Below are 57,671 nucleotides of genomic sequence, written 5' to 3' on the forward strand. Positions count from 1 at the left end.
AAATCAGGCAACGGTAACCGAGTCGGTAGTCGTACAGCATTTCAAGTATTTTGCCTCTTGGGATAAAACTTAAAAACGATAGAGATATGAAGTGGTTTAACAAGCATTTTATTACAATCTTATCTATTTGGTGGATCTTACAAGGTCTCACACTGTTGGGGTCGGGAATAAGTTTTTCTCTTGATCTTGAAGATCTCTCCTATACACTTTTAGGTATAGGTTGTTCTCTGATAATTATAGCATTCCTGTTGCTTATTAAACATCGGGTATTGAGGTCAGTTTTAAGCATATTGTTGTTTTTGTATTCTATTTATACCATATTCTTTATGGGGTTGTTATTCTTGTTTGAGCAGGTAAACAATATGTTTGGGTGTATTATGATATGTTTTGTTATTCCCGATTTGAATTTCTTACTTTCCCTTAAACTTCTGATGAGCACTCAAAAGAAAACGTAATACAATATATCACCATGAAGCATATCCATGTTTCTGAATGTATGAGAACGATTATCAGTATCATATTCAATAAAAGAACATACCCTATAAAGAGCATTCGTTTTTATTTAGTTGTTTTGCCTTTAGTACTCACATGCTGTAACACCCCGGGAGCTAAAAAGGGGGATAATGGAGAGAGCCAAGGGCTGGTGGATACGGTCGATATTGTGCGGGGTGACGGGGAGAGTCATTCCGCACCGTGATGCGGAATCCAGAAATACTCGGGCAGTGATTTCACATCTGGGCTGTTTTCTTGCTCGTACCTCTTTTTAGAACGCACGGGTCGTACGTTTCTATGTTTCCCACAAGCGGCTCACAACTGGGCCCCGCATCGTTGTGCGGGGTGACGGGGAGAGTCATTCCGCACCGTGATGCGGAATCCAGAAATACTCGGGCAGAGATTTCACATCTGGGTCGTTTCCTTGCTCGTACCTCTTTTTAGAACGCACGGGTCGTACGTTTCTATGTTTCCCACAAGCGGCTCACAACTGGGCCCCGCATCGTTGTGCGGGGTGACTTTAATTCACGCGGTGCACTATTTTTGAAAAAACTTTCGCCGAACCCGAAATTTATATTATATTTGCACCGCTTTTAAGGGAACAACCTCATGGAGTGATGCTCGAGTGGTTGAAGAGGCACGCCTGGAAAGCGTGTATACGTCAAAAGCGTATCGGGGGTTCGAATCCCCCTTACTCCGCCGAAGCCGTTGCGACATTGTCGCAGCGGCTTTTTTGTTGGGCCAATTTGCTGTAAAGTCCGGAAATTCGGGGTCGGAAGGCCGGAATAAAGCCTTAAATATTGTTGAAATATAAAAAAATGACTATCTTGGCGAACCTTAAGCCGGAATTATGAAACGATTGAGAATCTATGAAACCAACCCCAGCGAGAGCGAGATAGCCAAGGCGGTGGCGGTGCTGCGCGACGGCGGCATCGTAATCTATCCCACCGACACGATTTATGCCCTGGGTTGCGATGCCCTCAACGTGAGGGCCGTGGAGCGGATTTGCCAGATAAAGGGTATCAACCCGCAGAAGGTGAACCTGTCGATTATCTGCCGCGATTTGAGTTGGGTGAGCGAGTATGCCAAGATGAGCAACTCGTATTTCAAACTGCTGAAGCGGAACCTGCCCGGCCCCTTTACCTTTATTCTGCCCACGAGTGCCTCGTTGCCCAAGATTTACAAAAATCGCAAGACGGTGGGAATTCGTATCCCCGACAATGCCATTACGCTGGCCCTGGCCGAGGCGCTGGGCAACCCGCTGCTCACCACCTCGGTGGCCATCGACGAGGAGGAGCCCGAATATGGCACCGATCCCGAGCTGATTGCCGAGCGGTATGAGTCGGTGGCCGACCTCATGATCGACGGCGGCGAAGGGGGCACGATACCCTCGACCACGGTCGATTGCACGGGCGACGAGCCGGTGGTGCTGCGCGAAGGGAAGGGCGAGCTGGAGGAATAGAACCGGATTGTAGCTGTAAAATATTGGTATGTAGATTGTTATATTGTTTTTACAGACGGTTAAAAGATTATGCAAAGTTTATAAAAATTTAATTGTGGAAATTTTTCCATAATGTCGAAATAGTTGTAAATTTGCCAAACAGAGAGAACGAAAAAATATTATTGTATAATTCACTTTATAAACCTAACAATTATGTCTAAAGTATCGGTTATCGGAGCTGGAAACGTGGGCGCCACTTGCGCAAACGTATTAGCATTCAGAGAAATTGCAGATGAGATTGTTCTGCTTGATATTAAAGAAGGCGTGTCGGAAGGCAAAGCCATGGATATGATGCAGGCTGCTGTTACGGCAGGATTCTCTTCGCGTATCAAAGGTGTAACCAACAACTACGAGGCTACGGCCAATTCGGATATGGTAGTAATCACCTCGGGTATTCCTCGTAAACCGGGTATGACTCGTGAGGAGTTGATCGGTGTAAACGCCGGTATCGTGAAAATGGTTGTTGAGAATGTATTGAAATACTCTCCCAATGCCGTTATCCTGTGTGTAAGTAACCCGATGGATACGATGACTTATTTGATTCACAAAGTATCGGGTCTCCCCAAAAACCGCATCATCGGTATGGGTGGCGCCTTGGACAGCTCGCGTTTCAGATATTATCTGAGCCAGGCTTTGAACGCCAACCTGTCGGAAGTTGAAGGTTTCGTAATCGGTGGCCACGGCGACACGACGATGATTCCTGTTACCCGTTACGCTACCTACAAAGGTATGCCGGTATCGGAGTTCCTGAGTGAAGAGGCTCTGCAAAAAGTAGCTGCCGACACGATGGTAGGTGGTGCTACGCTCACCGGTCTGCTGGGTACTTCGGCCTGGTATGCTCCGGGTGCTGCTTCGGCTTCGGTAGTTGAGGCTGTATTGGGCGACCAGAAACGTCTGGTTCCTTGCAGCGCTTTGCTGGAAGGCGAATATGGCGAAAGCGACCTCTGCATCGGTGTTCCCTGTGTATTGGGCCGCAACGGCATCGAGAAAGTGGTTGAACTGAAACTCAACGACGCCGAGAAAGAGGCATTTGCCAAGAGCGCCGCTGCCGTTCACAAGACCAACGCTGCTCTTGCCGACGCTCTGAAATAAGGTATAACCCCGTTATATTTCGTTAGGCTGCCGCCCGGTTGTACACCGGGCGGCAGTTTTTTTGTAGCGGGAGTGGAGGGGGAAGATAACAAAACACCTCCCCGGTGGTCGGAGAGGTGTCGGTATGGTTGAGTAGATGGCATTTACTACAACCCTACTTTCTGCACCGTGCGCTTGCCGCGGTTGTCGGTGAGGGCTACCACATAGACGCCCGGGGCGAGGGCGGTAGTGGGGACAGAGACCTCGCCCGGTTCACCGTCGAGGTATTCGCACCACACCAGTCGGCCGGTGGTGTCGATGAGTTCGGCCAGGCGGTAGCCGTTGCCCGGCAGGGTTACGACCAGAGCATCGGGTGTGCGGGCGATGCGCAGGGCATAGGCCTTGTTATCGTCAATACCGCTCAGGCAGGGGTCGGGTGTGTATTGATGAAGATCCAGCACCTCATAGTCATACTCGCCATTGCTCTTTTGATACAGCAAATAGAACGGCGGTATGATACATGGGGAGTAATCCATATAAAATTGAGCCAAAGGATATTCGCTGATTTCGCCCAGACCAACCACCCAGGTATTGCCATTGTTCCAATGAATGGCTTTCCGCGGTTTACCCGCCACGACTATCGGCTCTATGCTGGTCACCTCAAAGCCCGAATAGGGGTCAAGTTCATCGGACTCATCGGGCTGGTAACGGTCGTTGCACCGTTTTCGGCCCGCTATGTCGTTCCAGTCGTCGCCCGCTTCGGGACGATGGAAATACGACCCCTCGTCCATACGCAGGGTATCGCCTACGTTCAGGGTAAAGTCGTAGAGTAACTTATCGACATAGGTGTCCTCGATGCTATCGAGCACATAGACTTTTTGCTCCTCTTCCCGCACCAACACCAGTTCCCGACGGGTATCGGCCGTGTTGAAGTCGCAACCCGTATAGCTGTACAGTCTGTAATAGTCACGACCGTTTACCGTCACGCAATCCGATTCATCGCCCGACAAATGGTACCGGGGGAATGTCGTCACACCGTCGCCCGGTCCGGCGTCGTAGTAGGTCCAATCGGCCGTTTTGACGAAGGGGATATACTCCATCTCGCAAGGATCTTTCCGGCCGTTGACATACTCATACTCGCCGGTCTCTATATTTTTGACATAATCGAGGGTCTTATAGGTATAACCTATTTCTGTGGGAATAGTAAACAGCAGATGGAATAGACCCTGTCTGGGTCCGATGCTGCCTATACCTTCGATATATATCCCTTGATATGAATTCTGTAGTTCTATCCGGCGGCGTTTCCCGTCATTGACCGGAATGGTATCTATTTGAGCTATGATACATTCATTCTCATCGTACGTGTTTTCCCACGACAGATAAACCCGATCGCCCGCCTTCTCGGCCCGGAAATCGTAGATTATCTCTTCCACCATCTCCTCCTTTTCGTCGCTGGGGCGCAGACAATAGACCACCCGGTCTTCTTCGCGAGCCAGTCCATAGAGCCGCATATTGTCTTCGAACGGGCAAGAGTTGCTTTGGTAACACTTCTTATAGGTTTTTCCTTCGACAATCGTGTCGCCTATAAACCGATATTTGTCGCCATCGAACCACTCTACATTTTCCCGTACGAAGGGGACGTATTCATACTCCTGCGCCTGACTGGCGATGCAGCCGAGACAAATTGCCGTGAACGTACATAGTAGTAAATGTGTTTTCATATTCGATACTGTTTTAGGTTATTCTCTGGCTTGGTTTTATGCGTATTGTTTTGCTACAACCCTACTTTCTGCACCGTGCGCTTGCCGCGGTTGTCGGTGAGGGCTACCACATAGACGCCCGGGGCGAGGGCGGTAGTGGGGACAGAGACCTCGCCCGGTTCACCGTCGAGGTATTCGCACCATACCAGTCGGCCGGTGGTGTCGATGAGTTCGGCCAGACGGTAGCCGTCGCCCGGCAGGGTCACTACCAGGGCATCGGGCGTGCGGGCGATGCGCAGGGTAGCTGTGCGAGTTTCGCCCACGGCCAGTATACAGTTGCCGTCGTCCAAGGGGGTTCCGTTGTGGTTATCCTGTAAATAGATATATTCTCCGTTTTCCCGCAAGTAATAGAGGTGTTGGGTATCGTTATAACACGGCGTATATGGATACATACAGCTATGTGTGCCATCGAAAGTCCATAGAGTCCCTTGATTCATGTCGCCGATGCCCTCCATCCAATAGCCGAAATAATAGCCAGAACTATCTTTGAAGTAGATACACTTGCGCTCTTTTCCGGCAAACTCGACGGTTTTTACATCGAATACGGTTATATCTGTATCTAAGGGGTCGTGCATGCCGCTCAGGATAATACCGTCTCCTTTGGTCAGGTTGAAGTCGTAGCCTATCTCATCTTCCTTATCCCGGAAATATACTTTTCGATTCTCTTCCCTGATTTGTCCGACCGGAGGAATTCTATCCCAGTCAGGACAATCAACCGTGAGAGAAATGTTCTTGTATGCCTTGCCGTTGATGATTGTATCGCCTGTTATGCAATAGTGGATATAATCACCACTTAATTCACCGGATTCATAAACTTCATAATATCCATATTGCGCTTCTCGGACAAACGGCTCGTACGACCGGCCGAACTCGCACTCGTCACGCAACGTATTGACTATCCCTTTGTATTCATAGTCGCCTGTCTCCATATTCTTTATATATCCGAGCCGGTTATGCGGGTCGTCGATTTCTTCCGCCGTGGCTTCGAAGGGGAAGAAGAAACCCCGGCAGGGTTCGAGGCTTCCGAATCCTTCGATATAACTGCCTGACGGCAGTTTGATGCGTCGCCGCAACTGGTCGTTATTCACGGCTATGGTGTCGATGTGCATCACCGGTTCGCCATCGGGATGGAGCCGGGTAGGTACCCGCTCGCCGGTCTTCTTGACGCTGAAATCGTAGAGCACCGTCTCCTGCTCGTCGCCGGGACGCAGGCAATAGACCACCCGGTCTTCTTCGCGAGCCAGACCATAGAGTGTCTGCCTCTCTTCAAAAGGACAACTCTCGCTGACATAGCATTTCTTGTACGACACCCCGCCGACGACCGTATCACCCTCGAAACGATAGCATTCGTCATATCCCCACTTCACCCCTTCGCGCACGAAAGGCACATACTCATAGGAGCCCAATCTGGACCACTCGGGTTGGTAGATAAGCCGATCCTCTATATTTTCGACAGTTTCTACCCAATCGAGATATTTTGTTTTCGTTTCGGTGTCGGAATTGCAGAAAGGGTAGTAGAGATTATTCCGTTTGCCGGTATAGCCTATCCCCTCGATACAGACACCGTCGACATCTTTCAGTTTGATTCGCCTCCTGTATGTGTCATCGATGAGTATCGTGTCGATCCACTCGACCACCATGCCGAAATAGGGCGGGTCGTTGTGCCAGGCCCACATGGTATCGCCGGCCTGCTCTACATTGAAATCATAGATGGGAATCTCGGATTTCAAGGGGACCGAATCTAATACATTTTTCTCTATTCGATAGACGACTTTATTCTCTTCGCGCAGGAATATCATGATATCTGTCCTGAACGAAAAGTCTGGCATATAGGCATAGGCATACAGTTTTCCATCAAAATATCGGTAATCCGGTAAAAGGGTCATTTTCTGCTCATCATTAAATGTCCATCGGACATTCTCCCGCACGAAGGGCACATACTCATACTCCTGCGCCTGACTGGCGATGCAGCCGAGACATATCAGCGCGAAACTCCAAAGTAGTGATTGTGTTTTCATATTCGATACTGTTTTAGGTTATTCTCTGGCTTGGTTTTATGCGTATTGTTTTGCTACAACCCTACTTTCTGCACCGTGCGCTTGCCGCGATTGTCGGTGAGGGCCACCACATAGACTCCCGGGGCGAGGGCGGTAGTGGGGACAGAGACCTCGCCCGGTTCACCGTCGAGGTATTCGCACCACACCAGTCGGCCGGTGGTGTCGATGAGTTCGGCCAGGCGGTAGCCGTCGCCCGGCAAGGTTACGACCAGAGCATCGGGTGTGCGGGCGATGCGTAAGGCATAGGCTTTGTTATCAGAAATACTACCCATTCTACATTCCTCGTCTGTGCCATATACTTCCTCTCCATTCTCTATTACAAAGGTTAGATTCCTGCGGTCACAGTCGAGGCAACTTGATATCAGGCAAAACGGACAGAATAAGAAATTATTTTCCAGTACACCCAGCCCTTCTGTCCAAAGCGGATAAGTCGGATTCCCTATATAAAATTGTTTTCGATAAGTATTTCCTACTTTCACGGTATCGATGCGAGTCACTTTTTGATACTCATAGTAAGACGGGACCCAAAGAGAATCTCCTACATCGAGGGAAAAATCATAGAGTACAACCTCTGTTTCAGCATCTTCCACATATATTTCATCGCTGTGTTTGCGCTCTTTTTTAGAATAGACAATCTTATTTTCCTCCCGCATAAAATCTATCAATGTACCTTTGTCGGGAGTAAGGTCACACCCTTTGTACATATATAGCTTTTTATACGTTTTTCCATCGAGCAACGTATCTCCTTCGAATTGCAGGCGAATAATCCCATTGTCTTCGGGGTGAACGGGATTATATTGGTAATATCCCCATTCCACACCTTCCCGCACGAAGGGGACGTATTCATATTCTCCTTCCCGACAGGGATCTTTGAAATCGGAATGGTCTCTAAAATCCTTATCCTTATACTCATAAACGCCGTCGTCTCGTCTCACGCTATTCAAGAAGGAGCGAAAACAATCGCTGCAAGTCGATACATCGGTATAGGGGGCCAGTAAATCGCCATATCCCAAGCAGCCCAACCCCTCTATGACAATGAACCATTCGTCATATTTGATACGTTTCCTCTTTTTCCCATCGATAACCACCGAGTCGACTTTTGTTACCGTTACAGTTTGGTCGAACCATTGCATTTCATCTCCGGCTTTCTCCGGTGTAAAATCATATACCACTTTCTCTCCGTCAAGCTCTATTCCCCATGTGTCCGGATTGAGCAACAGATAGACCTTTTTGTCTTGTTCCCTTAACCAACCGGATAACACCGCTGTTTCGTCGAACTGGCATATGTCGTATCGATAACACTTTTGATAGGCTTTGTTGTCGATGATGGTGTCTCCCTCCAAGCGATACCGATAAAACGAATATTCGAGCTTCAGTCCATTCTCATCGAGATAAGTCCATTCCACACCTTCCCGTACCAAAGGCACATATTCATACTCCTGCGCCTGACTGGCGATGCTGCCGAGACATATCAGCGCGAAACTCCAAAGTAGTGATTGTGTTTTCATATTCGGTGCTATTTAGGTTTTATCCTCCTTGATGAGGAATTTTTATATTTTCATTCTTGTACAGCAGTATTCCGTCGCGGCTGTATGATACTAAATCGGTTCGATAGAGTGAATCGAACGGAGGGTCGAACAAACCAAATACGCCCGATGTCGAGGTCAACCCATATAACAGCTTATTGTATTTTTGGCAGGAACTTCCATTCTTTAATGTAATAGTCTCCAGAAGTTCCGGTTTAATCTCTTCGGTTACCGGACCCCACCACGAGGCATATTGAATGGTTTCACCCGGTTTCCACCCATCAGGGGGAAAGGTATATAACAGGATTTCCTGCTCGCCTCGTCTTAGGTAGATGCTGCCTTGGCTGTCTTCCCGCAGATAACCGCAGATTTCTCTCTCCGATTCATCAGAGAAGGAGTTCCATCGATAAATATGTTTTACGGTGTACTCGATGGGCCAATATAGCTCCCCGTCAATTGTCTCGGAGGGTAATAATGTGTATCGGCTGGCTGTGTATTTTACATATATTTGATTTTCCAGGGCTTCGATACTGTCGGGTGAGAGTACAGGCCGTAAGACCTCCAATACACTATCGAGGTTTATATCGGTGTTTTGTTGGCGTACTTCTTCCCACACGATTCCTGCCGATAAAAAACGGTTTTTAGTACTTGTATCTGTATTGTCACAGGCTACACATAGCAATAGCAGTACGATTGCTCCTGTGATTTTGTTGATTAAAAGACGGAGTTTCGTTTTCATAATAATAGAATTTAGATTTAATGTGTTTCAAATATACGTATAATTATTGGGAGTAACAAGGGAAAACACAGGCTATTTGCCGTTTGATTTTGCGGGGGCTGGTTGCTTGCTTGATGCCTGAGAGCAGGGCATTTATCCCAAGGGCGAGAATGGGGCTGGCAGCGGGGAATGATACGAACAAGGGGCAGCTTGGAGGGCCGCCCCTTGTGTTGATGGAATATCGTGTGTTTTTTAGATTTCGTGTTTCTTCCCGAAAGTGATGTTGAAGCCGAAGCTGAGGTTGGCCCGGGCGTGATTGATGGGGATGAACTGCTTGGAGTACTTCGTGGCAAAGTAGTCGGTACCGACGAAGAAGTTGAAGCCCGGAGCGCAGAGGTTGAGGATGGCGCCTACCGAACTGCCCATGTTGGATACCGACCCGTTGACGGTGAGGTGCAGGGCCGAGAGGGGACGGAAGTTGATGGCTGCCATGCCTTCGGCATAGGTGCGGTAACCGACGAATCGGGTGGTGGAGAGGAGACCGAACGAGATGGCGTTGTCGAGTACGGCATACTCGGCACCCACGCGCAGGGTGGTGCGCAGTGAGTTGCTCACCGACTGGGTGTCCGATTGGTAGAATTTGGTTAAAGCTTTGAGGTCTTCGCCCAGTTGGTCGGCTTTTTGTTCAAAGGGGTTGTCGCCATTCTCGTCGTCTTCGGCTCCGATATTGTCGAAGCCGGTGTATATGAACCCTTTATCGGGGTCGGTCTCGGCGCGGGTGAGGTTGTTCCAGCGCATGAAGCCTATGTCGGTGAGGGCTGCCGAAAGGGTGAGGTTGTCGATGAGTTTGTAGGTGGCACCCAGGTCGAAACCCAGGCCAAAGCCAGCCAGACCGAAGTTGTTGCCCACTTTATAGTCGGTTACTTCGCCGGTTTCGGGGTCGGTGGTGAGCTCGAGCAGCGAGGTGGCTTGCAGGTGTCCGGCTTGTTTGATGGTCCATTCGTTTTGCGACATGGAGATGTCCATACGGTCGATGCGGGCCTCGGCGTGTGCGGCACCGAGCAGCACTTTCACTTTGGCACCCACGCCCAGCTTGTCGGTGATGTCGCGGGCATGACCGAAGGCCAGTTCGAGGTAGTTGCTGGTGGTAGCTGTTACGTTGCTCATGTCGTAGCGGGTTACGCCGGTAGCCTCTTGTCCGGTTTTGAGGAATTGAAAAATCTCTTTGGGCAGGTAGGCTCCGGTATTGCTTTTGAGCGCCAGGTTGAAGGTGTTCTGTCCGCCCCAGGCCCAGAAGCCGAACGAGATGAGGTCGAGGCCCAGGTCGAGCTCGATGGTGTTGTTGGGGGTGAGTTTGTTCAGAAACTCATCGGCCGGAACACTCTCGTGCAGGAAGGTGACCAGCTTGTTGTCGCGCGGATAGAGGAAGGTGCCCAACCCCAGATTGGAGTTGATACCCAGGTAGAAGTTGCCGAGGCTCGGCATGCTTACGTAGTTGTTGGGTGTCTTGAGGGCCGGGTTCAGTTGGTTGCGCTTGGTCATCTTCTCCATGAAGTAAGAGGAGTTGAGCGTGGTTTGGGCCGATAGCCCGGCCGAAAGCGTCAGGGCGAGGGCAATGCTCGCAATATGTTTTATAGCGTGTTTCATTGTTTGTTAGCTTTAAATCCGTTACAAATCTTCTAAGTCCATTTGTGCTCCTTCGGGGAGTCGAGCCGAGAGGTGTACGACGATAAACTGGTCGGGACGCAGGGTGACGTCGTGGTTGTCCTGGTTGCTGCCTTCGACCTTGAATTCCAGCTTGTCGAGTTCCTGAAGTGCATTCTCGCGAACCTCCTCGATATTGAGGGTGACGTGAGTCGATTGTATGGCATTGTCGCTGTTGGGCGCGGCATTGATCTCTACGCCTTCGGGCAGAGTGAGGCCGGTAATGGGGGCGCCATTCTGGTCGAGCGGTTTGACCGAGAGAACGAGACCCAGCGGGATGGCGTTGTCGACAACGACGTCGAGCTCGAGGTGCTTGATTTTGTCGGAGACGTCGGCGAGATCGCTGCGGAGGTTGTCGATGGAGTCGGTGTAGAAGATGCGGAGGTTGTCGAACTCGAGCGGTACGTTTATGTCGTAGTCGATGTTGAGGTTGTAATCACCTTTACCCAATTCGATGGTTTGGTCGTTGGTTTCGCTCTCGATTTTCACTTCGGTCACTTTGATGTCGAGCTGGTCGGGGATGGTGCTGAGCAGCGAGGTGAGCGAGCCCGAGGTGATGAGGGGCGAGTTGCGGTCGATCTGGAAGGTGGTTCTTTCGCCGCCAGCGACCTTGAGGGCAAGTGAAACTACATTGCCGTTGACTACCTGGCCGTTCTCGTCGAGCGGCGATATTTCGAAGCTGGCCGAGATGGGGGCATCGATGGGGTTTTGTACCGACAGGTTGAGAGCGAGGTCTTTTATTTCGAGTGAGGTCCCCTCTTCCTTGAGGAAGTCGGGCAAATCGGAGAGCGAGACCGAGGTATTGATGTCGACGTTGGGAACGACGGTACCCGATACGCCTTTGATACGAATCTGGGGGGTAGAGAGATTGAGGTTGGGTTGAACCGATACGGTTGTATTGGTGAGGTCTTCGAGACCGATCGATTGTTTGTCGGCATAGACGAGGCCCTTCAAGGCAATTTCGTCGGTGATGAGCAGGTGTCCGTTCTCGACTGTGGGGTTGGAGAATCCGTAGATGGTCAAGGGAACGGATATGTGGCCTGTGCCATTGGTCAGTTCGATGGTTTTCGATATGAATATCGACGAGCCTTCGCGTACGAGTTCGCCGTTCGGTTCGATGTCGAAGTCAATCAATTCGGGGAGAGCCAGCTCGGCACCCGACAGGTAGATGCGGGGCAGAAAATCGGGCATGCCCGAGATGTCGATAGAGAGCTCGACGTGCAGGTCGTCGCCGTTGTTATCGGTAATCCGTACGCTTCGTACGTGTTTGACTTCGGTTGGCAGTTCGGTATCGACGTTGAAGTTCTCGGCCGTGTTGATGTTGGCTTCGAAGGCGATTTCGATGTCGGGCATCTCCAGACCGGGAATCTGTGGCAGCTCGGTTGTGGCAGCCTGGAAATCACGCGTATAAAGCTCGAATTTGGGCGAAAAGTCGTCGATAATTACCGGGTCGATGGCGTCGATGTCTTCTGTGATATTGTCGGATTTGCTGATTACGTACCGTCCGTCGATTACATGGAGCACATCGCCCTCTTCAATCATTCGGCTGAGTCGGATGGTATCGGTCTGTCCGATGGGTAAACTTAGATTTCCTCCTACGGTTACTTCCAAATCGATGTCTTTTTTGAAATCATAATCGGCATCAATACACGAAGCAAAAGAGGAAAGTAGCCCTAAGAATAAGCTACTTGTGATAAATTTTGTAATTTTCATAAAAAAGTATTGAATCGATAAGTTCGTATAAAACAGCGGTAGATCCCTCTTTCGATGGCAAAGTTATTTATTTATTTTTATACTATCGGCATCTTTTTTATAGAAAATAACCCTTTTATGAATTTTTATAAAATTTATTAAACTTGTAGGGATGGGGCAATAAAAACTCCCCCTCCGAGCCGTTGGCGGTCGGTCGGAGGGGGAGTATGACGAGTGTCGGTCGGAAGCCGGCGTTACTTGACAACGATGGTTTGTGCCGGTGTGCGGGCGATAATCTGCGGGGCATAGAGGCACTGTATGGACGAGAGTCCCTGGGTGTAGTCGCCGGGACGGTCGATGTCGAGTTCGTAGGCGATGACGTAGGTGCCTTTGGGCAGGTAGTCGAAGTAGAAGCGGGTCTCGGCATTTTTCACCTCCTGGTAGTAGCAGATGCTCTCGCGGCAGCGGTAGCCCGAGAGTTGGTCTACCGGCTCGAAGCAGGCGGCCCGGGCGTCGGTGAGGCAGACAAACTGCATGTCTTGCCCCACGGTGAGGGTGAGCCGTATGGCTACACGGTCGCCGGTCTTGGGGGCTACCTGGCTGATGGGACGGTAGGTACCCGAGGGTTGTCGCACGAGTATCTGGCGGTCGATGGCCAGCTCGTTGACCGAGGCGGCCGATACGTTCTTGACATCGTCGAAGTATTGCCAGTAGAGGGCTCCCCACGAGGGTTGCTGCTGGTCGGTCGAGACGACGGCCTCGGCCTCGGCTGCCGTTATCTGGTTGCCCGACAGGGTAAGTTCGGTCAGTCCCAGGAAGGGGTCTTCGGGCTCGTATTTCATGACCTTTCCTCCCCATACGATGACGGGTCGGGTCGAGCTGGAGGCCAGCCAGTCGGAGCCGCCGTAGAGCAGGGCGTAGATGGCCTCGAGGGTCGAGGGTACCGACTCCCACTCGTTGGTCTGTTTCTGGGCGAGGAGCCAGCGACGCATCTCGTCGAGTTCGGTGGCGACGGGGTCGACCGTCGTGAAGGCGGCGATGAGTGCGCACTGTTCCTGCACGGCGCTGTTGCTATAGCCGTAGCTCGAGCGGTTGTTGGGCCAGAACATCCCCTTGTCGGGGGTAGTCACGGCGTACTGGCGCAGCGAGGCTACAATGTCGCGGGCCACGTCGGTGAATCCGTAGCGGTGCAGGGCTACGGCGGCGTAAGCCTTCTCGATGGTCGAGAAGTTGATCCACTGCTTGAGTTGCTCGACCATAGCCTTGTGCAGCCCGAGCATGTCGCCGGCCAGCGGGATGTCGAGGTACGAGGAGCGTACGTGCAGGTAGCAGATGTCGTTGTAGGTGAGTGGAGCGTTGGGCTCGCGCTTGCGTTGCCGCTCGATGGTCTGGTCGAGGTAGCCGATGCCCTTGACCTGCATCTCGTGTATCGTGCTGTCGTCGAGGGGTACACCCAGGGCGCGCAATCGGGCGAAGCTCTCGAGAATGTTCATCGTCACCCAGGGACTGGCCGACATGCCCTGGAACCAGCTCCAGCCGCCGTCGCTGCCCTGGAGGTTCTGCAGTTTGAGGATGGCCTCGCGTGAGAGGCGATCGGCCCGGTTGGTGTCGAAGAGAGTGGCCAGCTGCTGCATGCGCTCGGTCTGGTTATCGGCCTCGAGCACCCAGGGGGTAGCCGAGAGGAGTACCTGCTTCAGCTCTTCGTTCTGAGCCAGCAGCGAGGTGAGGTCCCGGTTGCCGGAGGCCTTCCACAGCTCGATAGCACGGGCGATGAGCGGGTTGCTGCGGGCCATCGATGCGGCCAGGCTGTTGGCATAGAGCGTGGCCGAGATGGAGATGGCGTCGCTGCCGTCGATCTCGGTCAGGGCGGGCATCGCCTGTACGGCATACCAGGCGGGGTTGTTGCAGTATTGCAGCGTCATGCGCAGGCTCTCGACGGTGGGCGATTTCAGTTTCTCTTCCATGCCGGGCATGACAACCGGGACGGTCTGCTCGCTGCCGGGTATGTAGAAGGGTTTGCTGTCGGTCACCAGTACGCGGGTGGGGAGCACGGGCAGAATCTGCTGTTCGCCGTCGCTGTATTGCAGGGTCGATGCCTTGACGCGGAATCCCAGCAGTTCGGCCCCTTCGGGTGCGGTGAAGGAGTAGTCGACCGTACGGTTTTCGCCGGGCTCAAGGATGAAGGCTGACTGGCTGGAGTGGAGCACCTTGTCGGTATAGGGGTCGAAGAGTTCGAAGCGTACGGTCCCCTCCTGGTGGCTGTTGCTCTGGTTTTGCACGGCCGTGGCGATGGTCACGTGATCGCCCTGCCGGACAAAGCGAGGCAGGTTGGGCGACACCATGAGCGGTTTGCTGGCCACGGTCTGTGCCTCGTATTGGCCGGAGAGGAGCTCTTGCGTGTAGGCCAGGGCGAGGAATTGCCAGGTGGTGTTCTCGTTGGGTACGGTAAACGAGACAGATACCTGTCCCAGCGAGTCGGTGGTGAGCGAGGGGTAGAAGAAGGCGGTGCTTACCTCGCCGGTGCGCAGGGGCTCGTCGGGTTGGGAACCGCCGGTCTCTTCGCTGGTTTCGAGCGAAGTCGAGGCCGAGCCCTTGGCCATAGCGGTGTTGGCACTCTTGGTCACCACTACCTCGTCGAGTGCAGTTTCGGCCTCATTGATCTGTATGCCCGATGCTACCGCATTAGAGACGAAGATGGGGAAACGTCTGTTACTACCGTTCAACAGATTGAGGTAGAGGAACTGCGTGGCGGTCTCGCCGGGTACGGCGAGCCGGGCCGGAATCTCTTCGGCTTCGATGGAGCGTCCATAAGAGTAGGAGGTCGATGGTCGAGTCGAGATGCAGGTACAGGGTGCCGGAGCCGGTGCGCTGAAGTGCCAGCTGTGGGTGCTGATGGCCTGCATCGAGGCATCGAACATCTCGGCCATGAAGCGGGCCTCGACGGGATTGCCCTGGGCGTCGGTCACCGAGAAGGTCCAGTTCTCGGCATTCCCCGGCAGCAGTTTGTCGCGGAACGACTCGGTCTTGATATTCAGTTTGCGGTCGGGCAGAGCCTGTCGTATGGTTACCTGGGCGGTTTTTATTTCGCCGTCGCGCACGGTGAGCAGGCTGATGGTGGCGATGCCGCCGAACGACTTGTCGAACTTGACCGACAGCGTCTTGCAGCTGTTGCTGAGCTTGAGCATGCGGGTCTCGACCAGATGGTCGGCCGTATAGATGGAGTAGAAGATGTACCCTTCGCGCAGCGAGGTGCCTACGGGAATCTTCACCGTTTCGCCCACTTCGGCCGTGATTTGGGTACGGGGAAGCCATATTTCGGCAAAGCGGGGCGGTTTTTTGTCTTTCTCGCTGTACAATACAAAGTTACACTCCGACCGGATAATCCGTTTCGATTCGTCGTTGCTGAATGCCACGATGCGATAGGGGCCCGAAGCCCATTTCGAGAAGTCGGGGTAGAGGGCGTGGCCGTCGGCACCGATGGTCACCTCGCCCACCTGCATCTTGATTTTGAGGCTGTCGAGCGGTTCCCCTTCGACGTCGTAGAGCGAGTAGAATACGAGCCGGCAGGCCCGGTCGACGGTTTGTCCGTTGAGGGTACGCACCTGTGCCTTGATTTGCCCGGCCGACTTGAACTTGTCGAGGTATCGGGGGGCGGTGACGGTGATGAAGTAGGGCGAGTCGCCTACCTGTACGGTAGTCGATTGTTCTACCGTTTCGCCGGTGGGGGCGGTGACGGACGCTTCGATGCTGTATATATAGGCTTGCTCCTGGTTGATGAACGATTGGGAGCTGATGCGTTGCGGCGTGAAAGTGATGGAAAAATTGCCCGAGGCGTTGACCGTGGTGGTGCGGCTTTCAATCTCTTTGCGGCCGGAGGGAAGGAAGTATCGGAAGAAGGGGTTGGCCTGGCGGTAGATGGTGTATCGCACCGAAGCTCCGGCCTGGGGTACGCCGCTGTAACTGCGGGCCGAGCCTTGCAGGGTGACGGGTTGGCCGAAACTGGTGCCCTCGGTCACCGGCTTGAACTCGACGCGGAACATGGGCAGCTTGTATTCGGCTACCGATACCGAGAGCCGGTCGCCCCACGACTGGTTCACCCGCAGGGTATAGTTGCCCAGCAGATTACCGCGGGGAATGACAAACGAGCCGGTGAACTGGCCGTAGGCATCGGTGACAACCTGGGTCGAGGCTACCTCGCGCGACGAGGGGTCGAGTAGCGATACGGTGCAGTGCTCGCCGCCTACGGTGCGGTGTTCGTCGGTCGAGTTGATGTAGCGGATGCCCGAGAAGTAGAGCGTCTGTCCCGGCCGGTAGAGCGAGCGGTCGGTGAAGAGTGCGGTGCGGGTATCGCTGTCGTCGCTGTCGTCGTAGCAGCCTGGTAATGAGAGACGGTCGGCCGGAGCAAAGCGGTCGAGCGGGGTGGAAACCTGGGTAAAGAGGAATCCCTCGTCGCCGGTTTCGATGCGGCAGAGGCCGTTCTTGTCGGTGCGGAGTCGGGCCTTTTCGACACTCTCTTGACCTAAGAAATAGGGCGAAGCGTAGAGGGTAACCTCGGCCTTGGGCAGAGGCTTGCCTGTGCGGGCATCGACGGCGAGCAACTCGATGTGCTTGTCGGAGGCTGCTCGTGTGATGGTTTTCACTCCCGATACGGTGAAGTGGGTGGTCGATGGGTTGGGTTTGCCGTCGATGAGGATTTTGGCTACATAGAGGCCGGGACCCAGTTGGGGGAAGGCGAGGGTGCGTTGGCGGGTCACGAGCGAGAGCGGTTCGCCTATGGCGTAGTCGTGGTCATAAATGCAGTCGCCGAAGTCCCATTCCGGTTGCTTCAGGTCGTTGTCCTGCATGTCGATGGGCAGGGGTTCGGGTTGGCGGTAGATGCGCAGGGTGAGGCTGTCGACGTTGCGGTATGAAAGTCTCACACTGTCGATTTCGCCCGGGTAGAGGAGGGTAGAGACTTTAACAGAAGCCTCTTTGGCGGTGATGGTGTTGCGCAGATTTACCAGCCGGTTGATGTTGCGGTATTTCGGGAAAGCGGCCGTCCATTGTTCGCAAAGGTCGAGAGCCCGGCGGGCATTGTCGTAGCGGTCGGTATTCCACAGGATGGAGGCGAGGGTCGAGGCCACCTCGACCGAATAGGGCTTGTCGCGGTAGCTCTCGAGCAGACTGCCCAGCAGGTCGATATAGTTGCCGAAGAGCTCCTCTTCGTCGTTATAGTAGAGGCTTTCGCCCAGGTATTCGAGGCGTTGCAGGTCCCACATCATGAGCGGGGCCGAGCCGGTCTCGGCGGCGTGGGCCTTGAGGGCGTCGGCATAGAGTTGGAGTATGCGGCCGTCGGGCTGCTTCTTATTGTCCAGTACGATGGTCGTAAACTTCTGTGCAGGAACCAGCAGCTCCTTGCGGGCTACCGGCTGGAGGGGTGAGTAGCCGCTCTCCTGTTTGTAGAGGTCGATGGCTTCGCCCACCACGAAGTCGTAGAGGGTGGGGCGGAAAATCGAATCGCTGCCGATGGTGAGGGCCTGGCGATAGGCGCTTACCGGCGTAGCCAGCAGTTCCTGTACGGGAGCTGTAGCCCGGGTGAGCAGGGTGTCGATTTTGGCCAGGAACATGTTGGCGCTCCAGGTCTCGAGCGGCTGAGAGAAGTCGTCGACCTCGTCGCGCAGGCGTATCCGGTAGTTATCCTCTAGGTAGAGGTGGTACAGCCGGGCCGAGATGAGGCGCAGCAGACTCTGCTCGACGGGGTTTTTCGAACGGTCGGCCAGCGATTCGGTCTGTCCGATGATGGCGGGGAGAGTGTCGCGGTCGATGAGCAGCCGGGCCGCCGACTGTTTCATGAGCGAGGCGATGACGGCCGGTGCGTCGTGCCGGGCCAGGGCCTGCTTCAGGTCGATGGTGGCCGAGTCGAGGGCCTCTTTGGGAGCGGCCTTTATCTGCTCTTCGGCCGATAGTTCCTGTTTCATAGAATCCGAGGTGTGGGTCAGAGCGCTGGCTCCGACGATAGCTCCTATTGAAAAGAGAGTAGCCACGATAATCCATGTGCCTTTTTTCATACGCGGAATGTTAATATGTTGGACTACTATAAATAAAATTTACTTAACAGTCTATATCTATACAGATGCTTTGTCTGCTACGAACGCTGCACGAGGTTTCCGCTTTTTCCGTTTATGCGGTCCACGACTACGGCGATGGCTCCGTCGCCCGTCACGTTGCAGGCGGTGCCGAAGCTGTCCATGGCGATGTAGAGGGCAATCATCAGGGCTTGGGCCGTCTCGTCGAAGCCGAGCATTCCCTCGAGCACACCCAGTGCAGCCATGATGGCACCGCCGGGAACCCCGGGTGCGGCGACCATGGTGATGCCGAGCATGAAGATGAAGCCGCTAAAATCGAGCGTGTGTATGGGTATGCCGGCCATCATCATGATGGCCATGGCGCAGGCGGTGATTTTCATCGTGCTGCCCGACAGGTGTATGGTGGCGCACAGGGGAATAACAAAGGTGGCGATGTTTTTGCTCACCCCGTTTTTAAGGGTCTGGGCCAGCGTGACAGGTATGGTGGCTGCCGACGACTGGGTGCCCAGCGCCGTGGCGTAGGCGGGCAGCATGTTCTTGAGCAGGCGCAGGGGATTCTTGCGGGCTACGAGTCCGGCCAGCGAGAACTGGATAAGTAGCAGCAGGATGTGCAGCACGAAGATGACGATGATGATTTTGACAAACACCGAGATGATGGAGGCTACCTGTCCCGAGATGGTCATGTTGAGGAAGATGCCGAAGATGTGCAGCGGCAGCAGCGGTATGATGACCTTCTCGATGAGCAGGGTGACGATGTCGCGCAGGTCGGCGGCCGCCATGCGCAGCGTGTTGCCCGGTATGGCCGAGAGCCCCAGGCCGATACAGAAGGAGAGGAGCAGGGCGGTCATGATGTCGAAGGGGGCGGGCATCTCGACGGTGAAGAAGGGTTTCAGGGCCATCTCGCCGGGGTTGTCGACCGTTGCGGTTTGGGCCGACTGGGCAATGAGCCGGGGGAAGATGGCTTCGCCGGTAAAGTAGGTGAAGAATCCCGAGAATACGGTAGAGCCGTAGGCAATGAGCGCCGTGATGAGCAGCAGTCGGCCGGCCCCTTTGCCCAGATCGGCGATGGCGGGGATGATGAGGCCGATGATGATGAGCGGGATGATGAAGTTGAGGAAGTTGCCGAAGAGCCCGTTGAAGGTGACAAACAGTCGGGCCACGGGCGCCGGAAGGAACTGCCCCAGCACGATGCCGGCCACGATGGCGATAAGCACTTGCCAGAGGAGCGAGATGCGGAATTTTTTCATAATCGGTAGTTTGTGTATGAGGTAGAGATAAAAATCGGGTTGATAGCTGTTTTTCGAAGATTTAGTTGACGATGCTGAAGTAGCGGTAGGTGCCCAGATTGCTCTCGGTCTTGATGAGCTCGTTGCTTTGGCGGGTCAGTTCGAGCCATTTGTCGCCGGTCTCTTTGCCCGAAATTTGGGTGAGGTATATGCGTTTGCCGTCGATTCGGTACCGGTAAGAGGTGTTGCCGTCGCAGCGGTTTTCCCAGTAGAGGATTCCGTCGCTGCCGAGTTTGATGTATTCGCCCGTTTGGCACTGGAACCGGTTTACCTCCTGGCCGTTTTGCGAGATGCCGTAGGTGGTGAGCAACAGACGTTTGCCTATGAGAGCCTGCCAGCCCGTCGATGCCGGTGAATTGGGGGTGATTTGTTTCCCGATGAGGCTTTCGCGCAGCGATGCCCAGTCGGAGTTGTCGGTGCCGGAAGCCGGAGAAGAGTTTCCCGACGGTGCTGTCGGTGTGAAATAGATTATCTCTCGGGTCTCTTTGGTTACCTTGCTGTTCCCCAACTTGCCATTGTCGTCCGTACTACGATGCAGCACTTCCCGCTCAATCCAGTTACCTCTGTCGTCATAACGGAGAATCCGGTAAGTATCGACACTCATCAGGGAGAAACTATACGTTGTCATCTTTTTAACCCGATCGCCTTTCGAATTGTATGAGTAATCGATAACCATTACACCCAGCAACGTCTCGTAGCTTTCCGAGGTGAGTTGTCCGTCGGCATTATACTCGTACTGCGTACACACGTTGCTGCACCTCTCCACCGGATAACCGTTGCTGTCATATTTGGCATCCGGCACATCTTCATGGTCGACTGCCGTCAAGCGACCGTCGGAATCATAAGTGAATATTTCCCCGTCACTCTTTATCATCTTCACGGGGCCACAAGCATCCTCTACAATGGCATCGTGATACTTCTGTGCCCAAATCGGGGAAGTACCCAGCAGTAAAACCGCCCATACGGAAATCATCTTACTTTTCATTTCTACCTAATTTTTTAGAACGGAACAATACGTAAAATTATAGATCTTTTATTCCCCGACAAAGTTTTCTGTCGCCAATTCCTCTCCCAAATGAAGTTAAATGTATTCTAAAAGGACTGCGTGGTATGCGATGCCTGTCTCAAGTTCCGGTTGTTCATGCGGTCGAAGCGGCTGTCCTCGTAATCGGGTTTTCTGAACGGCAGTTTCTCGACATACAAGGCGTAACTCCTTATCGTTATAGGAATGGTGGCTCGAACGGTTCGACGTAGTCGAGGCTTGGTATGTCAGAGATGGCAAAATTGGTTTCAGGGCCTATTCCGAGAGGACGAACTGCGAGGCGGCGACGATTGTTGTATCGATGTCGGTAGCCGAGACGAACTGCTTCAACAGCTCGACCGTCCAGTCGATGGTCTGGTCGAGAGGCATCTCCTCGCCGTAGGCGTTGATGAGGAGCAGCAGGCTACGGGTGTCGAGCGAGATTTTGGTGCGCTCCTCGTCGCTGGTGGGGGTGCCGATGCCGCCGGTGCGATCGCGGTAGACGGGCAGCCCCTCGATGTTGAGCACGCCCCGGCCTATGCCGTGGAAGAGTTCGCCCTCGTGGCCTACTCCCAGAGTGAGGTGGTCGCCGTCGATGTGGTCGGCGTCGAAGGCTCCGATGGAGTATCCGGCCCGTATGGAGACGAGGTTGCCCAGGTCGACGAGCGTATCGATGCGGTAGATGCCCAAGCCCTTGACGATGCGGCGGCACAACGCTTCGGACGATACCCGGTAGCGGTTGGGGTCTTTCCCGAAGGCTCGGTAGGCCTTGCGGGTGGCCTGTATGGCGGGGCGTTTGTTGATTTCGTCGAGCCGGTAGGTCGAGGCGATGCGTGCCTCCTCCTCACCGATGAGCTGCCACAGTGCCGGGTCGCTCTCGCTGTTGGCTACCCGGGCCTGGATGACCCCGATGCGGAGAGCCGGGCAGGTGGCGACAAACTCCTTTTCGATAGAGACGGTTTTCATGTGTAATGCGTTTTTCTTCAAAGGTAGTGAAAGGTGGCTGCAGAGGCAAATGAAAAGGGGTATAAAATTTTTTTTCTGTCTGTGAATAGGGCCAATTCTGTTAATAATATTATATTTGCAAGAGTTGATTAAGATTATCGATTAAATAAACAACAATATGAAAGCACAATTGCTGTCGCCTAACGGCGCATTGAAGACGGGGTGGGCATTGACCCGTAAGCACTTTATTGTCATGCTCGGCCTCTTTTTGGGAATCATGGTGGTGTCGTGGATTGTCTCTTTGCTGGGGGGCAGCGATATGACTTCGATCCGGTACTGGCTTTTCTATATCGTAAGCCTCGTTTTGTCGGTATGGTTCAGTGCCAGTATGAATAAAATCATGCTGAATGCCCATGCGGGCGAAGAGCCTTCGTTCTCGACATTCGGACAGATGTTGCCTAAATTGGGCGGCTTGATTGTGTTGAACGTGGTGGTGAGTTTCATCTGCATGTTGCCCATGTTGGTCGGGGTTGTCATTTTGGTAGCCGGTCTCGGGTCGAGTTTGGCCGTTGCCGATTTCTCCAATCCCTATGAGTTGGGATACACGTTGGGTATGATGTTCAGCGGGGTATCGGGCATTGTCTCCATCCTCTTCTCGCTGGTCGCTTTGTATCTGGTCTTGCGCCTGATGTTTACGGTTTTGGCCTATGTCGACGATTCCTCCCTGGGGGTATTCGATGCCATTCAACGCAGTTGGTCGATGACTCACGGGAACATGGGGAAAATCATTCTTGCTGTTCTGATGATGATAGTACTGAATATCATCGGCTTTATTGCCTTGATTGTAGGCGTGGTGGTGACGCTCATCATTTCGGCCTTTATGATAGTGGCCCTGTATGAGCAGATTAAGGCGAGCGAACAACTCGCCGTAGCCGACGAGGCTGCCGCTGCTGCGGAGCCTGCACAGTCGGAGCCCGAGAATCCGGCTCAACCGCAATAATCGAATCGCAAATTATCGTTACAATACCGAGCTCCCGGGTGTGTGCAATGCCCGGGGCTTGTCGTTTTTATATATCGGCAGGATGGAACTTTTTCGTTACAGACAGGGATACCTTTCGCCGCTGGGACCGATGACGATGGCCAGCGACGGGGAGCGGCTGACGGGGCTGTGGTTCGACGGGCAGAAGTATTACCCCGAGGCCGGCCTGCCGGCCTGCGAAGCTCAGGCGTTACCGCTCTTTGACCAGACCCGTGTGTGGCTCGACCGCTACTTTGCGGGCGAAAATCCCGGGGCGGTTCCGCCCTTGCGGCTGGAGGGGAGCCCTTTCCGGCTGGCCGTGTGGCGGCTGTTGCAGCAGATACCGCGCGGCGAGGTGGTTACCTACAAGGCGATAGCGCGGCAACTGGAGCGCGAGCGGGGCGGTGGCCGGGTGTCGGCACAGGCCGTGGGCGGCGCCGTGGGGCACAACCCCGTGAGTATCGTGGTGCCTTGCCATCGGGTGGTGGGGTGCGACGGCAGCCTCACCGGGTATGCCGGTGGGGTGGAACGCAAGGCGGCTTTGCTGCGGCTCGAGGGGGTGGAGTGCCGGGCCGGCGCTGTACCTGAAAAGATAGTGTAACGGTTGTATATCGAACGGATAACCGTAGAGCGAAGATACGACAGCAAGGCGGCTCCCGAGGACCGGGGGTCGCCTTGCTGTTTGAGGGGGGGAGGTTGTATCGACAGCCTCGCTATGGACTTGGTCGTATTCAGTTGATAATCGGGAATTCGATGGTTTCGCTCACTTCGTTCCAGTCTTCGATGGAGAAGTCGCCCGGAGTTTCGCCCGACAGGATTTCGCCCAGGACGATGTTGAGGGTGAGCTTGGTATTGGGCGATAGGGTAGAGCTGAGGTTCTTCGACAGGGTATGTTCGGTACCGTTGGCCAGGGTGATGATTAGCTCGAGCGGAGGATTTTCGGCCGAGGGGAAGAGCATGACGGTGGCGTTGCTCATGATGGTGTTGTCGTCGGAGCGTTCGAGGTCGAACTTGACGACTTTGGTCGTGTTTTCGACCTCGGCCGTGTAGAAGTTCATCTTCTCGGCAATGCCGCCGATACGGGCCTGGATGTTGGTGATGGAGGGGTTGAATTCGGAGTTGTCCTGCATCTTGGCAATGATGCGTATGCCGGCCGTCACGCGGGTGAGGGCCGCCTGCAGGTCTTCCTGTCCCACGTTGGCCGGTTTCACGGCGTGTATCAGGTCATAGACGGGCATGTAGGTGCCGTCGGTGTTGGCCCGCAGTCTGAAGTAGAGGGTCGAGAGGTCGGCATCCTGGGTGATACCGGGCTCGTTGATGGCGGGGGTGTTGTAGATGGGGTCGTCGTATTTCGGGGTGCCCCAGTAGACCATGTTGTAGGTGCCCACCGGCAGTTGCAGCGGCCGGTTGTACTCGCCGTATATGTGTCCGTCGATGATGGTGTAGTAGCCGTTGAATACGGTCTTTTTGCTGTTGATGTAGTTGCCGTAGTAGGTCGAGGTCTCGGCATAGCAGGGATAGATTTCGAGGATGCCCGTGAAGGGATTTTGGTTGAGCGGGTCGGCAATGCGGGCGCTCACATTGGGGGTGATCAGTTGTACCGCCTCGGGTTGAGCCGGTTCGTCGGTGGTCTTGTTGTCGTCGCAGCAGGCCGAGAGGGCCGGCACGAGCAGCAGGGCGGTTGCCCCAAACAGAATCTTTCTCATAATTCAGTTTATTAAAGTGGTTCGGTAAGATGTTGTGGATATATAACAACCCGTGCTGCGAATTGTTTGTGCCGACAAACGCAGGCCGAACCGGGTGCAGCGCAAAGGATGGGGAGCGCTGCCGGGCGTGTGTGAAAAATGGAGGGCAGAGGGTGTGTAATCGAAAGAATTTGCTTACTTTTGGTATCGAGCCACAGGCTCGCAAGCAGATATGAAACAGGAAGAAAACAAGGAGCGTTCGACGGCTCGAGAGGCGGGTGGCCGGACAGCAGGACCGAGGCGGTTCACCCCGGAGCGTATCACTTCGCTGGCGCCCGGCGAGGTGTTTGTGTTTGGCAGCAATCTGGCCGGTATGCACGGCGGCGGAGCCGCGCGCGTGGCCATGCGGCACTTTGGTGCGGTGTGGGGGCAGGGCGTGGGTCTGCAAGGGCAGTCATACGCCATACCCACGATGCAGGGCGGAGTGGAGACTATCAAGCCCTACGTCGACGAGTTTATCGCCTTTGCCCGGGCACACGGCGAGCTGCTTTTCTATGTGACCCGCATCGGGTGCGGCATAGCCGGGTTTCACGACCGGGAGATTGCGCCGCTCTTTGCCGAGGCGCTGACGATGGAGAATGTGGTGTTGCCCGAGTCGTTTGTCGACGTGTTGCAGCCGAGGTAGAGCGTGGGCGATGCCGGTGCCGCGTGGGGTTGTGGTTCGCGGGTGGACGCCGTTTGCGACAGCATGTCGCGTGCGATGATTGCCGTCATCAGCAGGATGAGTGCCCCCAGTATACCGTAGAGCCAACGGGCTTGCCCGCGGGTGAGCCGCGAGGTGAATAGCCGGCAGTTCTTGCTGTTGAAGAACCATCCCCAGTTGCCCAGGGCCGCACCGAGTGCGAGCAGTCCCGAGATGAGGAACAGACTCAGCACGATAAGGGCCGGTATGAGGGCGGGGGCGTGGTGCATGGCGGACGACGGTTGCGGTTGGACGGCCGATTACAGGTCGATGTTGACGGTGCGGACGCCGCCGTCGGTCTCGGTAATCTCTACATTTACACAATCGTCGGGGAGCAGCTCCTCAATCTTTTCGGGCCACTCGATGAAGCAGAGGGCGCCGCTGGCGAAATAGTCCTCGGCTCCCAGGTCGTAGGCCTCCTGCAGCTTGTTGATGCGGTAGCAGTCGAAGTGGTAGATGAGTTCGCCGGTCGTGGCCGAACGGTATTCGTTGACGATGGCGAAGGTGGGGCTGTTGACGGGGTCTTCGACGCCCAGCTCTTCGCAGATGGCTTTGATGAAGGTGGTTTTGCCTGCGCCCATCTCGCCGTGGAAGGCAAAGACGGTGTAGTCGGCCATGAGTTCGATGAACTGGCGGGCGGTCTTGTTTATCTGGTCGAGGTTTTCTATGACAAGGGTGTGCATAATCGTATTCTATTTTTTGGTGAGTGTAATCAGTGGAATCATCATCTCTTCCATGGAGATGCCGCCGTGCTGGAAAGTATCCTTGTAGTAGCCCACGTAGTAGTTGTAGTTGTTGGGGTAGGCAAAGAAATCGTGGTTGGTGGCAAATATGTAGGTAGAGCTGATGTTGGGCGAGGGCAGTCCGTAGCGCTCGGGCGACTTGATTTCGTAAACCTGCTTGGGGTTGTAGCTGAGCGACTTGCCCACCTTGTAGCGCAGGTTGGTGTTGGTGTTCTTGTCGCCGATTACCTTGATGGGATTGTTCACGTGTACGGTACCGTGGTCGGTGGTAAGAATGATCTTGAAATCTTTCTCGGCGATTTTGCGGAAGAGGTCGAGTGCCGACGAGTGCTTGAACCACGACTCGGTGATGGAGCGGTAGGCCGCCTCGGTCGAAGCCAGCTCGCGAATCATCTTCGACTCGGTGCGGGCGTGCGAGAGCATGTCGACAAAGTTGAGCACGCAGACGTTGAGCTGGTTGTTCTCGATTTGCGGGAAGTTCTGGATGAGCTTCTCGCCGAAAGCCGACTCGTTGATTTTGTTGTAGGAGAAGGTGTAACGCTTGCGGAAGCGGTCGAGCAGCGTCTGGATGAGAGGCGCTTCGTTGAGGTTCTTGCCCTCCTCCTCGTCTTCGTCGACCCAGAGGTCGGGGAACATGCGGGCAATCTGGTTGGGCATGAGGCCCGAGAAGATGGCGTTGCGGGCATATTGTGTGGCCGTGGGCAGGATGCTGAAGTAGAGGTCCTCCTCGGCGGTGAAGTATTCGCTGAGCAGCGGCTTGATGACCCGCCACTGGTCGAGCCGGAAGTTGTCGATGAGAATGAAGAATACCTTCTCGCCGTTGTCGATGAGGGGGAATACCTTGGTCTTGAAGAGCTCGTGGCTCATCAGGGGGTGTTCGCCGCCGGTAATCCACTTTTCGTAGTTCTTCTTGACAAACTTGGCAAAGGCGCTGTTGGCCTCGCTCTTCTGCAGGGTGAGGAGTTCGTCCATGTCGCTCTCGGCCTGGGTGAGCTCCAGTTCCCAGAATACCAGTTTCTTGTACACCTCGTACCAGTCGGTCCACGAATAGGAGTCGTTTATCTGGCTGCTGATGTGCTGAAACTCCTGCCGGTAGTCGCTCGAGGTCTTCTCGAGGATAATCTCCTTGTGGTGGAGATTCTTCTTGATTGACAGGAGTATCTGGTTGGGATTCACGGGTTTGATGAGGTAGTCGGATATTTTGTTACCGATGGCCTGGTTCATGATGTTCTCCTCCTCGCTCTTGGTAATCATGACCACGGGGATGGAGGGGTTGTCCATTTTGATTTGGCTGAGGGTGTCGAGACCGCTCAAGCCGGGCATGTTCTCGTCGAGAATGATGAGATCGAAAGCCTCGTGAGCCGCTTTTTCAAGGGCGTCGCGGCCGTTGGATACGGTGGTGACGTCGTATCCCTTCTGTTGGAGGAAGAGGATATGCGGTTTCAGCAAATCGATTTCGTCGTCGGCCCAAAGTATTTTACCGTTCTTCATAAGGCTCTTCTGGTAGCGGGTTGTTTTCAAGAAATAAGAAATAGTCTTCGAAACTGTATCCTTCGAGCAGTTTCTTGAAGTTGTCTTCGCTGATCATCACGGGCTTGACACCGGGCGGGTAGCGGAATGTCTCGCTGTGGTCGAGCAACCGGCGATAGTGCGACAACTCGTCAAAGTTATTAAATCCTTTGACAACTAACATACTTATTTCGTTAAAGGTCATTATTTCGAGGTCGAAATCTTTAATAACAAACGTGGTGAAGTTGTGTTTGGCCACGTCGAAGAGCAACTGGTTGGACGATACGCTGTCGGTGGCGTAGACCAGCAGAAGCACGTGCGGAGCCTTGAGGTCCTGGGTGAAGGCTACCTGGGCCGTGTCGTTGAGGACGGTCGTGGTGTCGTTGGTCAGACGGGCCTTCCACAGCATGCCCCGCAGGTTGCCGCTGCCCTCGGCTACCTGCCGGCCCTGAGCTACCCCCTTGAGCATGGTGGTGGCCAAGGGCGATACGTCGGCTTGCGGATAGCGCTCGAGCAGGTCTCTCAGCCCGGCCTTGAATTTGTCGTACTGCTTGTCGCCCACGTAGGCGAGAGCGTCGAGGAATAGGAACTTGGGCATGAGCGGCGAGAGGGGATACTTCTCCTCCATATACTGGCGGCTGCGGTGCACGGCCGCGTTGTTGTTGGCGAGATAGGCGGCATAGGTATCCTCGTAGATGGAGTCCTGCTCGGTGCTCATGCGCCGCAGGTTGTCGAGGTAGTGCGGGTCGGCCATGGCCTGGGCATAGGCGCTCTCGGGGAAGGTAGACCGTATCTTGTCGCGGTAGATGCCGGCGGTGACTTCGTCGCCGTTACGCATGTACATGAGGTACATGTTGTAGTAGACGTCGAGCCGATAGGGGTTCTCGGGGAACCGCTCTTCGAGCAGGTTGAAGTTGGCGATGGCGGCGGGGTAGTCCTCGAGCTTGTTCTTGAGGATGATACCCATGTTGAAGAGACCTTCGGCCACCACCTCGTTCGAGACCTCGAGGGCCTCGGGGGTGAGAGGTATCTGCTTGAGGTAGAATGCCGGTTTGTGGGGATCCTCGGCATCGGCCAGCTGGGCGCTGTCGGGGCTCTCCTCGAGGGGCATGCCGTTCTCGTCGACCTCCATGCCTTCCTCGGTGTCGCCTCCTCCATCGGTTTTCTCGGCAAAGTCGCTCATCGAGAATCCCGACTTGTTGCGGCGACGCCAGTCGTCCTCGAGCTTACGGCTACCCCAGGTGCGTTGGAATTCGGTCTTACCGGCGGCTACCATGGTCTTGTTGTAGAAGTACCACGACTTGTCGCCCGAAATCATGGTAGCGTTGTTCTTGGCCGCGTTGTTGCTGTTGAACTGGGGCCCCTGTTGCTGGGCCAGATACTCTTCGCGCTGAAGGGCTTCGGCCTCCTCCTTCTCTTTCTTGATGAGGTCGTCGATAATCTGCTGGATGGCTTTGTTGCGCTCGGTCTCGCTCATGGCGGCCAGGTCTTGCAGACTGTCCTGCAACTCGACATTCTGGGCGTAGACTACCAGCTCGTCGAGCACGGTGGAGCGCCGCGAGAGCAGGTCGTAGTGGGGGAAATCCTCCTTGAGCAGAGGCAGGGCCTCGGCATAGCAGGGCTGGGCGTCGACATATTCGCGCCGGTCGAAGTAGAGGTCGCCGAGGGTCACCTGGCAGATGGCCTTCTCGATGCCGTTGCGGGTGCTCTTCTGGTTGGCCAGGCGGTAGTTCTCCATCGCCTTGAGGGTATCCTTACGCGAGAGGTAGAGGTTGCCGATGGCGTAGTAGACCTGGTCGAGGTACTCTTTGTTGCGGTCGCGCGAGGCCATGCGGGTGAGCTTTTTCACCTCCTTGGTGATGTCTTTGCCCGAGAAGACCTCGGTCTGCTTGATGCGGGCGTTGAACTCGGTGCGGTAGGGCGGGTTCATGGAGATGACCTTCCCGAAAGTCTCGTAGGCTTTGGCGTTGACCCCGGTTTTTTCGTAGAGCTGCCCCAGCAGGAAGGTGAGCCGGATGCGCTGTTGCTTGCTCGGGGCCGACTTGATGGCGGTCTCGAGGAAGGGGATGGCCTTCTGGTATTGGCCGCTGCGGATGAGGTAGTCGGCATTGACGGTGGCAAACCAGTTGTTTTGCGACTCGGGCAGCTTGTCGTTGTTGATTTTCTGGAGTATGTCTTCGGCTTCGTAGAGCCAGCCCAGGGCAATGTAGCATCGGGCCTGCCAGAGCTTGGCCTCGGCTACGAGGTCGGGCATCCAGGTGAAGTGACGCGAGATGTAGAGAAAGGTAGCTGCGGCCTCGAGGAACTCGCCCTTGTAATACTGGGCCTGGCCCATCAGTCGCCAGGCGTTGTGGATGAAGGGGTTGTACTCGTCGCGCTTGAGGTAGTCGCGATATTTGGGGTCGCTCATCTTTCGGGAGTCGCGCTTGGGCTTCTTCTTGATGGAGTGGAGCTGGATGGCTTTCTGACACTTCTCGATGGTGCGGTCGAAGCTGCCCGAGGGTTGCGGGTCCTTGGGGTTGGCATAGGCTTGGGCCGGGTGCATGTAGAGGAGGTCGGTGAAGTTGTCCTGATACTCGGTCTCCATGTTTTTCATCTGCTCCTTGTAGTTTTCTATCCCGTTGAAATAGACGTTGTAGCGGGTCGTAAAGCTGTGGTAAAAGCGGGTGAAGGCCGTATTCTTCTTGGTCGAACAGGATACGAGCGCCAGGGTCACCAGCAGAACGACGATATGTATTACTCTTTTTTTCAAACGCTACGGGGATAAGAAGCCATATTTTTAAACTGAAAAACGGCGGTTTTATTGTCTTTTGGCTACGGTGCGTTGCATCTGACTCGTCAGGAGCTTGGCTACCAGGTAGACGACGATGAGGGTGAAGACGATGGTGGCGCCGGCCGGCACGTCGAGCCAGTAGGAGAGCAGCAGCCCGCCGATACCGGCCAGAAGGTTGATGAGTCCCGAGAGCCAGATGATGTCGCGGAAGCGGTGGCAGAAGAGCTCGGCTATCATCTGCGGCAGGGAGAGGATGGAGATGAGCAGCATGATGCCTACCAACCGGATGGAGAGGACCACGGCCGTGGCTACGAAGAAGGTCATGATGTAGTTGATGAGCCGGGTGTTGATACTGCGGGTATGGGCGAAATCGGTGTCGAACGCGGTGTAGACGATGCGGCGGTATTGCAGCAGGGTGTAGACGACGAGCAGGGCGGCAAAGGCGGCAAACACCAGGATGTCGGTGCGGGTGATGGTGAGGATGTTGCCGAAGAGGAACTCGGTGAGCCCCGGGGTGTAGCCGGGTGTCATGAAGATGAAGATGATGCCGACGGCCATGCCCAGTGTCCAGATGACGGCGATGGCCGAGTCTTCTCGCACGGTTTTCCCGCGCGACATCCACTCGACCCCCAGCGCCGATAGTATGGCGAAGAAGAGAGCCGAGAGGGTGGGGCTTATTCCCAGAAAGTAGCCTATACCCAATCCGCCGAACGAGGCGTGGGTGATACCTCCGGTGATGAAGAGCATGCGCCGGGCTACGATATAGGTGCCTATGATGGCGCTGATAATCGAGATGAGGAGGAGCGCCCACAGGGCATTTTGAAAAAATGTATAGTTGAAAATATCCATTGTAAACGGTGGTTATTTGTCGATGTTTCTTTGCTCGTTGACCACGAGCAGAATCTCGTCGCGCAGGGCTTCGGGTACCTCGATCTGGCGCAGTTGCAGGCTGCGTACCCATCCCGGCACGTCGGTGGGCAGGAGGGTGTAGAAAATGTCCCTGAAGTGCTCTACCTGCTCGGGGGTGTACTGGTCGGCCGGGGTCCCCTTCCATTCGTCGAGCTCCTCGTCGTCGTAGTATTCGATGGCCTTGCTCACCCCGGCCAGCAGGCTGTCGCGCTCGCACACGAGGTGCTGCCCACAACACTCTTGCGGCGGTGCGGGTTTCTCTTCGGCCGGGGGCGGTGTGCCGGCAGCGGCCTGTTTGCGCTGGTCGCGGCGGTGGAAGTAGTAGGTGACGAGACCCAGCAGTACGATGGCGATGACGAGTATAATCATAGCGAAATATCTCCTTTCTCCCGGGGGGTGAGGGTGAAGCCGGCCCGGGCGAGGTCGTCCCAATAGCCGGGATACGATTTGTCGACAACGGCCGTGTCGGCAATGGTGATGCCGGGGAAGCGGAAGGCTGCCGGGGTGAAGGCCATGGCCATGCGGTGGTCGTCGTAGGTTTGTATGACGGGCGACTCGCCGGGGGCGACGGTTTCGCCGTTCCAGGTGAGTGTGCTGTCCGAAGATAATAGTTTGTATCCTAATTTTATAAGCTCATCACAGAGGGCGGCAATGCGGTCGGTCTCCTTGATGCGCAGGGTTTGCAGTCCGGTGAAGTGGAAGGGAACTCCCAGCAGGCAGCAGGTTGCGACGAGGGTTTGGGCCAGGTCGGGCTGTTCGGAGAGGTCGCAGCGGTATTCGGTTGTGCGGTGGTCCGATTTTATTAGTTTTGCTCCGTCTGAAGAAAACAGGGTATTGATACCCAGCGGTTCGAACAGGGCGGCAATGCGGGCATCGCCTTGCAGACTTTCGGTCGAGAGACCCGGCAGCGTGATGGTGCCCGCCGGGGCCAATGCCGCAATCTCGTACCAGTAGGAGGCTGCCGACCAGTCGGGTTCGACCCGGAACGGGGCGGGGCGGTATTCGCCGGCCGGTACCCGTATGGTGTTTCCCGTGCGCCGGGCCTCGATGCCGAAGCGGGCCATCATGCCGAGGGTCATCTCGATATAGGGTATCGATACCATCTCGCCGGTGAGGGTAAGGGTGAGGCCGTAGTGCATGCGGGGGGCTATCATGAGCAGGGCCGAGATGTATTGCGAACTGACGTCGCCGGGCAGGGTGAGTTCGCCGCCCTTCAACTCGCGACCGCAGATTTCGAGAGGGGGGAATCCCTCTCGGGCGGTGTAGCGGATGTCGGCCCCCAGCGAGCGCAGGGCGTCGACCAGAATACGGATGGGGCGCTGTTGCATGCGTGCCGACCCGGTGAGGGTGACGCGGCTGCCCGGCCGTTGGGCGTAGTAGGCGGTGAGGAATCGCATGGCGGTACCGGCACCGTGGATGTCGACGACGGGGCCACTGCCGGCAAAGGCCTGCCGCATGACCCGCGTGTCGTCACACTCCGAGAGGTTCTCGACGGGAATGGCGTCGCGGCACAGGGCGTTGAGGATGAGTGCTCTGTTGCTGATGCTCTTGGAGGTGGGCAGTACGATGGTGGCCGAGCAGTCGGTGGGTGCGAAAACTTGATAGTTCATAGGGCTTGCCATGAGATTTGGGTGCAAAATTAGCAAAAAAAGAGGAATGATAGGCAGGTTATCTACCGGAGATTTCGTGCGAAATCGCCGAGTATTTCGCCCGGTTGGACGGGAGCTCTGCTCCGGGGCGCGGCAGAGGTGACTGTCGGCGTAGCAGGGGAGCATATAAAATAAAAAAAGGCTGTCTCACGACAGCCAATTTGTAAACCTTAAATCTAATACTATGAAAAAACATGGTACAAATATAAGGCGTATTGCTCAATATTCCAATCAGATAGTTTAAAATCAAACTGTTTTTAACGTAATTGTCGTATAACAAATTATTTTATTAACTATTTAACGGGCTTTGGAAAATTTTGTTGAAACGGAGTACCGTATCTCGTAATTTGTTTATAAATCGCTCAATTGCCCCGGTAGGTCGAGTATCCGTAGGGCGACAGGGTGATGGGCACATGGTAGTGGCTGTCGTCGGTAATCTCGAATACCACCTCGATGAAGGGGTAGAACGACTTTTGCGCCTGCGCCTCGAAGTAGGGACCTACGAGGTAGGTGAGCTTGTAGATGCCCCGGTTGTCGGTGCCGGGGCGTTTCTCGAGAAATTCCTTCACCCGGCCGTTGGCGTCGGTGGTTTTGGCATCGACCGGTTGCCACGACTGCCCGTCGGCCAGCCGCGAGAGTTGGATGGTTACCCCCGTGGCCGGTTGGCCGGCGTTGATGTCGAGGATGTGACTGGAGAGTTGATAGACCTTCTCTTGTGCCATCGAGGCGGTGGAAAACAGGATAGTCAGCAGGGCTGTAAGAATTAGATTTTTGTTCATAGCCATAAAAGTTTGGTTTTATAATAGGTTAGACAATCGTTTAATTCGTCGATAGCTCGTTGGCTGTACGTGTTTTGGCATCCCCCTCTATGCCCGGCAGGGCTGTTATTTCTTCGATTCTTTGGGTTGTGCGAAGAATTTGTGGAAGAAGAGCAACTGGTAGTCGATGGAGTTGTTCCAATAGGCATTGTTGTGAGCCCCTGGTCGCTCGATGTAGTCGTGCTTGATGTTGTGGTCGAGCAGCGATTGGTGGGCCCGGCGGTTGACCTCGAGGAAGAAGTCGTCGACTCCGCAGTCGATGATGATAGCCAGGTCGCCGTCTTTGAGCGAGGGGATGAGGTTGATGACGGTATGCTCGTCCCAACGCTTTTTATTGGAGGCAAATTCGCCCAGTTGGTTCTGCATCTTCCAGTTGGTAGGGAAGGGGCGAATGTCGAGTCCGCCGCTGGTACTGCCCACGGCACCGAATACGTCGCGGTGACGGATGGCGTTCCACATGGCACCGTGGCCGCCCATGCTGAGACCCGAGATGGCCCGGGCGCTGCGGTCGGCGATGGTGCGGTAGTGCGAGTCGGTATAGCGGATGACTTCGTCGGAGATGTAGTCCTCGAACTGCATGTCCTTATTGAGCGGGCTGTTCCAGTACCAGCTGTTTATCAGTCCGTCGGGGCAGACGATGATGAGGTTGTATTGCGAGGCCAGTTGGGGCAACTCGGGTTTGATGGTAATCCACGAGGCGTAGTTGCCGCCGCAGCCGTGCAGCAGGTATACAACCGGGTACCGGGTGTTGCCCTCGGCGTAGCTTTTGGGCAGGATGACCACATTTTTCAGGTCGTGACCCATTTTGCTGTGTATCGTGACGGTGTCGACTTGTTGGGCACAGAGGCTGACGATACAGAGCAGCAGGGTGATGGGTAGCAGCAATAATCTTTTCATGATGAATTCTTTTAAATGATTAAAGTTAAAGTGTTTATCGTTTTATGTATTCGGTGACAAAGCGGAGGTTGTCGAGTAACAGTCGGCCCGGGTCGTCGTAGAACTGGAGCCCTTTTATCTGGCCGGCCTCGACCTGGGCGATGAAGAAGTCTTCGCCTATCTCGTCGCTCAGCATGGCCTGCCAGGCGGTATCCGACTCGTCGAGTGTCTGCCCCTCTTCGCCCACGGTGGTCGAGAGGATGTCGGTGAGGATAATCTGCTGTTCGTCGTCGGGCAGGTCGTCGTCGGGTTCGAACAGGTTGTATTCGTCGTCGTCGCCGGTGATTTGGCCGATGAGGTCTTCGCTATCTTCGTAGCTGGTAATCTGTCCCGAGAGCCACCATTCGCCGTTCCATTCGACGAAGCCGGTGCGCAGGATGAGCGAGGGGTTTTTCATGTCGCGGGGCAGTCCCACGAGCGAGCGGTTGGTCACCTCGAGCACTCGGTCGGTGGCGATGTGGCGGAAGCGGGTCACCCGGTCGTCGCACCCTTCGTAGCGGTAGTAGCCGGTGTATTTGTGGCCCATGCTCCTGAGCGAGTCGTAGAGGGGCGATTCCGGACCCAGAACCTCGGCCAGCCAGTGGGGCGGCGTGAGGCGCATGAACTCGGTGACCTGGTTGAAGCCGAAGTCGTTGCAGAGTTGGTTGACCATGTCAGGAATCTGGTCTTCCAGTCCGTTCTCCTTGGCTTCGTCGGCCAGCGCTTCGGCCTGGTCTTCGAGCAGGTATCCGTTGTTGGAGAAGAGGTAAGACTGGGTGCAGAGCCACAGGAAGCGCGCATGCAGCGCGTAGAGGTTGTGCTGCTCCTTCTCGTCGGGTTGAAGGTAGTGGAGCAGTTTTTCGTTTTCGGGCGCCGTTTCGTATTCAGCCTCGAACAACTCCATCACGTCGGCGGCTATGGCGGCAAAAGTATCGAGAGCCGGCGAGTAGGCAATGTCGAGGTTGTTGAGCTGCATGTGGTAGTGCCAGATGAGGAACTGGATGTCCTCGGTATTGATTTCGCCGGGCGTGTAGTCGCTGTCGAGGGAATAGAAGGGCAGCGGTTTGCCATACTTCTGTTGATAGACGCGGGAGAAGGCCTGGAAGATGCCGGTTTGCGAGATGACATCCTCGAAGTAGGCGGTGAGGATACAAGCCAGCTCTTTCTGTTCCGAGGGGTTGATTTTACGGTAGTCGTCTTCGGCCAGGTCGTTTTCGATGGAACGAATCGCGGCCAATACTTTGTTGGCCAGGGTAATGTAGTAGAGGTCGGTCGATGCCGAGCCGGTGTAGGGATGCAGGGGTTTCCAGTCTCCGCTGTATATGCGCTGTTTGTCGTTGGTCATAACGAAAAAAATTAGGTACGATTGCAAATGTAAGTATAAATCGGAAAAGACGGTTTTGTGCGGTCACTTTTTTGTACCGATTGAGGTTCGATCTGTGTCGTGTGGATAGAGTGAAATCTATCTGGATGAGATTCTATATAGATTGGAAATGAGTGAATTATATATAAAAAGTTGCTTTTTTAAGGTTACAAAAAAAAGTTTTTTTTCGTATATTTGCTATGGATCCATGCGCATTTCGATGCGTTGTAGATCCTTGTTTTATTTAAAATTTATAATGTTTATGTCAAAGACATTTGAGCAAAATGCACAAAAAGCGTTAACTATGGTGGCAGGAATCAGGTCTCATTTTCAAGAACTTTCCAAATTGGGCATCGGTACAGCGGCTGTTGATAAATTGGAAGCCGAAGCGTCGAAAGCAATAGAGATGATTCGGGAAGTAGATGCTCTTAGAGCCGAGGTGTCGGAGAAGCTGCGGAAAGCCAATGTTCAGCTCTGTGAGGTAAAGGACCAGGCCAATGTCCTCCGTTATTTGATTAAAAGCGGTTTCCCTCAGGAGGAATGGGTGAAATTTGGTATCATGGATAAACGATAGTTTGTAGTGATTTGCTTGGAACAGGCAGGGACAGGTGGTATTTTCCATCGGTTTCTGCCTCTCTTTTTGTGGTAATGGCAACCAATATTATCCTCCATTCGACTCCTGCTATTGGTGGGTTGTCGAGATGAAGAAGGGGAGGGTGCGGTTGTGGTATCGGTGTGTTCAAATAAATTTGCTTCTACCCACGGTGTGTCCTATCTTTGCATGGAATATGAGACGAAAGGAAGAACTATCGAACGGGGCCGTATCGCCGTTGGCCGCCGACCTGCACGACTGGTATGCCCGGAATCACCGGGTGTTGCCGTGGCGGGGCATAACCGATGCGTATCGCATCTGGATTTCGGAGATAATCTTGCAGCAGACCCGGGTGGTACAAGGGTATGAATACTACAACCGCTTTGTGTCGCGCTTCCCCGACGTGCGGGCGTTGGCTGCGGCCGATGACGACGAGGTGATGAAACTGTGGCAGGGGCTGGGCTATTACAGCCGGGCCCGCAATCTGCTGGCTGCTGCCCGGCAGGTGGTCGAGCGGTTTGGCGGGGAGTTCCCCCGGAGTTACGACGACATACGTTCGCTACCCGGTATCGGCGACTACACGGCGGCGGCTATTGCCTCGTTTGCCTATGGGTTGCCTCATGCCGTAGTCGACGGCAACGTCTATCGGGTGCTCTCGCGCATCTACGGCATCGACACCCCTATCGACACGACCGAAGGCAAAAAGCTGTTTGCCGCCCTGGCCGACGAGCTGCTCGACCGGCAGGACCCCGGCGGTTACAACCAGGCGATGATGGAGTTCGGGGCGCTCTATTGCGTGCCCCGCTCGCCGCAGTGCGGCGGGTGCATCTTTGCCGACCGCTGCATGGCCTTGGCGACGGGCCGGGTGGAGGAGCTGCCGGTGAAGCAGGGACGCACGGTGGTGAAGCCCCGCTACTTCAACTACTTCTATGTGCGGCACGGGGGCTATACCTGGGTGCGCCGGCGCGAGGGTCGCGACATCTGGCGCAATCTGTATGAGCTGCCGCTTGTCGAGACGGCCGAAGAGCAGCCGCTCGACGCCCTGCAGCAGAGCGAGGTGTGGGGCGAACTGTTTGCCGGGGCCGGTCGGGTGAGTGTGTCGGCCCAGGTGTACAGTTGCAAGCATGTGCTTTCGCACCGGGTAATCCATGCCCGCTTTTATGTGGTCGAGACCGAGCAGATGCCTGCCATGCCGGGCTATCTGCGCATCGAGGCCGGAACTATAGGAGATTATGCGGTGTCGCGCCTTACCGAGGGCTTCTTCGAAAAGATGTCGATGAATTATCCCTCGTTGTTTTGAGAAATGAACAGATAATTTTTTATTTTTGCATAAGTTGCCCGGGAGGTATCGGGCTTGTGTCGTCGACTGCGTGAAGGTCGAGGGGGCAGGCGGGTGTGTACAGGCCGGGCCAAGAACAGGAAACAGCCGAATGATAGAAAGAGTAATTATATTGGACGCCGTCGATCCGGTGACTTTTTACGGTGTGAACAACGCCAACGTGCAGGTGATTAAGAATCTTTTCCCCAAGGTGCGCATCGCTGCCCGGGGCAATGTGATGAAGGTAATCGGCGACGAGAAGGAGACCGAACTTTTCGAGCAGAAAATCAAGCAGCTCGAGAAATATTGTGCCGAGTATAACCAACTGGGCGAAGAGGTGATTATCGACATCATCAAGGGCGATGAGCCGCAGACCGTAAAACCGCTGGAGAACCTTATCATCTACGGGGTGAACGGCAAGCCCATCACGGGCCGCACGCCCAACCAGCAGAAGCTGGTCGAGGCTTTTGCCCACAACGACCTCACGTTTGCCCTGGGGCCGGCCGGTTCGGGCAAGACCTATGTGGCTATTGCTCTGGCCGTGAAGGCTCTGAAAAACAAGGAGGTGAAGAAGATTATCCTGAGCCGTCCCGCCGTGGAGGCCGGCGAGAAGCTGGGTTTCCTGCCGGGTGACATGAAGGACAAGATCGATCCCTATCTGCAACCGCTCTACGATGCGCTGGAAGATATGATTCCGGCCGCCAAGCTGAAGGAGTACATGGAGTCGAACGTGATACAGATTGCTCCGTTGGCCTTCATGCGCGGCCGTACGTTGAGCGATGCGGTCATCATTCTCGACGAGGCGCAGAACACCACGACACACCAGATAAAGATGTTTCTCACCCGCCTGGGCATGAACGCCAAGATGATAGTCACGGGCGACATGACGCAGATAGACCTGCCGGCCTCGCAGACGTCGGGTCTGGTGCAGGCGATAAGTATATTGAAGAATGTCGAGGGTATAGCTCGCGTGGAGTTCGGCAAAAAGGATATTGTACGCCACAAGCTGGTACAGCGCATTGTCGAGGCTTATGAGAAGCACGACGAGAAGGAGCGCAAGGCTGCCGAGGCCCGCAAGCTGGAGCGTGCCGCCGCCAAAGAGGCCGGTAAGGAGAAGTCCGAGGCGTGAGGCCTGTGGGCGGTTGGTTGGCCCCGACGGAGCGAAAGACTTATGGGGATTGGGCGGGGTGAATATCGCCCTTTTGAGTGCATGGCCCGGGAGGGGCAGCGGTATCGTGAGGGGAGAAAGATTGTCGACGCGGGTAATGCTTAATCTGTTTTAATTGACGTGCTATCTCGTTTTTATGTTGTATCTTTGCCGTGTCTTTACAGAGGACATACAACGACTATATTATAAACAGAAAAAGTATTACAGAAATGAAAAATGCTTTGGTAAAAACCGATTTCAAATTTCCCGGACAAAAGAGTGTATATCATGGTAAAGTGCGCGATGTGTACAACATCGACGACGAGTTGCTGGTGATGGTGGTAACCGACCGTATCTCGGCCTTCGATGTGATTCTGCCCGAGGGTATTCCCTACAAGGGACAGGTGCTGAACCAGATTGCCGCCAAGTTCCTGGACGCTACGTCCGATATTCTTCCGAACTGGAAAGTGGCTACTCCCGACCCGATGGTGACCGTGGGTCTGCGTTGCGAACCGTTCAAGGTCGAGATGGTTGTACGGGGGTATTTGACGGGTCACGCTTGGCGCGAATACAAGGCTGGCAACCGTACGCTGTGCGGCGAGACCATGCCCGAGGGTATGAAGGAGAACGAGAAATTCCCGCACCCCATCATCACGCCTACGACCAAAGCTGCCGAGGGTCACGACGAGGACATCTCGAAGGCCGAAATCATTGCCCGCGGCATCGTTTCGCGCGAGGACTACGAGCAACTCGAGAAATATACCCTGGCCCTCTATCAACGTGGTTGCGAGATGGCCGCTCAGAAGGGGCTCATCCTCGTAGATACGAAATATGAGTTCGGTAAGATTGGCGACAAGATTATCCTTATCGACGAAATCCACACGCCCGACTCGTCGCGCTACTTCTATGCCGATGGTTATGAGGAGCGTCTGGCCCGTGGCGAAGAGCAACGTCAGCTCTCGAAAGAGTTTGTGCGCCAATGGCTGATTCAAAACGGCTTCCAGGGCAAAGAGGGTCAGAAGGTGCCCGAGATGACCGAGGAGTATTGCAACAGCGTATCGGACCGCTACATCGAACTCTACGAGCACATCGTGGGCGAGAAGTTTGTCAAGGCCGAAGGCGAAGACCTGGCTGCCCGTATCGAGAAGAACGTGACCGACTTCCTGAACAGCCGCAAGAAATAAGGGGGCGGAGAAAGGATTACATGACGAATGGACTATAAAGCAGAAGAGATAAAACCCTATAACGAGGAGACCGACAAGACCACGCAGGTGCGCGAGATGTTCGACTCCATTGCGCCGGCCTACGATGCGATGAACCGTACCATGACCGTGGGCATAGACCGCTGGTGGCGCCGGGTGGCCGTGAAGATGTTGCGGCGCTATCCACACCGCCATATACTCGATGTGGCTACGGGCACGGGCGACCTGGCCCTGCTGCTCGACGAGCGGCTCAACCCCGACCAGATTATCGGTGTGGACCTCTCGGAGGGTATGTTGCGGATTGCCCGCGAGAAGGCGGTCAAGCGCAATGCCCAGCGCCGTATCCTCTTCGAGGTGCAGGATTGCCTATCGATGGACTTCGACGACAACAGCTTCGACGTGGTGACGGTGGCCTATGGGGTGCGCAATTTCGAACACCTCGAGGCGGGATTCCGCGAAATGTATCGGGTGCTCCGTCCCGGTGGTGCATTGTGTGTCATCGAGCTGTCGACCCCCGAGCGTTTTCCCTTCCGCCAGCTTTATAAGTTCTATACCTATACCTTTATCCCCTTCATAGGTCGCCTGGTATCGAAAGACCGCAGCGCATACAGCTATCTGCCGCGCTCGGTGGCTGCCGTGCCGCAGGGCGAGGCTATGCTCGACATCTTCCGTCGTGCCGGCTTCGACCGTTGCTATTGCCGCCGCCTCACCTTCGGTGCCTGCACCATCTACATCGGGGAGAAAAAGAAAGGCTAAACACATCGGCCGAGGCGGAAAGTCTTTCGCCTACGAGGCCGACAGCTCAACCATACAGGGCCCGCGAACGCTTGCCGTTCGTCGGGCCCTGCCTGTTTTCGGAGGGGACCCTTCTGCATTTGGTCAAGTGAAAGGAATTGTTTATATTTGTATGTATAAGTCTGACAAGTAAATACCATGGATGGAGATATGAAAAAGGAAGAACTGTTTTTGAACGACATCCGCGGCATTATCGATGCGGCTCGTGCTCATGCGGTGCGTAGTGTGGATTTCTGCCGGGTTCAGATGTATTGGCAGTTGGGACGCCGCATTTTTGAGGAGGAGCAACAAGGAAAAGAGAGGGCCGACTATGGCAGTTACCTGATAAAGAACCTGGCCAAGCAGTTGGAACCCGATTATGGTAGCGGATTTTCGGTGCGACAACTTTCTTTTTGTCGCCAGTTTTATCGTTTGTATCCAATTGAGAACGCACTGCGTTCACAATTGAATTGGACTCAGTACAGAACTCTTATACAGATACCCGATGTGGATAAACGGGAGTATTACGAACTGGAGGCCGTGAACAATGCGTGGACGGCCCGGGAGCTGGAGCGGCAGATAAACTCCCAGTTGTACGAACGGCTGTTGTTGAGCAACGACAAGGAGGCTGTGTTGGCTGTGGCGCGAAAGGAGCGCATGCCGCAGTCGCCGCAAGAGATTATCAAAGACCCCATGTATTTGGAGTTTCTGGGATTGAAGCCTCAGGCAACCTATTATGAAAAAGATTTGGAGTCGGCTATCATCACTCATTTGCAGCACTTCTTGCTCGAACTGGGGCAGGGTTTTACTTTTGTGGCCCGGCAGAAACGTATCTTGTTGGAGGATGACGAATTTTTTGCCGATTTGGTTTTCTACAACCGGTTGCTGAAATGTTTTGTGGTGGTTGAGTTGAAGACGGGCAAACTGACTCACCAGGACTTGGGACAGTTGCAAATGTATGTCAACTACTACGACCGGGTGGAAAAGATGGCCGACGAGAATCCCACCGTAGGAATCCTTTTGTGTACCAGCAAGAACGATACGGCCGTGAAGATGGCTCTTCCCGAAGACAATAAAACCATACTGGCCCGTGAATATAAATTGTATCTGCCTTCGCAAACACAACTTATCGACGAGGTAAACAGTGTACGCGAGATGATGGAGCACAAATCTCATGCTCAGAATCTCGATTGAATTGCGCGGTTTCATACTCCCGCGATGGATAAACCTAATAAATATGAACATCGAAGAGATTATTGCCCATATTGTAACGGTTGAAAATGGATTTCAGCATATTTTGGATGCGGCTCATCGGATACACGAGTCGTGTAGTGACGAAGAGTGTTACGGCCTTTCGCTCGAATTATTCAAACATCCGGCTTATCAGGTGCGTATGCTGTCGGTTGTTTTATTGGGGTATGCCGGAGTAGACAATGAAAAAGCCCTGAGTTTTTTGAAAGAACGGGTGAGCCGCGATGAGAATTGGCGTGTGCAGGAGATGCTGGCCAAATCGTTTGACTTTATTTGTAAAGAGCGAGGTTATGAAAGAACTTTGCCTCTTATTGCTGAATGGTTGGCCGATGGTCATCCGAATGTAGTACGGGCTGTTACCGAGGGGTTGAGGATATGGACCTCGCGGCCCTATTTCAAGGAGCATCCTTTGGAGGCTGTTGCTTTTTTGAGTAGACACAAGGCCGATTCGAGCGAGTATGTGAGAAAATCGGTAGGTAATGCGTTGCGAGATATTAGCAAAAAGTTCCCACAGTTGATTCTCGATGAACTGGACACTTGGGACCATAGCGACCCGAATGTGCGTTATACCTATCGGTTGGCGGCAAAGCACCTTCTCGAGAAGGAGAAGCGGGGAAAGCAGATGAATTGAATCTCGTAAAAATACAGCGGGGCTGCCTCTTTAGTAAGGCAGCCCCGCCGGTGTATAGGAACTTGTCCCGCGAGATTATTTGTGGGCGGGGCAGATGGGTTTGATCTGTTTGAAGAAGTCGTTGCCCTTGTTATCGACGAGGATAAATGCGGGGAAGTCTTCGACTTCGATTTTCCAGATGGCCTCCATGCCGAGCTCGGGATACTCTACGCACTCGATGCTCTTGATGTTGTTCTGGGCCAGGATAGCGGCAGGACCGCCGATGCTGCCCAGGTAGAAGCCGCCGTGTTTCTTGCAGGCGTCGGTAACGGCCTGGCTGCGGTTACCCTTGGCGAGCATGATCATGGAGCCGCCGTGGCTTTGGAACAGGTCTACATAGGGGTCCATACGGCCGGCTGTCGTGGGGCCCATCGAGCCGCAGGCCATGCCTTTAGGCGTCTTGGCGGGACCGGCGTAGTAGATGGGGTGATCCTTGATGTACTGGGGCAGGTCTTCGCCACGGTCGAGGCGCTCTTTGAGTTTGGCGTGAGCGATGTCGCGGCCTACGATGATGGTACCGTTGAGCGAGAGGCGGGTAGCTACGGGGTATTTGTCGAGCTCCTTGAGGATTTCGCTCATGGGCTGGTTGAGGTTTATCTTCACGGCATTGCCTTCGCCGGCTTGACGCAATTCCTCGGGAATGAGTTCGCCGGGGTTGCTGTCGAGCTTCTCGATCCAGATACCCTCTTTGTTGATTTTGCACTTGATGTTACGGTCGGCCGAGCAGCTTACACCCAGACCTACGGGGCAGGATGCGCCGTGACGGGGCAAGCGGATGATGCGCACGTCGTGGGCGAAGTATTTGCCGCCGAACTGTGCACCGAGGCCAATGCGGTGAGCCTCTTCGAGTACCTGTTTCTCGAGCTCTACGTCGCGGAATGCGCGGCCATATTCGTTGCCCGTGGTGGGCAGGTTGTCGTAGTAGTGGGTCGAGGCCAGTTTGACGGTGAGCAGGTTCTTCTCGGCCGAAGTACCACCGATGACGAAGGCGATGTGGTAGGGCGGGCAGGCAGCCGTACCCAGAGTTTTCATCTTCTCAACGAGGAAGGGCACGAGAGTGGCCGGGTTGAGGATGGCCTTGGTCTCCTGGTAGAGGTAGGTCTTGTTGGCCGAGCCGCCGCCTTTGGTTACGCAGAGGAAGCGGTATTCCATGCCTTCGGTAGCTTCGAGGTCAATCTGTGCGGGCAGGTTGCATTTGGTGTTCACCTCTTCGTACATCGAGAGGGGAGCGTTTTGCGAGTAGCGCAGGTTCTCCTCGGTGTAGGTTTTGTAAACGCCTAGCGAGAGAGCCTCTTCGTCGCAGTATCCGGTCCAGACCTGCTGGCCTTTTTCGCCGTGGATGATGGCCGTACCGGTATCCTGGCAGAAGGGCAGAACGCCTTTGGCGGCTACCTCGGCATTGCGCAGGAAGGTGAGTGCCACGTATTTGTCGTTTTCGCTGGCCTCGGGGTCGCTCAGGATTTTGGCCACTTGCTCGTTGTGCGAGCGGCGCAGCATGAACGACACGTCGCGGAAGGCGGCGTTGGCCATGGCGGTGAGTCCCTCTTTCTCGATTTTCAAGATAGGTTTCCCTTCAAACTCGCTTACCGACACATAGTCTTTCGTAAGCAGATAATACTCGGTCGTATCTTCGCCCAGCGGGAACATGGGTTGATACTTGAACGGTGTAATAGCCATAGTTATATATGTTATTTAGTTTGAGTTGTCGGTCGATGTGTCGGTTCCGCACGGGCGGAGAGCCGCGGTCAATCGTGCCACAAAAATAGCGAAAGGTGAGCGGAGAATAAAATATCGGCACCTGTTTTCCGATATTTTTTATCCCGAACCGCATCCTGTTTTCGTGTAACAAAGGTAAAGAAATTTTTCGGTAATCGTTTCGCCGATGGCGAAATCTTTCGACGAGAGTCGAGTTTGTATGAAGCTGCCATAAAAGGGGGCGAGTGCGGGGTTTACTTTGCGGTACCATATATGGGAAATCTAATCAATTAAATTTATGGAAAAGAATTATCAGAAAGAAAATCGCAATCGGCGGAAATCGCGCGATTTGCTCGTAGAGAAGCTTTTGGATCGATTCCCGACCCGGCCCTTGGATAACGACAACGAGCTGTTCGATGCCCTGGAGGAGTACGACTCGTACCGCAACGAGCGCTATGAGCGGCTGGCCGACGACCAGAGCAAGCTGTGCAAGTTGTTCATGTCGAATCCCAAGATGGGGGCTTTCATCTCCGATGTAATCGGTGGCGACGATGCGCTGGTAGCCTGCGTGCGCTACTTCGGGCGCGATATGCTCGACTGTGCCCGGGACGAAAACCGCATGGCCGAGGTGCGTCGGGCCAACGACGAGTATCTGTCGCGGGTGGCCCGGTTCAACGAACTGGAGTCGCAAATGCGCGAGAATCTCGAGAAGAGCAGCCGTTGCATGGAGCGCTTCAAGACCGAGAAGGGGATGAACGATGCCGAGTTCGAGGGTTTCCTCGACCGGGTGTACCACCTGTGCAACCATGTGTTCATGGGCGAGTTGAACGACGAGGTGCTGAACCTGCTCTTCAAGGGGCTCTACTACGACCGCGATTTGTCGTGTGCCGAGCGCGACGGCGAGGTGCGGGGCCGCAACGAGCGCATCGTCTTCGAGCGTCGCGAGCGGGGTGGCGATTCGTTGCCTCCCATGCGCAACGGGGGCAGTTTCGAGTCGGACACCTCCGAGCTGTCGCCGGTTTTTGGCAACCGTCGCCGTCGCAGCGTGTGGGACATGTAGCCCCGGTTGTCAGGAGAGTGAAGAGTTTGATACCCTAATTAAATTTTTGTAATCCTATGTTTTTGTTGAATTTTGAAAAATTGAAAGAAGAGATGAAACAGTTTCTAACGAAGTGGAAAACTCCGCTGCTTTGGCTGGCGGGTCTGTTGGTTCTGGTAGTTTGCTGGCAGATTTGGGACGGGCTGCTCGACGGTGGCCTGGCGCTGGCAGCCATCATCCCCGGTGTGTCGGGCGGTAAGCTCGTGACCGGCGAACCGCTCACTACCGACCTGGTGCGCGAGGGTAGCCCCTCGCTGTTGCGCAACGAGATTGACAAGCGCATCGTGCGCATCCGGCCCATGTCGACCCCCATCGACCAGTTGTCGCGATGGAATGGTGCCCGCAAGTCGTCGTCGATGATTGTCGACTACTATTCGGTCGATGTGAAACCCACCAAGTCGTTTACGAAAACCGCGTATACGGCACCCGCTTCGGGTTCGGCCGACGAGTCGCACAAGAAGGCCAAGATCGATGCCGTGGACAACAGCATCTTCGAGGTATCCGAGACGATTCTCGTGCAGGGCGTGAAAGGGTATGAGCCCGACGGTACTACCCAGTCGAATGCCGACCTGGTGCTCTATATCGCCGCCAAAGACGAGGAGACCGGCTCGCTCACGGTCTATCCCGTAAACGGCATGAAAATCGGTACCGTAGAGAATTGTGTGCCTTCGATTCCGGCCAACAAACAGCTCATCCGCATGGGCCGTGCGGCTACCGAACTCGACGTACAGACGGCACAGTTCTCGGCATTGCCCGTCAAGAGTCAGAACTATTGCCAGATTTTCAAGATGCAAATCGAGCAGTCGACCTTCCAGAAGATAGCCAACAAAGAGGTCGAGTGGGACTTCTCGGATGCCGAAGAGGCTGCCATCTACGACATGCGTCTGGGTATGGAGAAGAGCTTCATGTTCGGGGTGAAGAATACGATTTTCGACCCGCGCAAGAAGGAGAACGTGATGCTCACGGGCGGTATCTGGTGGCAGGCCGGTAACCACTACACCTATGACCCGACGAAAGAGATGACGCAAGACGACTTGATCGACATGATGCGTCAGGCCTTCACGGGCAACGGTGGCAACAAGCGTAAAATCCTGATTGGTGGTTCGGTCTTCATCGGACTTATCAACAAGATTGAGATGACCAAGGTGGTGATGGCTCGCGAGGACAAGGTGAAGTGGGGCATCGACTTCTCGGAAATCAGCTCGAAGTTCGGTAAACTGTATGTGCTTTACTCCGAGGTGTTCGACGACTGCGGCATGCACGACTACGGCTTTATCTTCGATCCCGAGTTCATCCAGAAGTGGTCGCATGTGCCTTTCGGTGCACAGGAGCTCGACCTGAAGAAGGCGGGCGTGCGCAATACCGATGCCCTGGTACTGACCGAGGCCAGCTGCTTGACGCTGCGTTATCCGGCAGCTCACATGCGCATCGAGCCGCTCGGATGATAAACCGTTAAGACTGACCGGCTCACCCCCGGCTCGCAACGAAATCTGAACAAGGGGGACTGAACGGGGCAACCGGTATTTTGGCGAGCCGGTTGCCCCGTTTTTTTCTGGACCACCGGCAGGTGGGCAATATTCAATTTAGAAGAAAGGAGAACTATGAACAAGATTTATCAGACCCGATTGGGCAATTTGAGTACCTCGGTCGTGGTGAACGGGGTGCCCCGTCGGGTTCAGTTTCGCGCGTGGGACGGCGTGAACGGCCTCTTCTCGACCGAAGACGAGGCGTTGCAGCAGGCACTGGAGCAGAGCCGGGGATACGGCCGGCGCTTTGTGCTGATGGAGATACCCGATACCCGGGTAGAGCAGGAGACCTACCAGTTGGTGCCCGGCATTCGCTCGTGGCAGGCGGCCCGCGACTATTTGAGGCAGGAACCCTATGGCCTCTCCGACGAGGAGGTCTCCACGCCGGCTCTCATCGAGCAGGCGGCCGAGCGGTTCCATTTGGTATTTACACAATTAAAGAAAAAGAAAAGACGATGAAGGTAAGAGAACACAGTCATTTGCGCGGACAAAACGGGTGCCTGGGATTTTTCTACGGGCTCGACGCGCTTCTCTCGGCCTACCCCGAGGGTGGTTTGGCCGGCGAGTTTTTCATCAACGGCAAAACCCAGTCTATCTGGGTATGGGACTCTACGGGCCGCTCATGGTACGACACCAACCATGCGGCACCCGCTCCGTTTTTCGGCGTGGTCACCGACCCGGCCACCTTTAGCCCGGCGGTCGAGAGCGGCCAGCCGGCCAGTTTTGTCTATGTGGCCGGTTATGCCGGGTCGCATCTGTTCCCGGCATTGAAGGAGGGATCGTCCTTGACCGTGGTAACCGACTCGGCCGCCATTATCACCCTGGTATGGGACGGTTCGGTCTGGCGCGACTATGTAACGCCGCTGACCTTCGACGATGCCATCCGACCGATATATATGTATCGAGGTCAGTGGAATGGCGATGCAACCTACACGTGTGCCAACGGAGTGGTCGATGTGGTCTATTTCATGGGCCGTTATTATCGGGTGAAGGATTCGGTGGGGAGTACCAGTCTGTCGCCCGGGGCGTCGTCGAACTGGGAGGAGGTTGCCCACTTCTACGCCGTGGCCGACCGGTTGGAGATGCTGCCCGACCAACTGATGGTCTTGGATCAGCAGCAGACGATCCGAACGACCAGCGGCAACTCTTCGTGGGAGCTGTGTAACGGCGAAATCCGCCATCTGGAGTCGGGTACTTTCCTTTCGCAGAGCGGTGAGTTACGCGTCTCGAAGGAGCAGTGCGACATCATTATCAGCCCCACGATGAAGGGATTGGTATTCTGGGGACCCGATGAGAAAAATCTGGTCATCGACTGGGATACGGACGATAATATTCGCCTGACATTGAGTCAGTCCGACGACTCAGGCTCGCATCAGATACTGGTCACACCTCAGCAGATAACGCTGTCGAAACTCGACAGTGCCGGGCAGGTGCAAAGCTCGACCCGAATTTCGCCCGAGGGGATGAGTGGCAAGTTGAAGCTGTGGAGCGACACCCTGGCCGAGGGGGATATCTATGTCGACGAAAATAACTTTCTGAAACAGAAGAGGGGGTAGCGATGGAGATAAGTGTCAATGACCTCGTCGAACGGGTCAAGATAAACATGGAGGAGCTCACCGATGTGAGCAATGCCTCGGTAAAGTTGGAGGTGGGCATCGATGTCGAGCAGTATATTCGGGCTAAGTTGCCCGATGCGCTGCTGTCGGTGTGGGCTTCGACCCCGGTCGAACTGTTGCCGCAGACCGACTGCGCCTCGTCGCTGCAACCCGAGCGTCAGCCCGACGGCAGTGGCCGGGTGGTGCTGCCCTCGGATGTGTGGCGCATGACCGAGTTTTGCATGGAGGGGTGGCGACAGCCGGTTACCTCGTTTATCGACCACACCTCGCCCGCCTATGAGTTGCAATTCAACCTTTACACCCGCGGCGGCGTGGCAACTCCGGTGTGCGTGCTCTCCAACGTGGGGGGCCAGAAGTGTCTCGACTATTACTCGTTGCCGCCTCGCGTCGAGGCGCATCGGGTGAAGACGGCCCGTTACGTGGCTTATCCGCAGGCCGATGCCGACAAGTACGAGATTGCCGACTCGCTGGTACAGGTGGTTTGTTACACCTGTGCGGCTCTCGTCTACGAGATTCTGGGGCAGCCCGAGCAGGCGGCCGCCATGTTGCGCAGCATCGTCAAGTAGGGCAGGGCGACCGACATCGTGTCGCAGAAACGCTGCCGGCTCTCTGGATAGTCGGCCTCGGGGCAACCACTCCGGGGCCGGCTTGCTGTTTTATCGGGGCTCCTTTTTCTGCAACAGTTCGTAAGGGATGTGCCCTATCTGGGCAGCCGTCTCGGAGTATGAGCTGTGTACCGAGCCGAGCACCTGCCGGGTGTGCGAGAGCAGATAGAGTTCGATGAGGGCTTCGCGCATCCCCTCGAGGCTGTTGCGGTCGGCCCGGTGGGGCGAGCAGAATACCCGGTCGCCGAATCGGGCGGTGATGAGGGCCTTATCCTCTTCGGAGTCGGTCGCCAGATAGAAGGTGGTATCGGCGTTACGATCGATCTCCTGCTGCATGCGGTCGACAAAGAGTCGGGTAGGACTTTGGGCGATGGAGATGGCGTTGTCGGTACGACGGATATGCACCCCTATCGTGTGGTCGCCGAATCGGGCCCGGCGCGTCTCAATCTCCTGCTTCAGGAGGGGGTGCGGTTCGAAGAGGGCAAAGCGGTCCCACTCGGTGCGGGGTTCGTAGAAGTAGACAAAGGCGGCGATGTAGACCTTGTGGCCTCGGGCCCACGCCTCGAAATCGAAATGCTCGCGGAAGCGTCGCGACGTATCCATCTCGTACATGCGGCGGTCGAATGCCGGCTGCTGGAACAGGCGGGGAATGAAGAAGTTTTTCCGGCGGGGGCGGTCGTAGCGCAGCAAGTCGAGCCTCGAAGCCTCGGTGACGGTAACCCCCGGCCGATCGATGGGGGCAAACAGTTGGTCGAACCGGCAGTTCAACCCCGGGTCCTTGAACCACACGATGTGCAACTCGCTGCCACATTGCCGGCTCAGGGCTACGGCCGAGTCGATTGCCCTCATGCGATTGGCCAGTCCGCCTACGGGTACGAGCCATATACTCTCTTTTTTCATAGGGGATAGAACAAAGAATCAGACAAAATTAAAAAATTTTTAAGAATTGAATGGATTGTGTGTTCGGATTTTTTTATAATATTATATTTGTGCCCGTTTTGAAAAGTGAGTAATGGAAATCGTAAATAGTCTGAAGAGAAAAGTAGGGAAACCTATTTTGTCTTTTTTCGAGAAGAATATATATACATGGGCATTTTTTATTTTGCTGGTTATTTCGGTTGCCTCGGTTATATGGCTGTTGTACATGCAGGTGGTGAGACCTACCAACATGGTGTCATCGGTACCGAACCATGTAATCAAGACTCTGATTGATGCTATGATTCTCATGTCGCCTCTGTTTGTGTTGAAAAAACGGGGCCTTATTTTTATTGTGCTGGTGTTGGTCGATCTGTTCTGTCTCTCGGCTGTGTGGTACTATCGCAATTATCTCGACATCATACCCTTCTCGTCGTTCCTGTTGGTCGAGAACGTATCACCGTTGCTGCTCGACAGTGCATTGGCATCGGCACGTTGGGTTGACTGGCTGGCCCTGCTTCCTACTGTGTTGACGGCTGTAGTTTATAAATTGTTTCTCCAGAAGCGGGTCTTGGCCGAGCGGAAGCGGCTGTGGTGGCCGATTGCAGCCATTGTGGGAATAGCTGTAGCTTTTTATGCCATGCTTTCGGTGCGTGACATAAAGTCGGGACAGTATACAGCCTTTATCGATCGTTTTATGACCTATCCCAACAATATACTCTATATCGACAATAATGGCTTGTGTGGATATACGCTCTATCAGTTGGTAACCGGGTTGATACCCGAGCCTGAACTGTCGGATGAGGAGCGGGCTAAAATCGACTCTTTTTTCGACGATTATACCTGTTATACAGATAATTTGATTCAAGGAAACAACCGGAAAAATTTGGTCTTGATTATTGTAGAATCTCTCAATTCGTGGGTAATTGGCCAGCAGTTTGGCGGGGTAGAAGTGACTCCCTGTCTTAACCGGATCGCTAACGATAGTAACTCTATCGTAGCTGTGCATGTGTTTCCTCAGGTGAAAGACGGTCGTTCGAGCGACGGGCAGTTTATGTTCAATACCGGTTTGCTCCCCTTGCAGAGTGGAGCAGTGGCCACCCGATATGCCAATCTTGATTACTATTCGATTGCCAAAGCCTTGAAACAGAGAAATTATACAGCTGTGAGTATGACGGTCGATTGCAATAATTATTGGAATCAGGCCGAGGCGAGTGAGGCTTATGGCTATGACCATAATTGGGATCGGCTAAATGGTGCAGAAGTTGTTCCCGACAGTTTGTTGATGGTACGGGCTATTGAGCAGATAAAAACAGAGAAAGTTCCCTTTTTCTATCAACTCATTACGGGGTCTTCGCACAAGCCTTACAATACCCCGACTCGACCTACTGCATTGTCGAATGCTGAAGGTTTCCCGACCGAGGTACGTAACTACATGGAGGTAATGCATTACACCGACCGCTGTATAGGTGCCTTTATCGATTCTCTACGGGTTAACGGATTGTATGAAAATACGGTTATTGCAATCGCCTCGGATCACAATCAGTTGCTCGAGCCCTGTTCTGTACCAGGGTACAACGATATCGAAGTCGCCTTTATAGTGGCCAATGCTGGATTGAAGTATACCCACAAGTCTGTTATGGGGCAGATTGATATTTATCCTACACTGCTCGATGTGATGGGGTGCAACGAGTATCTGTGGAAGGGGCTTGGTCATAGTATTTTACGGTCTTCGGTGTGCAGTGCGGTCGGTTGGAACAAGGCGGTCTATGGCACCCCCGACGATTCATTGGTTCCTCAGCAGATTGAGGCTTGGGACATTTCTAGGCAGATGATAACACGTGGCTATTTTACTATAAAACGATAGTTGGGGGAGCCATATCAATTTTTATTTCACTACATTTGCATCGAATGTGAGTGAATGCCATGCGATTGAACAGAAACTGGTTGTCGGCTTATACCTGGGCGTGCGAGGGACGATACCTGCTCTTCCACCTGCTCGTGGTGCTTTGTTTCGTCTATCCCATCGAGTATCTGCATATCGAGCTGAAGTGCTCGACCATCTTCAATCTGCGCATCCTGTTGCCTCAGGGACGGCCGATAGGCGACACGCTGTTGGCCTTCTTGCCTACGGTGGGCGATGCTTTGGTACTCTCCTTGCCCCTTCTGCTCTTCACCCGCCGCCGGTGGGTGGTCTTTATCCCGCTCTTCCTCTTCGATCTCTTCTGCTTGGCGCAGAGCTGTTATGCCCGGGTCTACGAAGATGTGATGCCCTACTCGTCGTTTCTGCTCTTCGACAACGTGAACGGCGTGCTGCTCAACAGCGTGCGGGGGCTGCTTCGCTGGCGCGATGTCACCCTTTTCGTCCCTACTCTGTTGTTGCTGGCGGCCTATCTGCTCTATTTCGGGAAGCAGCGGTCGTACCCCTCGCCGCGTATCCGGTGGATAACTGCCGCCGTGTCGCTGGTGGTGGCCTTGGCCGCTTATGGGGGGCGGTCGTACCAGATTTACCATCGGGAGTCGGCCGACCGCGAATCGCCCTGGACCGCCTTCATCACTCCTTATAATTACCGCGAATACCTCATCTATCACGGGGTAGTGCCTTACACGGGCTATGTGCTGGTGTCGTCGCTGGTACAGTCGGACGAGTTGACGGCCGACGAACGGGCAACCGTCGACAACTACCTGGTCGACATGCCCCGCTATACCGATAACCGTCTGGCCGTGGAGCCGGGGCGCAACCTGATTCTCATCGTCGTCGAATCGATGAACTCGTGGATGCTCGACCGCACGGTAGGCGGGGTGGAGATTATGCCCCGACTGAACCGTCTGTTGAGGCAAGAGGGGACCTTCGCGGCTCTCCATCTGATACCGCAGGTGAAGGATGGCCGTTCGAGCGACGGCCACCTCATGTTCAATACCGGCCTTTTGCCCGTGCGCACGGGGGCTACGGCGGTGCTCTATGGCGATAATCGCTATCCTGCCCTGGGCCATGCCCTGAAGCAGAAGGGGTACCGCACCCTCAATATCGTTTGCGACCGGGCGCAGGACTGGAACCAGGTGGAGACTTCGCCCGCCTATGGGTTCGACACCCTCTACGACAAGAGCGCTTTCGAGTCGAGCGAGATACTCGACGACTCTACCATGCTGGCCCGGGGCCTCGCCATTCTGCGCCAGACACCCCAGCCCTTCTTTGCCCAGCTGGTTACCATCTCGACCCACGCTCCCAACGGTGAGCCGGTCGAGCCCACCGCCCTGTCGCAATACCCCACGTCGTCGCACGAACTTATCAACACGATGGAGGCCTTCCACCGGCTCGACCGTCAGTTGGGCCAGTTTATCGACTCGCTGCAGGCTTGCGGACTCTACGACCGTTCGGTCGTGGCCATCGTGTCGGACCACGACGAGCTGGGACTGAATGTGCTCGAGGGGCGCACCACCCGTACGCTGGCCGACCGCGAGGTGGCCCTCCTGCTGCTGAATACACCTTATACTGTTTCGTACGAGGCGGTGGCCGGGCAGATAGACATCTACCCCACACTGCTCGATGTGATGGGTTGCAACGAATATCCCTGGAAGGGCCTCGGGTACAGCCTGCTGCGTACCCCGGTAAAGAGTGCCGTCTATTGGGACCGCAGCGTGGTGGGCGACACCCGGTCGCCCCTCGTCCCGCGGCAGCGCGAGGCCTGGGACATCTCGAACCTTATCCTCACCGGCCACTATTTCGAGAGCTACTCGATGCGGGCTGATGAGTAAAAAAGAGACAGGCTTCCTGGTCGCATCGTTTCTCTGGGACGAAATGGGAATTTAATACCCAGCTGTTTGGCTCTTTGAAAAAAAAATGCGAAATTTGCCCAGCTAAAAAAGATAAAGCAAACATACACAAATAAAAGTGATTACAATGAAGAAAAGTGCACTTCAAACTGCTCGTGCTTCGTATCAGCCCAAGCTGCCCGAAGCCATCAAAAACGGCGTAACCATCGTCGAAGGCAAAGCCACTCAATCGGTGGCCGACCAGGAGGCTATCGCCAAGTTGTTCCCCAACACCTACGGCATGCCCGTGCTTCGTTTCGAAGCCGCTCCCAAGAAAGAGTATCCTGCCATCAACGTGGGTGTAATCCTTTCGGGTGGTCAGGCTCCTGGCGGACACAACGTGATTTCGGGTCTCTTCGACGGACTCAAAGCCATGAACAAGGATAGCCGTCTCTTCGGTTTCCTGTTGGGCCCGGGCGGACTCATCGATCATAAATATATGGAACTCACTGCCGACATCATCGACGACTACCGCAACACGGGTGGTTTCGACATCATCGGTTCGGGTCGTACCAAACTCGAGACGAAAGAGCAATTCGACAGCGGTCTCGAAATCATCAAAGAGTTGGGCATCAAAGCCGTGGTTATCATCGGTGGCGACGACTCCAACACCAACGCCTGCGTATTGGCCGAATACTACAAACAAATCGGTGCCGGTGTACAGGTAATCGGTTGCCCCAAGACCATCGACGGTGACTTGAAGAACGAGATGATCGAGTGCTCCTTCGGTTTCGATACCGCCTGCAAGGTATACTCCGAGGTTATCGGTAACATCCAACGCGACTGCAACTCGGCCAAGAAATACTGGCACTTCATCAAACTGATGGGCCGTTCGGCTTCGCACATCGCTCTGGAGTGCGCTCTGCAAACGCAACCCAACATCTGCTTGATTTCCGAGGAGGTTGAGGCCAAACAGATGACCCTCGACGACATCGTAAACTATATCGCCGATATCGTAGCCGCTCGTGCTGCCAAAGGTTTCAACTTCGGTACGGTGCTGATTCCCGAAGGTCTCATCGAGTTCATCCCCGCCATGAAGCGCCTTATCGCCGAACTCAACGACTTTTTGGCCAAGAATGGTGCCGAGTTTGCCATGATCAAGAAATCGGAGCAAAGAAACTATATCATCAAACACCTCTCGCCCGAAAACTCGACAATCTACGCCAGCCTGCCCGAGGGTGTGGCCCGTCAGCTCACGCTCGACCGCGACCCCCACGGAAACGTACAGGTATCGCTCATCGAGACCGAGAAACTGCTGGGCGAGATGGTAGGTCGTCGTCTGGCCGAGATGAAAGAAGCCGGTAAATATGTAGGCAAATTCGCTACTCAATACCACTTCTTCGGTTACGAAGGCCGTTGCGCCGATCCCTCCAACTTCGACGCCGACTACTGCTACTCGCTGGGTTACACCGCATCGCTGCTCGTAGGCGAAGGCCGCACGGGTTACATGTCGTCGGTACGCAACACCACCAAACCGGCCAGCGAATGGATTGCCGGCGGTGTGCCCGTAACCATGATGATGAACATGGAGCGTCGCCACGGCGAGATGAAACCGGTTATCCAAAAAGCCCTCGTTCACCTCGACGGTGCACCCTTCAAATACTTTGCCGCACATCGCGACGAGTGGGCTATGAACACCTGCTACGTATACCCCGGTCCTATCCAATACTTTGGTCCCACCGAGGTTTGCGACCAGCCCACCAAGACGCTGATGCTCGAGCAAAACGGCTCGATTGACTAATCGGTTGAAAGAAAGGGCCTCAGGCCCGTTATCAATAAACCAATCCAAAAAATCCGCACTTGCGGCTTGCAAAATCCCCCGGCCCGGAACGCTCCGGGTCGGGGGTATTTTTTGTGTATATATCACTCCGGACTCCACTGCCTGGTCCATTTCGCACTGCGGAGAGTGTGCCATATCGCGCTACGACGCGGTATCCAGGAATACTGGCAAAATTGTTGGCATAGGTAATATCTGCAACAGTTTCCAACGCCTTCTCTTTTCTGGACCCCGCATCGGGGTGCGGGGTGACTTGCCGTGTCATACCGCGACGCGACGCGTCGAGCGGTCATTCCGCACTTGATGCGGAATCCAGAAATATGGACTGAAGGTAATACGATATGGAATATGAAAGAATTGTGTTCTGGAAATTGCGGTATAGTTAATAGAAATTTCTCGTAAGTGTAGCAGAATCTTATAAATAGCTCTTATTTTTTATAATATTGTATTTGTGGCCCCGTTTTATATACAAATACAAAATTTATCTAAACATGAAAATACAGGAGTATCGAAGTCTTGTAGGCATATTCTTGCTGATGGGAATCTTTCGAGTTGATGCCTATGACTTTCAATCGGGAGGGATTTATTACGAGATTAACGGCGAAGAGGTCACGGTCACTCGTGAATCGGCTTTTGAACCGACCTATGAGGGTGATGTGGTAATCCCTTCGATAGTGTCTTACGACGGGGAAAACTATTCGGTAACAAGTATCGGAAACTGGGCCTTTGAAGGTTGTGCGAATCTGAAAAAGTTGACGCTTCCCGAGTCGTTGATAACGATAGGCGATTATTCTTTTAGTGGTTGTAAACGGTTGGGCGAGGTGATATGGAGTGAGCGGATAGAGGTGATTGGTAAATATGCTTTCTCTGGGTGTATCAGTCTGCAATCGATAGTGATACCTGCGTCGGTGAAACGTATCAACGAAGGTGTTTTCAATGGCTGTACCGGACTGGAGTCGGTGGTTATGGGCGATTCAGTAGAGTATGTTGGGTCTTCGGCCTTTTTGAACTGTACGAGTTTAGAGTCTGTTTCACTGGGAGACGCCGTAAACTATATTGGGGAGGGTGCTTTCTCAAGTACCAGTTTGGAGTCGGTGATGATACCCGCGTCGGTGGCAACTATCGAAGCCAATCCCTTCGTGGGTAGCCTTAATCTAAAAGAGATTACGGTCTCGGAAGAGAATCTGGCCTATTCGTCGTTAGACGGTGTACTCTATAACAAGGACAGGACTACGCTTTGTGCATGTCCGGGTGGAAAGAGCTCGATAGAAATTCCCCTGTCGGTGGAGCACATCGGGCCTTCGGCTTTTTGTGCTTGTGCAGGGTTACTCTCGGTGACGATTCCACCGACCGTGGAGAGCATAGAGGCCTCGGCATTCGGCTATTGCAAGGAGTTGACTTCGGTGACCATCGGCAAATCGGTCTCTCGTATCGGTGAGTACGCTTTTGACCGGTGTGATAATTTGCAGGATATATATATTTATGCCGAGCTGCCTCCTGTAATCGATGCTAATACTTTTGAGGATTATGAGGCTACCTTGTATGTGCCTGCCGGCAGTAAAAGTGCATATCAGAAGGCTTCGTATTGGAGTAATTTTACGAACATCATGGAGTCGCCAACCGGCGTGGAATCGGTCGATAACAACGATATGCGCGTCTATGCCGCAGGTCATACCCTGTATGTAGAGCATGTCGATGAGGCTTATCGG

At 54.5% G+C, this 57,671-nt stretch carries 44 protein-coding genes and 1 tRNA gene (1 of these 45 running past the window's edge); 22 read left to right on the forward strand and 23 right to left on the reverse strand.

What is annotated here, in order from left to right; all coding sequences use genetic code 11:
* Nucleotides 1-1,103 precede the first annotated feature (1,103 nt).
* The 3 genes from NW211_RS10725 to mdh all read left to right on the forward strand — a co-directional run bounded on the left by NW211_RS10725 (nt 1,104) and on the right by mdh (nt 3,085).
* Nucleotides 1,104-1,191, forward strand: a tRNA-Ser gene (locus NW211_RS10725).
* Nucleotides 1,192-1,342: 151 nt separating this feature from the next.
* Nucleotides 1,343-1,954, forward strand: a complete 612-nt coding sequence (locus tag NW211_RS10730) for an L-threonylcarbamoyladenylate synthase (RefSeq protein WP_258327840.1) — start codon at nt 1,343-1,345, stop codon at nt 1,952-1,954.
* A gap of 192 nt (nt 1,955-2,146) precedes the next feature.
* Nucleotides 2,147-3,085, forward strand: a complete 939-nt coding sequence (gene mdh / locus NW211_RS10735) for a malate dehydrogenase (RefSeq protein ID WP_258327841.1) — start codon at nt 2,147-2,149, stop codon at nt 3,083-3,085.
* A gap of 146 nt (nt 3,086-3,231) precedes the next feature.
* Here the strand turns inward: mdh and NW211_RS10740 are convergent, their stop codons facing one another.
* From NW211_RS10740 to NW211_RS10785, 10 genes are all read right to left on the reverse strand, one after another.
* Nucleotides 3,232-4,785, reverse strand: a complete 1,554-nt coding sequence (locus NW211_RS10740; RefSeq protein ID WP_258327842.1) for a hypothetical protein — start codon at nt 4,783-4,785, stop codon at nt 3,232-3,234.
* 53 nt (nt 4,786-4,838) lie between these two features.
* On the reverse strand, nt 4,839-6,842 hold the full coding sequence (locus NW211_RS10745) for a hypothetical protein (RefSeq protein WP_258327843.1): 2,004 nt from the start codon (nt 6,840-6,842) through the stop codon (nt 4,839-4,841).
* A gap of 53 nt (nt 6,843-6,895) precedes the next feature.
* Nucleotides 6,896-8,389: a hypothetical protein gene (locus NW211_RS10750; protein ID WP_258327844.1), complete on the reverse strand. Its 1,494-nt coding sequence runs from the start codon at nt 8,387-8,389 to the stop codon at nt 6,896-6,898.
* Between the two features lie 19 nt (nt 8,390-8,408).
* The gene (locus NW211_RS10755) at nt 8,409-9,146 is read right to left on the reverse strand and encodes a hypothetical protein (RefSeq protein WP_258327845.1); all 738 of its coding nucleotides are present in this window, start codon (nt 9,144-9,146) and stop codon (nt 8,409-8,411) included.
* A gap of 231 nt (nt 9,147-9,377) precedes the next feature.
* On the reverse strand, nt 9,378-10,772 hold the full coding sequence (locus NW211_RS10760) for a DUF5723 family protein (protein WP_258327847.1): 1,395 nt from the start codon (nt 10,770-10,772) through the stop codon (nt 9,378-9,380).
* A gap of 21 nt (nt 10,773-10,793) precedes the next feature.
* Nucleotides 10,794-12,440, reverse strand: a complete 1,647-nt coding sequence (locus NW211_RS10765; RefSeq protein WP_258327848.1) for a hypothetical protein — start codon at nt 12,438-12,440, stop codon at nt 10,794-10,796.
* Nucleotides 12,441-12,775: 335 nt separating this feature from the next.
* A complete protein-coding gene (locus tag NW211_RS10770; RefSeq protein WP_258327850.1) occupies nt 12,776-18,568 on the reverse strand; it encodes an alpha-2-macroglobulin family protein in 5,793 nt (1,930 codons plus the stop codon).
* A 77-nt stretch (nt 18,569-18,645) separates the two neighbouring features.
* Nucleotides 18,646-19,833, reverse strand: a complete 1,188-nt coding sequence (locus NW211_RS10775; protein WP_087408959.1) for a dicarboxylate/amino acid:cation symporter — start codon at nt 19,831-19,833, stop codon at nt 18,646-18,648.
* Nucleotides 19,834-19,894: 61 nt separating this feature from the next.
* Nucleotides 19,895-20,857 (reverse strand): hypothetical protein, encoded by a 963-nt coding sequence (locus NW211_RS10780; protein WP_258327851.1) that lies wholly within the window; start codon nt 20,855-20,857, stop codon nt 19,895-19,897.
* A 312-nt stretch (nt 20,858-21,169) separates the two neighbouring features.
* Nucleotides 21,170-21,859: a B3/4 domain-containing protein gene (locus tag NW211_RS10785; protein ID WP_258327852.1), complete on the reverse strand. Its 690-nt coding sequence runs from the start codon at nt 21,857-21,859 to the stop codon at nt 21,170-21,172.
* 157 nt (nt 21,860-22,016) lie between these two features.
* On the opposite strand from NW211_RS10785, the gene NW211_RS10790 reads away from it, so the two are divergent.
* Together NW211_RS10790 and NW211_RS10795 are read left to right on the forward strand one after the other, a co-directional pair.
* Nucleotides 22,017-22,838, forward strand: coding sequence for a hypothetical protein (locus NW211_RS10790; protein ID WP_258327853.1), 822 nt, complete (start codon nt 22,017-22,019; stop codon nt 22,836-22,838).
* A gap of 82 nt (nt 22,839-22,920) precedes the next feature.
* On the forward strand, nt 22,921-23,457 hold the full coding sequence (locus NW211_RS10795) for a methylated-DNA--[protein]-cysteine S-methyltransferase (RefSeq protein ID WP_258327854.1): 537 nt from the start codon (nt 22,921-22,923) through the stop codon (nt 23,455-23,457).
* A gap of 130 nt (nt 23,458-23,587) precedes the next feature.
* Here NW211_RS10795 and NW211_RS10800 read toward each other — a convergent pair whose 3' ends face one another.
* Nucleotides 23,588-24,562, reverse strand: a complete 975-nt coding sequence (locus tag NW211_RS10800; RefSeq protein ID WP_258327855.1) for a FimB/Mfa2 family fimbrial subunit — start codon at nt 24,560-24,562, stop codon at nt 23,588-23,590.
* A gap of 211 nt (nt 24,563-24,773) precedes the next feature.
* On the opposite strand from NW211_RS10800, the gene NW211_RS10805 reads away from it, so the two are divergent.
* Complete coding sequence (locus tag NW211_RS10805) at nt 24,774-25,226, forward strand: hypothetical protein (RefSeq protein WP_258327856.1); 453 nt, start codon at nt 24,774-24,776, stop codon at nt 25,224-25,226.
* Here the strand turns inward: NW211_RS10805 and NW211_RS10810 are convergent.
* The 10 genes from NW211_RS10810 to NW211_RS10855 all read right to left on the reverse strand — a co-directional run bounded on the left by NW211_RS10810 (nt 25,130) and on the right by NW211_RS10855 (nt 35,944).
* Nucleotides 25,130-25,513, reverse strand: coding sequence for an immunity 17 family protein (locus tag NW211_RS10810; protein WP_087408965.1), 384 nt, complete (start codon nt 25,511-25,513; stop codon nt 25,130-25,132). The two genes, NW211_RS10805 and NW211_RS10810, sit on opposite strands and share 97 nt — an antisense overlap.
* Nucleotides 25,514-25,543: 30 nt before the next feature.
* Nucleotides 25,544-25,966 carry a tRNA (adenosine(37)-N6)-threonylcarbamoyltransferase complex ATPase subunit type 1 TsaE gene (tsaE, locus tag NW211_RS10815; RefSeq protein ID WP_258327857.1) on the reverse strand — a complete coding sequence of 141 codons (423 nt, stop codon included), beginning with the start codon at nt 25,964-25,966 and terminating at the stop codon, nt 25,544-25,546.
* Nucleotides 25,967-25,975: 9 nt separating this feature from the next.
* Nucleotides 25,976-27,517, reverse strand: coding sequence for a bifunctional response regulator/alkaline phosphatase family protein (locus NW211_RS10820; RefSeq protein ID WP_258327858.1), 1,542 nt, complete (start codon nt 27,515-27,517; stop codon nt 25,976-25,978).
* A complete protein-coding gene (locus NW211_RS10825; RefSeq protein WP_258327859.1) occupies nt 27,504-30,287 on the reverse strand; it encodes a tetratricopeptide repeat protein in 2,784 nt (927 codons plus the stop codon). Before NW211_RS10825 ends, NW211_RS10820 begins: the two co-directional genes overlap by 14 nt.
* Nucleotides 30,288-30,335: 48 nt before the next feature.
* Nucleotides 30,336-31,157 (reverse strand): metal ABC transporter permease, encoded by an 822-nt coding sequence (locus NW211_RS10830; RefSeq protein WP_087408968.1) that lies wholly within the window; start codon nt 31,155-31,157, stop codon nt 30,336-30,338.
* 12 nt (nt 31,158-31,169) lie between these two features.
* Nucleotides 31,170-31,586 (reverse strand): phospholipase, encoded by a 417-nt coding sequence (locus tag NW211_RS10835; RefSeq protein WP_087408969.1) that lies wholly within the window; start codon nt 31,584-31,586, stop codon nt 31,170-31,172.
* The gene (locus NW211_RS10840) at nt 31,583-32,827 is read right to left on the reverse strand and encodes a 3-phosphoshikimate 1-carboxyvinyltransferase (protein WP_258327860.1); all 1,245 of its coding nucleotides are present in this window, start codon (nt 32,825-32,827) and stop codon (nt 31,583-31,585) included. The genes NW211_RS10835 and NW211_RS10840 overlap by 4 nt, the downstream gene beginning before the upstream one ends.
* Before the next feature lie 401 nt (nt 32,828-33,228).
* Entirely contained in the window at nt 33,229-33,645 is a 417-nt protein-coding gene (gene uraH, locus NW211_RS10845; RefSeq protein WP_087409038.1) for a hydroxyisourate hydrolase, read from the reverse strand.
* 105 nt (nt 33,646-33,750) lie between these two features.
* Nucleotides 33,751-34,581: an alpha/beta hydrolase family protein gene (locus tag NW211_RS10850; RefSeq protein ID WP_258327861.1), complete on the reverse strand. Its 831-nt coding sequence runs from the start codon at nt 34,579-34,581 to the stop codon at nt 33,751-33,753.
* A gap of 34 nt (nt 34,582-34,615) precedes the next feature.
* Nucleotides 34,616-35,944, reverse strand: coding sequence for a DUF3843 family protein (locus NW211_RS10855; RefSeq protein WP_258327862.1), 1,329 nt, complete (start codon nt 35,942-35,944; stop codon nt 34,616-34,618).
* Between the two features lie 280 nt (nt 35,945-36,224).
* Between NW211_RS10855 and NW211_RS10860 the strand changes: the two genes are divergently transcribed.
* From NW211_RS10860 to NW211_RS10890, 7 genes are all read left to right on the forward strand, one after another.
* Nucleotides 36,225-36,536 (forward strand): hypothetical protein, encoded by a 312-nt coding sequence (locus NW211_RS10860; protein ID WP_143240952.1) that lies wholly within the window; start codon nt 36,225-36,227, stop codon nt 36,534-36,536.
* A gap of 214 nt (nt 36,537-36,750) precedes the next feature.
* Nucleotides 36,751-37,854 (forward strand): A/G-specific adenine glycosylase, encoded by a 1,104-nt coding sequence (gene mutY / locus NW211_RS10865; RefSeq protein WP_258327863.1) that lies wholly within the window; start codon nt 36,751-36,753, stop codon nt 37,852-37,854.
* Nucleotides 37,855-37,984: 130 nt separating this feature from the next.
* Nucleotides 37,985-39,001 carry a PhoH family protein gene (locus tag NW211_RS10870; RefSeq protein ID WP_258327864.1) on the forward strand — a complete coding sequence of 339 codons (1,017 nt, stop codon included), beginning with the start codon at nt 37,985-37,987 and terminating at the stop codon, nt 38,999-39,001.
* Nucleotides 39,002-39,249: 248 nt separating this feature from the next.
* Nucleotides 39,250-40,203 (forward strand): phosphoribosylaminoimidazolesuccinocarboxamide synthase, encoded by a 954-nt coding sequence (locus NW211_RS10875; RefSeq protein ID WP_258327865.1) that lies wholly within the window; start codon nt 39,250-39,252, stop codon nt 40,201-40,203.
* Between the two features lie 27 nt (nt 40,204-40,230).
* Nucleotides 40,231-40,977: a bifunctional demethylmenaquinone methyltransferase/2-methoxy-6-polyprenyl-1,4-benzoquinol methylase UbiE gene (gene ubiE / locus NW211_RS10880; protein WP_087408977.1), complete on the forward strand. Its 747-nt coding sequence runs from the start codon at nt 40,231-40,233 to the stop codon at nt 40,975-40,977.
* Between the two features lie 189 nt (nt 40,978-41,166).
* Nucleotides 41,167-42,189 carry a YhcG family protein gene (locus NW211_RS10885; RefSeq protein ID WP_258327866.1) on the forward strand — a complete coding sequence of 341 codons (1,023 nt, stop codon included), beginning with the start codon at nt 41,167-41,169 and terminating at the stop codon, nt 42,187-42,189.
* A 43-nt stretch (nt 42,190-42,232) separates the two neighbouring features.
* The gene (locus tag NW211_RS10890; protein ID WP_258327867.1) at nt 42,233-42,877 is read left to right on the forward strand and encodes a DNA alkylation repair protein; all 645 of its coding nucleotides are present in this window, start codon (nt 42,233-42,235) and stop codon (nt 42,875-42,877) included.
* 75 nt (nt 42,878-42,952) lie between these two features.
* Here NW211_RS10890 and NW211_RS10895 read toward each other — a convergent pair whose 3' ends face one another.
* Complete coding sequence (locus NW211_RS10895) at nt 42,953-44,593, reverse strand: fumarate hydratase (protein ID WP_087408979.1); 1,641 nt, start codon at nt 44,591-44,593, stop codon at nt 42,953-42,955.
* 316 nt (nt 44,594-44,909) lie between these two features.
* Between NW211_RS10895 and NW211_RS10900 the strand changes: the two genes are divergently transcribed.
* The 5 genes from NW211_RS10900 to NW211_RS10920 all read left to right on the forward strand — a co-directional run bounded on the left by NW211_RS10900 (nt 44,910) and on the right by NW211_RS10920 (nt 49,418).
* Nucleotides 44,910-45,671, forward strand: coding sequence for a hypothetical protein (locus NW211_RS10900; RefSeq protein ID WP_258327868.1), 762 nt, complete (start codon nt 44,910-44,912; stop codon nt 45,669-45,671).
* 92 nt (nt 45,672-45,763) lie between these two features.
* Nucleotides 45,764-47,155 (forward strand): DUF5309 family protein, encoded by a 1,392-nt coding sequence (locus NW211_RS10905; RefSeq protein ID WP_241147843.1) that lies wholly within the window; start codon nt 45,764-45,766, stop codon nt 47,153-47,155.
* 156 nt (nt 47,156-47,311) lie between these two features.
* On the forward strand, nt 47,312-47,695 hold the full coding sequence (locus tag NW211_RS10910) for a hypothetical protein (RefSeq protein WP_087408982.1): 384 nt from the start codon (nt 47,312-47,314) through the stop codon (nt 47,693-47,695).
* Complete coding sequence (locus NW211_RS10915) at nt 47,692-48,792, forward strand: hypothetical protein (RefSeq protein WP_143240953.1); 1,101 nt, start codon at nt 47,692-47,694, stop codon at nt 48,790-48,792. Before NW211_RS10910 ends, NW211_RS10915 begins: the two co-directional genes overlap by 4 nt.
* A 2-nt stretch (nt 48,793-48,794) precedes the next feature.
* On the forward strand, nt 48,795-49,418 hold the full coding sequence (locus NW211_RS10920; RefSeq protein WP_087408984.1) for a hypothetical protein: 624 nt from the start codon (nt 48,795-48,797) through the stop codon (nt 49,416-49,418).
* A gap of 90 nt (nt 49,419-49,508) precedes the next feature.
* Here the strand turns inward: NW211_RS10920 and NW211_RS10925 are convergent, their stop codons facing one another.
* On the reverse strand, nt 49,509-50,357 hold the full coding sequence (locus tag NW211_RS10925; RefSeq protein WP_258327869.1) for a glycosyl transferase: 849 nt from the start codon (nt 50,355-50,357) through the stop codon (nt 49,509-49,511).
* 112 nt (nt 50,358-50,469) lie between these two features.
* On the opposite strand from NW211_RS10925, the gene NW211_RS10930 reads away from it, so the two are divergent.
* The 4 genes from NW211_RS10930 to NW211_RS10945 all read left to right on the forward strand — a co-directional run.
* On the forward strand, nt 50,470-52,239 hold the full coding sequence (locus NW211_RS10930) for an LTA synthase family protein (protein ID WP_087408986.1): 1,770 nt from the start codon (nt 50,470-50,472) through the stop codon (nt 52,237-52,239).
* A gap of 59 nt (nt 52,240-52,298) precedes the next feature.
* Nucleotides 52,299-54,128 carry an LTA synthase family protein gene (locus NW211_RS10935; RefSeq protein ID WP_258327870.1) on the forward strand — a complete coding sequence of 610 codons (1,830 nt, stop codon included), beginning with the start codon at nt 52,299-52,301 and terminating at the stop codon, nt 54,126-54,128.
* 145 nt (nt 54,129-54,273) lie between these two features.
* A complete protein-coding gene (locus NW211_RS10940; RefSeq protein WP_258327871.1) occupies nt 54,274-55,926 on the forward strand; it encodes a diphosphate--fructose-6-phosphate 1-phosphotransferase in 1,653 nt (550 codons plus the stop codon).
* A 572-nt stretch (nt 55,927-56,498) separates the two neighbouring features.
* Nucleotides 56,499-57,671, forward strand: partial view of a leucine-rich repeat domain-containing protein gene (locus NW211_RS10945; RefSeq protein WP_258327872.1) — the 5' portion only. It continues 120 nt past the right edge of the window; the window shows 1,173 of its 1,293 coding nt (coding positions 1-1,173); it begins with the start codon at nt 56,499-56,501; its stop codon lies beyond the right edge, outside the window.

Source organism: Barnesiella sp. ET7 (assembly GCF_024733785.1).
Lineage (GTDB): Bacteria > Bacteroidota > Bacteroidia > Bacteroidales > Barnesiellaceae > Barnesiella > Barnesiella merdigallinarum.

What these genes read in the sequence shown, in the direction of transcription:
- NW211_RS10730 (WP_258327840.1), top strand. Translation starts at nt 1,343, where the DNA reads ATGAAACGATTGAGAATCTATGAAACCAACCCCAGCGAGAGCGAGATA.
- mdh (WP_258327841.1), top strand. Translation starts at nt 2,147, where the DNA reads ATGTCTAAAGTATCGGTTATCGGAGCTGGAAACGTGGGCGCCACTTGC.
- NW211_RS10740 (WP_258327842.1), bottom strand. Translation starts at nt 4,785, where the DNA reads ATGAAAACACATTTACTACTATGTACGTTCACGGCAATTTGTCTCGGC.
- NW211_RS10745 (WP_258327843.1), bottom strand. Translation starts at nt 6,842, where the DNA reads ATGAAAACACAATCACTACTTTGGAGTTTCGCGCTGATATGTCTCGGC.
- NW211_RS10750 (WP_258327844.1), bottom strand. Translation starts at nt 8,389, where the DNA reads ATGAAAACACAATCACTACTTTGGAGTTTCGCGCTGATATGTCTCGGC.
- NW211_RS10755 (WP_258327845.1), bottom strand. Translation starts at nt 9,146, where the DNA reads ATGAAAACGAAACTCCGTCTTTTAATCAACAAAATCACAGGAGCAATC.
- NW211_RS10760 (WP_258327847.1), bottom strand. Translation starts at nt 10,772, where the DNA reads ATGAAACACGCTATAAAACATATTGCGAGCATTGCCCTCGCCCTGACG.
- NW211_RS10770 (WP_258327850.1), bottom strand. Translation starts at nt 18,568, where the DNA reads ATGAAAAAAGGCACATGGATTATCGTGGCTACTCTCTTTTCAATAGGA.
- NW211_RS10775 (WP_087408959.1), bottom strand. Translation starts at nt 19,833, where the DNA reads ATGAAAAAATTCCGCATCTCGCTCCTCTGGCAAGTGCTTATCGCCATC.
- NW211_RS10780 (WP_258327851.1), bottom strand. Translation starts at nt 20,857, where the DNA reads ATGAAAAGTAAGATGATTTCCGTATGGGCGGTTTTACTGCTGGGTACT.
- NW211_RS10785 (WP_258327852.1), bottom strand. Translation starts at nt 21,859, where the DNA reads ATGAAAACCGTCTCTATCGAAAAGGAGTTTGTCGCCACCTGCCCGGCT.
- NW211_RS10790 (WP_258327853.1), top strand. Translation starts at nt 22,017, where the DNA reads ATGAAAGCACAATTGCTGTCGCCTAACGGCGCATTGAAGACGGGGTGG.
- NW211_RS10795 (WP_258327854.1), top strand. Translation starts at nt 22,921, where the DNA reads ATGGAACTTTTTCGTTACAGACAGGGATACCTTTCGCCGCTGGGACCG.
- NW211_RS10800 (WP_258327855.1), bottom strand. Translation starts at nt 24,562, where the DNA reads ATGAGAAAGATTCTGTTTGGGGCAACCGCCCTGCTGCTCGTGCCGGCC.
- NW211_RS10805 (WP_258327856.1), top strand. Translation starts at nt 24,774, where the DNA reads ATGAAACAGGAAGAAAACAAGGAGCGTTCGACGGCTCGAGAGGCGGGT.
- NW211_RS10810 (WP_087408965.1), bottom strand. Translation starts at nt 25,513, where the DNA reads ATGCACCACGCCCCCGCCCTCATACCGGCCCTTATCGTGCTGAGTCTG.
- tsaE (WP_258327857.1), bottom strand. Translation starts at nt 25,966, where the DNA reads ATGCACACCCTTGTCATAGAAAACCTCGACCAGATAAACAAGACCGCC.
- NW211_RS10820 (WP_258327858.1), bottom strand. Translation starts at nt 27,517, where the DNA reads ATGAAGAACGGTAAAATACTTTGGGCCGACGACGAAATCGATTTGCTG.
- NW211_RS10830 (WP_087408968.1), bottom strand. Translation starts at nt 31,157, where the DNA reads ATGGATATTTTCAACTATACATTTTTTCAAAATGCCCTGTGGGCGCTC.
- NW211_RS10835 (WP_087408969.1), bottom strand. Translation starts at nt 31,586, where the DNA reads ATGATTATACTCGTCATCGCCATCGTACTGCTGGGTCTCGTCACCTAC.
- NW211_RS10840 (WP_258327860.1), bottom strand. Translation starts at nt 32,827, where the DNA reads ATGAACTATCAAGTTTTCGCACCCACCGACTGCTCGGCCACCATCGTA.
- uraH (WP_087409038.1), bottom strand. Translation starts at nt 33,645, where the DNA reads ATGAACAAAAATCTAATTCTTACAGCCCTGCTGACTATCCTGTTTTCC.
- NW211_RS10850 (WP_258327861.1), bottom strand. Translation starts at nt 34,581, where the DNA reads ATGAAAAGATTATTGCTGCTACCCATCACCCTGCTGCTCTGTATCGTC.
- NW211_RS10855 (WP_258327862.1), bottom strand. Translation starts at nt 35,944, where the DNA reads ATGACCAACGACAAACAGCGCATATACAGCGGAGACTGGAAACCCCTG.
- NW211_RS10860 (WP_143240952.1), top strand. Translation starts at nt 36,225, where the DNA reads ATGTCAAAGACATTTGAGCAAAATGCACAAAAAGCGTTAACTATGGTG.
- mutY (WP_258327863.1), top strand. Translation starts at nt 36,751, where the DNA reads ATGAGACGAAAGGAAGAACTATCGAACGGGGCCGTATCGCCGTTGGCC.
- NW211_RS10870 (WP_258327864.1), top strand. Translation starts at nt 37,985, where the DNA reads ATGATAGAAAGAGTAATTATATTGGACGCCGTCGATCCGGTGACTTTT.
- NW211_RS10875 (WP_258327865.1), top strand. Translation starts at nt 39,250, where the DNA reads ATGAAAAATGCTTTGGTAAAAACCGATTTCAAATTTCCCGGACAAAAG.
- ubiE (WP_087408977.1), top strand. Translation starts at nt 40,231, where the DNA reads ATGGACTATAAAGCAGAAGAGATAAAACCCTATAACGAGGAGACCGAC.
- NW211_RS10885 (WP_258327866.1), top strand. Translation starts at nt 41,167, where the DNA reads ATGAAAAAGGAAGAACTGTTTTTGAACGACATCCGCGGCATTATCGAT.
- NW211_RS10890 (WP_258327867.1), top strand. Translation starts at nt 42,233, where the DNA reads ATGAACATCGAAGAGATTATTGCCCATATTGTAACGGTTGAAAATGGA.
- NW211_RS10895 (WP_087408979.1), bottom strand. Translation starts at nt 44,593, where the DNA reads ATGGCTATTACACCGTTCAAGTATCAACCCATGTTCCCGCTGGGCGAA.
- NW211_RS10900 (WP_258327868.1), top strand. Translation starts at nt 44,910, where the DNA reads ATGGAAAAGAATTATCAGAAAGAAAATCGCAATCGGCGGAAATCGCGC.
- NW211_RS10905 (WP_241147843.1), top strand. Translation starts at nt 45,764, where the DNA reads ATGAAACAGTTTCTAACGAAGTGGAAAACTCCGCTGCTTTGGCTGGCG.
- NW211_RS10910 (WP_087408982.1), top strand. Translation starts at nt 47,312, where the DNA reads ATGAACAAGATTTATCAGACCCGATTGGGCAATTTGAGTACCTCGGTC.
- NW211_RS10915 (WP_143240953.1), top strand. Translation starts at nt 47,692, where the DNA reads ATGAAGGTAAGAGAACACAGTCATTTGCGCGGACAAAACGGGTGCCTG.
- NW211_RS10920 (WP_087408984.1), top strand. Translation starts at nt 48,795, where the DNA reads ATGGAGATAAGTGTCAATGACCTCGTCGAACGGGTCAAGATAAACATG.
- NW211_RS10925 (WP_258327869.1), bottom strand. Translation starts at nt 50,357, where the DNA reads ATGAAAAAAGAGAGTATATGGCTCGTACCCGTAGGCGGACTGGCCAAT.
- NW211_RS10930 (WP_087408986.1), top strand. Translation starts at nt 50,470, where the DNA reads ATGGAAATCGTAAATAGTCTGAAGAGAAAAGTAGGGAAACCTATTTTG.
- NW211_RS10935 (WP_258327870.1), top strand. Translation starts at nt 52,299, where the DNA reads ATGCGATTGAACAGAAACTGGTTGTCGGCTTATACCTGGGCGTGCGAG.
- NW211_RS10940 (WP_258327871.1), top strand. Translation starts at nt 54,274, where the DNA reads ATGAAGAAAAGTGCACTTCAAACTGCTCGTGCTTCGTATCAGCCCAAG.